This is a genomic window from Sulfuricella sp. T08 (assembly GCF_000971475.1).
Taxonomy (GTDB): Bacteria; Pseudomonadota; Gammaproteobacteria; order Burkholderiales; family Sulfuricellaceae; genus Sulfuricella.
In genome coordinates this window covers 142,831-200,501 of record NZ_DF967522.1, presented here as the reverse complement: position 1 = coordinate 200,501, position 57,671 = coordinate 142,831, and the positions used below count along the sequence as shown (strand labels likewise).

The 57,671-nt window shown below is 54.5% G+C and carries 49 protein-coding genes (1 of these 49 running past the window's edge); 12 read left to right on the top strand and 37 right to left on the bottom strand.

Annotated features, from left to right (window positions below; genetic code table 11):
* From SCT_RS01340 to SCT_RS01305, 8 genes are all read left to right on the top strand, one after another.
* Window positions 1–645 carry the 3' portion of a glycoside hydrolase family 99-like domain-containing protein gene (locus SCT_RS01340; RefSeq protein ID WP_059418039.1) on the top strand. 435 nt of this gene lie to the left of the window's left edge, so 645 of the gene's 1,080 nt are visible here — the last part of the coding sequence; its start codon lies off the left edge, out of view; its stop codon occupies window positions 643–645.
* A gap of 166 nt (window positions 646–811) precedes the next feature.
* Window positions 812–1,567, top strand: a complete 756-nt coding sequence (locus SCT_RS01335; protein WP_144408195.1) for a class I SAM-dependent methyltransferase — start codon at window positions 812–814, stop codon at window positions 1,565–1,567.
* 189 nt (window positions 1,568–1,756) lie between these two features.
* Window positions 1,757–3,568: an asparagine synthase-related protein gene (locus tag SCT_RS01330; protein ID WP_159107866.1), complete on the top strand. Its 1,812-nt coding sequence runs from the start codon at window positions 1,757–1,759 to the stop codon at window positions 3,566–3,568.
* Window positions 3,561–4,511 (top strand): glycosyltransferase, encoded by a 951-nt coding sequence (locus tag SCT_RS01325; RefSeq protein WP_082098126.1) that lies wholly within the window; start codon window positions 3,561–3,563, stop codon window positions 4,509–4,511. The genes SCT_RS01330 and SCT_RS01325 overlap by 8 nt, the downstream gene beginning before the upstream one ends.
* Entirely contained in the window at window positions 4,508–5,788 is a 1,281-nt protein-coding gene (locus SCT_RS01320) for a hypothetical protein (protein WP_144408194.1), read from the top strand. The genes SCT_RS01325 and SCT_RS01320 overlap by 4 nt, the downstream gene beginning before the upstream one ends.
* Complete coding sequence (locus SCT_RS01315) at window positions 5,785–6,561, top strand: polysaccharide deacetylase family protein (RefSeq protein ID WP_059418029.1); 777 nt, start codon at window positions 5,785–5,787, stop codon at window positions 6,559–6,561. The genes SCT_RS01320 and SCT_RS01315 overlap by 4 nt, the downstream gene beginning before the upstream one ends.
* A gap of 4 nt (window positions 6,562–6,565) precedes the next feature.
* On the top strand, window positions 6,566–7,510 hold the full coding sequence (locus tag SCT_RS01310) for a glycosyltransferase (protein ID WP_159107865.1): 945 nt from the start codon (window positions 6,566–6,568) through the stop codon (window positions 7,508–7,510).
* Between the two features lie 92 nt (window positions 7,511–7,602).
* Window positions 7,603–10,713 (top strand): sulfatase-like hydrolase/transferase, encoded by a 3,111-nt coding sequence (locus SCT_RS01305; RefSeq protein ID WP_059418025.1) that lies wholly within the window; start codon window positions 7,603–7,605, stop codon window positions 10,711–10,713.
* A gap of 49 nt (window positions 10,714–10,762) precedes the next feature.
* Here SCT_RS01305 and SCT_RS01300 read toward each other — a convergent pair whose 3' ends face one another.
* From SCT_RS01300 to SCT_RS01130, 35 genes are all read right to left on the bottom strand, one after another.
* Window positions 10,763–11,416, bottom strand: a complete 654-nt coding sequence (locus tag SCT_RS01300; RefSeq protein ID WP_059418022.1) for a bifunctional 2-polyprenyl-6-hydroxyphenol methylase/3-demethylubiquinol 3-O-methyltransferase UbiG — start codon at window positions 11,414–11,416, stop codon at window positions 10,763–10,765.
* A 60-nt stretch (window positions 11,417–11,476) separates the two neighbouring features.
* On the bottom strand, window positions 11,477–12,385 hold the full coding sequence (locus SCT_RS01295) for a hypothetical protein (protein ID WP_059418019.1): 909 nt from the start codon (window positions 12,383–12,385) through the stop codon (window positions 11,477–11,479).
* A gap of 128 nt (window positions 12,386–12,513) precedes the next feature.
* Window positions 12,514–13,377, bottom strand: coding sequence for a hypothetical protein (locus SCT_RS01290; RefSeq protein ID WP_144408193.1), 864 nt, complete (start codon window positions 13,375–13,377; stop codon window positions 12,514–12,516).
* A 16-nt stretch (window positions 13,378–13,393) separates the two neighbouring features.
* On the bottom strand, window positions 13,394–14,536 hold the full coding sequence (locus SCT_RS01285; protein WP_059418013.1) for a glycosyltransferase family 4 protein: 1,143 nt from the start codon (window positions 14,534–14,536) through the stop codon (window positions 13,394–13,396).
* Window positions 14,537–14,643: 107 nt separating this feature from the next.
* The gene (locus SCT_RS01280; protein ID WP_059418009.1) at window positions 14,644–15,573 is read right to left on the bottom strand and encodes a glycosyltransferase; all 930 of its coding nucleotides are present in this window, start codon (window positions 15,571–15,573) and stop codon (window positions 14,644–14,646) included.
* Window positions 15,574–16,791 (bottom strand): hypothetical protein, encoded by a 1,218-nt coding sequence (locus SCT_RS01275; protein ID WP_059418007.1) that lies wholly within the window; start codon window positions 16,789–16,791, stop codon window positions 15,574–15,576.
* A 1-nt stretch (window position 16,792) separates the two neighbouring features.
* Entirely contained in the window at window positions 16,793–18,232 is a 1,440-nt protein-coding gene (locus tag SCT_RS01270) for an MBOAT family protein (RefSeq protein WP_059418005.1), read from the bottom strand.
* Window positions 18,229–19,251: a hypothetical protein gene (locus SCT_RS01265; protein WP_059418004.1), complete on the bottom strand. Its 1,023-nt coding sequence runs from the start codon at window positions 19,249–19,251 to the stop codon at window positions 18,229–18,231. The genes SCT_RS01270 and SCT_RS01265 overlap by 4 nt, the downstream gene beginning before the upstream one ends.
* Entirely contained in the window at window positions 19,248–20,171 is a 924-nt protein-coding gene (locus SCT_RS01260) for a sulfotransferase (RefSeq protein WP_059418003.1), read from the bottom strand. Before SCT_RS01260 ends, SCT_RS01265 begins: the two co-directional genes overlap by 4 nt.
* A 77-nt stretch (window positions 20,172–20,248) precedes the next feature.
* Window positions 20,249–21,556, bottom strand: a complete 1,308-nt coding sequence (locus SCT_RS01255) for a putative O-glycosylation ligase, exosortase A system-associated (protein ID WP_059418000.1) — start codon at window positions 21,554–21,556, stop codon at window positions 20,249–20,251.
* Window positions 21,553–22,374: a formyl transferase gene (locus SCT_RS01250; RefSeq protein ID WP_059417995.1), complete on the bottom strand. Its 822-nt coding sequence runs from the start codon at window positions 22,372–22,374 to the stop codon at window positions 21,553–21,555. The genes SCT_RS01255 and SCT_RS01250 overlap by 4 nt, the downstream gene beginning before the upstream one ends.
* A complete protein-coding gene (locus tag SCT_RS01245; protein WP_237759542.1) occupies window positions 22,367–23,593 on the bottom strand; it encodes a prenyltransferase/squalene oxidase repeat-containing protein in 1,227 nt (408 codons plus the stop codon). The genes SCT_RS01250 and SCT_RS01245 overlap by 8 nt, the downstream gene beginning before the upstream one ends.
* 11 nt (window positions 23,594–23,604) lie before the next feature.
* Complete coding sequence (locus tag SCT_RS01240; RefSeq protein ID WP_059417988.1) at window positions 23,605–25,005, bottom strand: phenylacetate--CoA ligase family protein; 1,401 nt, start codon at window positions 25,003–25,005, stop codon at window positions 23,605–23,607.
* 88 nt (window positions 25,006–25,093) lie between these two features.
* The gene (locus SCT_RS01235; RefSeq protein WP_059417986.1) at window positions 25,094–26,215 is read right to left on the bottom strand and encodes a glycosyltransferase family 4 protein; all 1,122 of its coding nucleotides are present in this window, start codon (window positions 26,213–26,215) and stop codon (window positions 25,094–25,096) included.
* Window positions 26,212–27,441 carry a TIGR04063 family PEP-CTERM/XrtA system glycosyltransferase gene (locus tag SCT_RS01230; protein WP_059417984.1) on the bottom strand — a complete coding sequence of 410 codons (1,230 nt, stop codon included), beginning with the start codon at window positions 27,439–27,441 and terminating at the stop codon, window positions 26,212–26,214. Before SCT_RS01230 ends, SCT_RS01235 begins: the two co-directional genes overlap by 4 nt.
* A gap of 9 nt (window positions 27,442–27,450) precedes the next feature.
* Window positions 27,451–29,349, bottom strand: coding sequence for an XrtA/PEP-CTERM system amidotransferase (locus tag SCT_RS01225; protein ID WP_059417980.1), 1,899 nt, complete (start codon window positions 29,347–29,349; stop codon window positions 27,451–27,453).
* Window positions 29,350–29,406: 57 nt separating this feature from the next.
* Window positions 29,407–30,540: a TIGR03088 family PEP-CTERM/XrtA system glycosyltransferase gene (locus SCT_RS01220; protein ID WP_059417978.1), complete on the bottom strand. Its 1,134-nt coding sequence runs from the start codon at window positions 30,538–30,540 to the stop codon at window positions 29,407–29,409.
* Between the two features lie 2 nt (window positions 30,541–30,542).
* A complete protein-coding gene (gene xrtA, locus SCT_RS01215; RefSeq protein ID WP_059417975.1) occupies window positions 30,543–32,111 on the bottom strand; it encodes an exosortase A in 1,569 nt (522 codons plus the stop codon).
* On the bottom strand, window positions 32,104–33,372 hold the full coding sequence (locus SCT_RS01210) for a TIGR03087 family PEP-CTERM/XrtA system glycosyltransferase (protein WP_059417972.1): 1,269 nt from the start codon (window positions 33,370–33,372) through the stop codon (window positions 32,104–32,106). The genes xrtA and SCT_RS01210 overlap by 8 nt, the downstream gene beginning before the upstream one ends.
* A 4-nt stretch (window positions 33,373–33,376) precedes the next feature.
* Window positions 33,377–34,429: a FemAB family XrtA/PEP-CTERM system-associated protein gene (locus SCT_RS01205; protein ID WP_059417970.1), complete on the bottom strand. Its 1,053-nt coding sequence runs from the start codon at window positions 34,427–34,429 to the stop codon at window positions 33,377–33,379.
* Window positions 34,426–35,277 carry an XrtA system polysaccharide deacetylase gene (locus tag SCT_RS01200; protein ID WP_059417967.1) on the bottom strand — a complete coding sequence of 284 codons (852 nt, stop codon included), beginning with the start codon at window positions 35,275–35,277 and terminating at the stop codon, window positions 34,426–34,428. Before SCT_RS01200 ends, SCT_RS01205 begins: the two co-directional genes overlap by 4 nt.
* 31 nt (window positions 35,278–35,308) lie before the next feature.
* Window positions 35,309–36,469, bottom strand: a complete 1,161-nt coding sequence (gene wecB, locus SCT_RS01195; RefSeq protein WP_059417965.1) for a non-hydrolyzing UDP-N-acetylglucosamine 2-epimerase — start codon at window positions 36,467–36,469, stop codon at window positions 35,309–35,311.
* 3 nt (window positions 36,470–36,472) lie between these two features.
* Window positions 36,473–37,477: an XrtA/PEP-CTERM system-associated ATPase gene (locus SCT_RS01190; RefSeq protein WP_059417963.1), complete on the bottom strand. Its 1,005-nt coding sequence runs from the start codon at window positions 37,475–37,477 to the stop codon at window positions 36,473–36,475.
* 12 nt (window positions 37,478–37,489) lie between these two features.
* Window positions 37,490–39,091, bottom strand: a complete 1,602-nt coding sequence (locus SCT_RS01185; protein WP_082098122.1) for a TIGR03016 family PEP-CTERM system-associated outer membrane protein — start codon at window positions 39,089–39,091, stop codon at window positions 37,490–37,492.
* On the bottom strand, window positions 39,075–40,070 hold the full coding sequence (locus tag SCT_RS01180; RefSeq protein WP_059417959.1) for an XrtA-associated tyrosine autokinase: 996 nt from the start codon (window positions 40,068–40,070) through the stop codon (window positions 39,075–39,077). Before SCT_RS01180 ends, SCT_RS01185 begins: the two co-directional genes overlap by 17 nt.
* Before the next feature lie 126 nt (window positions 40,071–40,196).
* Entirely contained in the window at window positions 40,197–41,738 is a 1,542-nt protein-coding gene (locus SCT_RS01175; protein WP_059417957.1) for an XrtA system polysaccharide chain length determinant, read from the bottom strand.
* A 191-nt stretch (window positions 41,739–41,929) separates the two neighbouring features.
* Window positions 41,930–42,568, bottom strand: coding sequence for an XrtA/PEP-CTERM system exopolysaccharide export protein (locus tag SCT_RS01170; RefSeq protein WP_059418305.1), 639 nt, complete (start codon window positions 42,566–42,568; stop codon window positions 41,930–41,932).
* A 424-nt stretch (window positions 42,569–42,992) separates the two neighbouring features.
* Window positions 42,993–44,117: a deoxyguanosinetriphosphate triphosphohydrolase gene (locus SCT_RS01165; RefSeq protein ID WP_059417956.1), complete on the bottom strand. Its 1,125-nt coding sequence runs from the start codon at window positions 44,115–44,117 to the stop codon at window positions 42,993–42,995.
* Window positions 44,110–45,198 carry a 3-dehydroquinate synthase gene (gene aroB, locus SCT_RS01160; RefSeq protein ID WP_059417954.1) on the bottom strand — a complete coding sequence of 363 codons (1,089 nt, stop codon included), beginning with the start codon at window positions 45,196–45,198 and terminating at the stop codon, window positions 44,110–44,112. Before aroB ends, SCT_RS01165 begins: the two co-directional genes overlap by 8 nt.
* A gap of 21 nt (window positions 45,199–45,219) precedes the next feature.
* On the bottom strand, window positions 45,220–45,756 hold the full coding sequence (gene aroK, locus SCT_RS01155; protein WP_059417952.1) for a shikimate kinase AroK: 537 nt from the start codon (window positions 45,754–45,756) through the stop codon (window positions 45,220–45,222).
* Between the two features lie 91 nt (window positions 45,757–45,847).
* Complete coding sequence (gene pilQ, locus SCT_RS01150; protein WP_059417949.1) at window positions 45,848–48,001, bottom strand: type IV pilus secretin PilQ; 2,154 nt, start codon at window positions 47,999–48,001, stop codon at window positions 45,848–45,850.
* 14 nt (window positions 48,002–48,015) lie between these two features.
* A complete protein-coding gene (locus tag SCT_RS01145; protein ID WP_059418302.1) occupies window positions 48,016–48,507 on the bottom strand; it encodes a pilus assembly protein PilP in 492 nt (163 codons plus the stop codon).
* 26 nt (window positions 48,508–48,533) lie between these two features.
* Complete coding sequence (locus SCT_RS01140) at window positions 48,534–49,166, bottom strand: type 4a pilus biogenesis protein PilO (RefSeq protein ID WP_059417947.1); 633 nt, start codon at window positions 49,164–49,166, stop codon at window positions 48,534–48,536.
* Window positions 49,163–49,765, bottom strand: coding sequence for a PilN domain-containing protein (locus SCT_RS01135; RefSeq protein ID WP_059417946.1), 603 nt, complete (start codon window positions 49,763–49,765; stop codon window positions 49,163–49,165). Before SCT_RS01135 ends, SCT_RS01140 begins: the two co-directional genes overlap by 4 nt.
* Window positions 49,762–50,856: a pilus assembly protein PilM gene (locus SCT_RS01130; protein WP_059417943.1), complete on the bottom strand. Its 1,095-nt coding sequence runs from the start codon at window positions 50,854–50,856 to the stop codon at window positions 49,762–49,764. Before SCT_RS01130 ends, SCT_RS01135 begins: the two co-directional genes overlap by 4 nt.
* A 189-nt stretch (window positions 50,857–51,045) precedes the next feature.
* On the opposite strand from SCT_RS01130, the gene SCT_RS01125 reads away from it, so the two are divergent.
* The 3 genes from SCT_RS01125 to SCT_RS01115 all read left to right on the top strand — a co-directional run bounded on the left by SCT_RS01125 (window position 51,046) and on the right by SCT_RS01115 (window position 55,003).
* On the top strand, window positions 51,046–53,379 hold the full coding sequence (locus SCT_RS01125) for a penicillin-binding protein 1A (RefSeq protein WP_059417940.1): 2,334 nt from the start codon (window positions 51,046–51,048) through the stop codon (window positions 53,377–53,379).
* A gap of 22 nt (window positions 53,380–53,401) precedes the next feature.
* Window positions 53,402–54,028, top strand: a complete 627-nt coding sequence (locus tag SCT_RS01120; protein WP_144408191.1) for a hypothetical protein — start codon at window positions 53,402–53,404, stop codon at window positions 54,026–54,028.
* 201 nt (window positions 54,029–54,229) lie between these two features.
* The gene (locus tag SCT_RS01115) at window positions 54,230–55,003 is read left to right on the top strand and encodes a flagellar brake protein (protein WP_059417938.1); all 774 of its coding nucleotides are present in this window, start codon (window positions 54,230–54,232) and stop codon (window positions 55,001–55,003) included.
* Between the two features lie 9 nt (window positions 55,004–55,012).
* Here SCT_RS01115 and hemB read toward each other — a convergent pair whose 3' ends face one another.
* Together hemB and yihA are read right to left on the bottom strand one after the other, a co-directional pair.
* On the bottom strand, window positions 55,013–56,017 hold the full coding sequence (gene hemB, locus SCT_RS01110) for a porphobilinogen synthase (protein ID WP_059417935.1): 1,005 nt from the start codon (window positions 56,015–56,017) through the stop codon (window positions 55,013–55,015).
* A 276-nt stretch (window positions 56,018–56,293) separates the two neighbouring features.
* Window positions 56,294–56,920, bottom strand: a complete 627-nt coding sequence (gene yihA, locus SCT_RS01105; protein WP_059417932.1) for a ribosome biogenesis GTP-binding protein YihA/YsxC — start codon at window positions 56,918–56,920, stop codon at window positions 56,294–56,296.
* Window positions 56,921–57,019: 99 nt separating this feature from the next.
* On the opposite strand from yihA, the gene SCT_RS01100 reads away from it, so the two are divergent.
* Window positions 57,020–57,637, top strand: a complete 618-nt coding sequence (locus SCT_RS01100; protein ID WP_059417930.1) for a cytochrome c — start codon at window positions 57,020–57,022, stop codon at window positions 57,635–57,637.
* The last annotated feature ends 34 nt before the right edge of the window (window positions 57,638–57,671 follow it).

Genomic DNA, 57,671 nt, shown 5'->3' with positions numbered 1-57,671 from the left:
GCCCATTTCGATTGGCTGCTGCAAGCGTTCACCGACCCCCGCTATCTCAGGATTGATGGCAAACCTATTTTTGTTGTTTACAAACCAGATGAGATCCCAGAAGTTGAGAAAGTTATAGATTTCTGGCGCAAACGCGCGTCGGATGCCGGGCTTCCCGGTCTCCATCTGATAGGCGTAGCACACGCCAACGAAAAATGGGATCCGCGTATGCGCGGCTTCGATGCCGCGACCATGCAATCCTTGCCCAGCCGGGATGGCCGTATCCCTCGCCACTACCTGTGGACAAAGCTGAAGTTGGCCCTTGCCGGCAACAAACATGAACTGACCATCTGGGATTACGAAGAAATTCTACCCATGCTGCTACGTAGCAAGCCCGTGGAATGGACAGACTACCCCTTGGTTTTGCCGAATTGGGACAACACCCCGCGCCTCGGCATGCGCGGACTGGTATTTCACAACGCCACACCGGAACTGTTTCGCGGTCATCTGCGTGAGGCGCTATCCCGCGTCGCGCATCACCCCGCCGACGAGCGCATCGTTTTCCTCAAGGCTTGGAACGAATGGGCGGAAGGCAACCACATTGAGCCTGATCAAAAATGGGGCCGGACGTGGCTAGAGGTTATTGCCGAGGAATTAAGTGCATGAAAGAGGTAACTCCTGGTGAAACAATCCGGGTTTATAAAAATTACCAGACACGGATGTCTTGTTGAATATACGTTCCAGCATCCAACAGGGGCGGCCTTATACAGACCTAATAAACGATCTCGCCAGTTTGGAATGGATCAGGATCACTGTTGGGAGGGGAACAAACGTGAATGTATTACAAAAGCTGATTCGGGTCACGATAGACGAGGGGCTGATGGGGGCAGCCCGGAGAATCGCCGAATATATGGCATGGCGCGCCCGACTTCTCGCGCGGATAAATCTCAACGAAAAATTTCGTGTGTTCATCGATCGCAGGTTTGATCGCAAATATGGGGTCGATACGAGCGGCCTAATTGGCGTCAAAGGTCTTGACGTGACATCTGAGCAGAAAGATTCAGGCATCCATTATGAACCTACCCCGGTTCCGGCCCTGCGAGCGATATTAGATTCATTGCCTGTGGATCACTCGAAATTCACTTTCATTGACTATGGCTCGGGAAAAGGTCGGGTATTGTTGCTTGCCTCAGAATACCCCTATCAACGGATTATTGGCGTGGAATTTGCTAATAGCCTGCACACGATCGCGCGCGCAAACATCGCCAGATGGAATAGCCGCAAACAAAAGTGTGCGGACATAGCGTCAGTATGTATGGATGCACGCGATTTCCAACTGCCCGACGATCCGCTAGTAATATTTTTTTTCACGCCGTTCTTGTCCCCGGTCATCGACCGGGTGGTTGAAAATATCCAAGAGAGTTTCAGGATCAAGCCACGCCCTATCCGAATTGTGTACTATGGAACGAACGAGAAATTCATGGGGCTTTTGTCAAAACTTGGCTTTTCACGCCGGGAGATTTATTCTAAGCGGCCGTTTTCTGCACTGAAGCATTACAAAGGCCACCTATTTTCTTCGTCGCAGTAAGCCAACGCTTTCAAAACACCTGACCCCGCGCGCCACGATGTGGAAAAGAACCATGATGAGAATTTTTGTAGCACAGGTTGATCGTCACACTGGATCAAACATATTTGGAGTGCTTCTTTACGAAAAAGGGGTTCCCATCACAAGCGATACGGCGCCATACGCCGTGAGCCATTTTTATGGAGACTGTCAGTGAGTTCTGTAGCTTCGGGCATGTTCGTTCGTTCAGATTTCGCTGCGATGATCTGCCCCGCGCATATGGGTAATGACGAGCAAGTATTGGCAGCGGAGTTCGAGGCACAGCTTGGGATACGGCCGCAAGTAACGATTAGGACCCCCAGCCGTCGTGTCCTTCTGGCCCATACAGATGGCACACAGCTTATAAAAGACTCATCTGGCGACTTCACTATACTGCTTCATGGTGAGCTATACGGTGACCATCCGCTTTCCACACAAGAAGCTGAAGAGCTGGTCCTCACTGCCTACGCAGAGCATGGGCCTTCGTTCTTTTCGGGACTTGACGGCTCCTGCGCGTTCCTGATTGTCGATACCCGGCGTGATCTGGTAACAGTGGTAACAGACCGCGTGAATTCAAGGCGAGTTTTTCATACTCAACGCGACGGTTGTCACTGGATCGCCACGGATCTGCCGTGGATCCCCGCAACCGAATGCGACCCCGTCGCGCTAATCCCCTACCTCATCAGCGGATTCATTTGCCTGGGCCGCACGCCATTACTCGGAGTGCGTCAGTTAGAAAGCGCATCCATTCACCGCTTTGTCGAAGGCAGCGTGCTCTCTGAGCCATACTGGAAATACCGATTCAATCACGAATATACAGATAGAGACCCTGCAGACCTGCGCACCGAACTTGCCTCACTTCTCAGAAAGGCGGCTGTGCGGCGCGTGTCGCCCGACGAGCAGGTCATCCTCTCGTTGAGCGGAGGCTATGATTCGCGTGCAGTATTGGGCCTGCTCAGGGAAATCGTGCCAGCCGAGAAGATATACTGCTTCTCATATGGCCCCGAGACAGCTGACGACGTCACTGTCCCCAAGATGATTGCCAGCCGCTTTGGCTTGCAACACGGTGTATTTAACTTCCATGGCGACCTGGTAGAAGGACTAAGAGCGAATGCCAGGCTCGGCCACGGCTTGGTGGATTTCATGCCCTCGGCGGATGTTTTGAATGAGCTTGCATCGCGCTTCAGCGTACCTCACACCGTGATGTTTTCAGGGGACGAGTGCTTCGGCTGGGACGAAAGCCCACCCCTTCCGACGGAGCAGCTTGTGCTGGCGAATATAGTGGGCGTGCGTAATCCGCTACTCTGGCCGACATGGATATTCTCGGATGCCGTGGACGCTAATGCGATCATCAGCGACGTCGAGGCAGATTGGGCACAAATTCGTGGTCTCGGTCAGAACTTCGCGTCGTTGCAGGAATTCAAGGACTTCCTTTACGTCGATCAGAGACTGTCCAATCTCCAGCTTCCTTGGCGTGAATACTATTTCGGTCGGCGTTTGCCCATCCGAAATCTGTTGCTCGATCGGGATATCTTGGAGTTTATTAAGCGTCTGCCAGACTCGGCACGCTACTCTCGGCAGCTCTACTGCGACTGTGTCCGGGAGATGTTTCCTGACCTTTTCAGCTTGCCAATGGCGGATTTCAACGGTAATCCTCTTGACCACCACAAGTTGGTGACGAGCCAAGCTAAAGCTTTGGAGACACTGCTCGAAAATACGAGCGCACTGGACACGATAATCCCGGTTGATTCTATCCGTAAGCTCATCGACGACATTGTGAAACAAAGTGCTCCGGTGAAAAGGCCACCCGCAGTCAGTTGGGGGAGAGCGAAGCAGTTCATCAAGTCGCTGGCTAAACGTGTTCCTTTCGCATCTTCGTTATACAACACGATATCAGGGGCGCCGATCCAAGCCCCCATGAAACTTGGGGCTCGTCATCTCGAGCGTATCCTCCTTATGCGCCACGTATTGAGAAAACATGATTAAGTCATTCGAACCGGGATTGATCTCGGTCATCATGCCCTGTTTCAACGCCGAGCCATACCTGCGTGAGGCCGTTGATAGCGTGTTAAACCAGACCTACCCCAGTGTCGAACTAACCGTCGTGGATGACGGCTCAACTGACGGCAGTGTGGATATCCTGCAGCGGCTTGCCACGCAATATTCACCGCGCCTGAATCTACTGCATCAGGACCGCTTGGGGCCGTATCCGGCACGCAATCTTGGACTGCAACATGCCCAAGGCGAGTTCGTGGCCTTTCTCGACGCCGATGACTGGTGGAGCCTGGATTGCCTGGAAAAGCTGCGTTCGGCATTGGTGAATTCCAATGCAGTTCTGGCTTACTGTGGCTGGCAGAACGTCGGTGCCGTCGATCGTAGCAATGACCCCTACGTCCCCCCCGACTACGAAAAAGGTGATAAAGCCGAGCAGTTCTTGCGCGCTGCCGCGCCCTGGCCGATTCACGCTGTGCTCACACGCCGCGAGGCTATTACTGCGTTGCGTGGCTTTGACACCCGCTGGCCCACCTGCATGGATTACGATCTGTGGCTGCGCATCGCCGTGGCCAATCATATTGTGCTTGTGCCTGAGGTCATGGCCTTTTACCGGCACAAGGTGAGTGGTCAGATCACTTCCAAACAATGGGTGCAGGCAGAAAATTCCTGGCAGGTAAAGCAGAAATTTGTACACAATTACCCGGAACTTGTGGCGCATTTGGGTTCGGGCAAGCTCCGTCAATTGATTGACGGTGGCTTTCTAAAGCGGGGCTATCAGGCTTACTGGCGGCGCGATCTTGTCACTTCGCGGCATGTGTTCCGCAAAGTACTCCGCCACGGTGGTTGGAAACTGCCGGATCTAAAATATCTACTGCCCGCACTTTTACCCGAGCGTGCGTACGTGAAACTGGTGCAAACCCTGAGCGGCCGATGAATCCATACCGAACCATTATGTCCGTGCCCGGCCTACCATGGCGCGTGCAGCAGAAGTTGGAATCCTTGACGGAAGGCCAGGTGCGCAAGACGCAGCCCGCGCTATACCGCTGGTTACATTTCGGCAGTACCCGCGAGCGCGTGCGAGCCGTGACCTTTGGACCGAAACACCACTTCTTTGGGTATTACGAAAAATCGCCTTGGAACGCCTCTCAGACCATGCTGCTCGCGCACGAGTCGGGCTTCAACGACCGCCCGCCCGGCTCCGATGACCGGGTGGGCGTCGGTGTCGTACACCTCTCCGACAACCGCTTCGAGTTGCTCGCTGAAAGCCTGTCATGGAATTGGCAGCAGGGTGCCATGCTCGCTTGGCATCCTGCTGAGCCGGATCACCTTCTGGTTCACAATGATCGGCGTGATGGCAAACTGGTGGGCGTTGTACGCGATATTTCTGGAAAAGAGCAACGGGTCTACGATCGTGCAATCTATGCCATGTCCTCCGATGGAAAGACTGCCTGGAGCCTGAATTTTGCCCGACTCGCTACACATCGTCCAGGCTATGGCTACGCTGGTGTGACGGACCCATGGGCCGAGGCTCCTCATCCAAACGATGACGGCGTATATACCCTAGATCTGGACAGCGGCAAAAGCCATCTGATCGCCACGCTGGATGAGTTGGCAAGGCGCGACCCCACCCCCGCCATGGCAGGACAGTTCCATTGGGTGAATCACATACAAGCCAGCCCGCACGGTAAGCGCATCGCTTTCTTCCACTTGTGGCGCGAGGGTGAGAAGAACTGGGGCGTGCGGCTATATGTGGCGCGCTCAGATGGTAGCGAGCTCGCCTGTGCGCTCGACACCGGGCGCATCTCGCATTACGACTGGCTGGATGAGGATCGACTGTTGGTGTGGGCGCGCCGTCGCGATGGCAGTGAGCACTTCCTGCTGGTGGATGTACGCGATGGCTCTTACCAGGTCTATGGCGAGGGTATACTCACCGAGGATGGCCACGACAGCTTCTCACCCGATCGACACTGGGTACTCAACGATACCTACCCCGACCGCTATGACATGCGCACGCTGATGCTGGTCTCTTGGCCCGAGGGAAAACGTCTAGATATCGCGCGACTGTATTCTCCGAAAGCAAAATGGTGGGGTGAAATACGCTGCGATCTGCATCCACGCTGGCGGCGCGATGGCCGGCAGGTCTGTATCGATTCGGTACACAACGGCTCGCGTCAGATATATGTGGTTGATGTGGAAGACCTGATCGCATGAGCCGGATCCTTATCCTGATGTATCACATAATCGACCGGGCACGCGCGAAGCAGGAGGCGAAATTCTGCTTATCCCCCGATCGCTTTGAAGCACAGATGCGTTTTTTGCACGAATCCGGGAAAAATCTGTTGAGTCTCGATCAAATTGCCACAGCGATTGAAGGAAAGAGCGCATGGCCGACAACAGGGGTGGCCGTCACGTTTGACGATGGTTTTCGTGACACATTCCACCATGCCTTGCCAGTGCTCACCCGTTACAATATTCCGGCGACGATGTTTATGCTGGCTGACCGCATCGGTGCGAACAACAACTGGATGACCCCGCGCGGCTTTCCCGAGCGCGAATTGATGACTCAAAGTGAGATGCTGGAGATGCAAGCTGCGGGCGTTTGCATTGGCAGCCATACGTGCAGTCATCCGAATCTGCCGCAGCTTGATGCTGAAAACACCATGGCCGAAATCCGGATGAGCCGCGAAAAATTGCAGACGCTTACCGGATCGGACGTAAACCATTTTGCTTATCCATTTGGCTTGTACGACGACAAAACGCTGATGGCAGTTGCTGCCGCTGGCTACCGCACTGCTTGTTCGACCCGGTCGGGTTTCAATGGTGAAGGGATCGATCCATATTTATTACGTCGCATCGAGATTTACGGCAACGATACGCTCTGGCAGTTCAAACAAAAACTCAAATTCGGCTCGAACGATATGTCTTATACTTTTCCCCTTCGCTACTATACCGGGCGGGTGCTATCCCGCTTTGGCCGAAAGTAATCATATGGATTTCACCGTTATTATCTGCACTTACAACCGCGCGAATAATTTATCCACCTGCCTGGGCGAGTTAAGTCGACAACTGGGCGTAGGTGACATGAAATGGGAGGTGTTGGTCGTCGACAACAATTCCGCAGATAAAACACGCGAAACCGTGACACGACTGGCCGAAGAATTGCCAATTACCATCCGCTATACATTTGAGTCACAGCAGGGCTTGAATTACGCGCGCAACCGTGGCGCGCAGGAATCACACGGCGATTATTTTTGTTATGTCGATGACGATATCCGCGTTGCACCACAATGGCTCGCCGCGTTATTTCAAGCGTTAAAATCAAACGACGCGGACGCGGCTGGCGGCCGAATCCATCTGGACGACTCGATCATTCTGCCGCGCTGGATCAAACCCGAGATGTATGGGTTTCTCGGTTACCAGGATTTTGGCGAGTCGCCGTTCCAGATGGACGGAATCAGTAAATACCCGTTCGGCGGGAACATGGCGTTTCATCGTCGTGTAATCGACAAGATCGGTCTATTCAATCCACTATTGGGCCGAAAAGGCAGCGGCCAGAAACGCGCCGAACTCTTCAAAGGTGCAGAAACTGATTATTTTCATCGCCTAGCTGCGGCGGATGGCAGGATTTTTTATGCGCCGGCCGCTATCGTGTATCACCAAGTAATGCCATTTCAATTGCGTAAACGCTATTTCCGTACCATCCACTATAACGCGGGTGTACAAAAAGCTTATCATGATCCACAAACTTACCGACGCCGGTTGTTCGGTATCCCTTTGTTCCTGTTCGCGCATACTGCACGCAATATCGCCCGTTATCTCGGACAACTCTTCATGCGCGGACCAGATTGGGCTTTCCGCCAACAAATGACTGTTGGTCACTTTCTAGGCATGATGCGGGGCTACATGAAACGTGCGCACGAGAACTCTCGATGATTCGTACCGCCCTGTGTCTGGATGATCCATCTAAAGCCAGATTGTCTCGGTGCAAGTTTTAGCCAGGCATCAAAACAGCCTATCAATCAGCGATGAAACTCACGATTCTGATTTGCACCCATAACCGAGCCGATTTACTGGAACGGGTGCTGGCTTCGCTGAATGCAGCGCGTCGTCCCTCCATGCCGGTGCGGATTCTGGTGGCAGCGAATGCCTGCACCGACGACACGCTGGCACGCATGAGGGAGTATCAAACGCAACAGACCAGTAATGGCTGGCTGCCGCTGCGCCTGATTGAAGTTCCTGCACCTGGCAAGTCGCATGCGCTGAATCGTGCCATTCCCGAAATAGATACTGAACTAACTGCTTTTGTCGATGATGACCATCGGGTCTGTGAAAATTACCTGATTGCGATTGAGCAGGCTGCGCAGGCTTGGCCCGATGCCGGCCTGTATTGTGGCCGCATTCTGCCCGACTGGGACGGCACCGAACCCGCTTGGGTACATGAAGAGGGCCAGTACCGGATTTATCCGCTGCCGGTGCCGCGCTACGATCAGGGCGATCAACCCACAACCATCACGGCAAAAGAAGGCCCCATTCCCGGTGGTGGCAATCTCGTGGTGCGCCATCATGTATTTAAACTGACCGGGCAGTTTTCTACCGACCTTGGCCCACACGGTCACGATCTGGGCGGTGGCGAGGACAGTGAATACGTATTACGTGCACTATCTCGTGGTATACATTGCCAGTACACGCCGGACATGGTGCAGCGCCACTATGTGGACATGGCTCGTCTGAAACTAAGCTATTTGTTGAAAAAAAGTTTTCAGCGCCTTCGTGCCACTTCGCGCATTTACGGCAATGGCCGGGTACCGCTTTATATGTGGCGCAAGCTGGTGGAATATGGGTTTCACAGCGTGTTCAGCCTGTCGTGGGCCAAGCGGCGCTTCTACTGGATGAGAACCGCTGCTGCCTTGGGGGAGATGCAGGGCCGTCGTGAATCGGGTTATCGTGGCAAAGGCCTGCCGCTCCCCTCTGATCGTGGCATTATTCTCATCGAAGCGCTGGCGGTTATGACGGTCGCCAGTGGGTTGATCGCCTGGTTTATCAGCGGCAGCGCGCACTGGGCCGGTGTGTTGCCCTCAATAACCGTGGCTGGTGTGGGCACTGTGGCACTGCTGGCGAAATCGCTGCTAGATTTTTCACGGACCGGGCCGCTCGTCCGAAAAGAAGTACTTACCCATTACCGGCGCTACACCCTGTTTGCACTCGTACGTCTGTCTGTTTGGGCATTTGCCATCATGCTGTTCACTGGCGGTGCAGGGGTGCTGCTGTATTACATGCTGAATGCGAGTCTGGGCAGCGAATGGTCAAGGGGTATTGCAGCGCTCGCGGCGGCGCTGGGGATTTTGGCTGCGGCCACGCTACAATTCATTCGCAAGCTGCGCTTCAATCCGGGACTACTGGTCGCCTCCATGCACTACCGCATGAGCCGTTTCTACTGGTTGTGGCACTGGATGACGCCGGGACGCATTTATCTGATGCAGTTTGCGTGTGCCGCTGCCGCTGCCCTGTTGCTGATCGCCGCTTCTTGGCAACTGGTCAAGCAGAACCAAACTAGCGAAATTATTGCGCTGTGGGCTGCCATGCTGTTCTATGCGGGCACGGCCATCTGGGCGGCGTGGTTGCCCGATGCGCGTCCGCCACGCCGTACATTCGAACCCCCTGCCGATACGCCGCCGAATATTCTGATGATCGGGTCGGACACACTGCGTGCTGATCGGTTGAGCGTGCTGGGCTACCGACGCGCCCTCACACCCAACATTGATCAACTTACCGAGCAGGGCGTGCTGTTTGCCAACTGTTATGTACCCTGCGCCCGCACTGCGCCTAGTCTGGTTTCGCTGATGACGGGCACCTGGCCGCATACCCACGGTATTCGCGACAATTTTGTGGCGGACACGGAAGCTCGCCTCAAAGTCGATACGTTGCCACATCTGCTCAAGGCACAGGGCTACCGCACCGCTGCAATCTCGGACTGGTGCGGCGGTGACATGGGCAAGTTCTCGTTTGGTTTCGATTCCACTGATCTACCGGAAGACCAGTGGAATCTGACATACCTGATCCGCCAGGGGCCAAAGGATTTGCGCCTGTTTCTGTCGCTATTCACCCATAATCGGCTAGGGCGACTGTTACTGCCGGAAATTTATTACCTCGGCGGCGTGCCCCTGACCCAGCCGATGGGTCGACGCGCCCGGCAACTGGTTTCGCGGTTGGCAGAAAGCGCTCAGCCCTTTTTCCTCAACGTGTTTTATTCCACTACCCATCCACCATTTGCCTCGGAATGGCCGTGGTACACGCGCTTTTCCAACCCAGCCTATGACGGCGAGTCCAAGTTCGCCATGAACAAGCTGACTGACCCCTTCGAGATTATCCGTCGCCAGGGCGCACCCAAAGAGGAGTTCGATCTCGATCAAATCATGGATTTGTACGATGGCTGCGTGGCCGAATTTGACGATGAAGTAGGCAAAATGCTGCGCCACCTCGACGTTTGTGGGCTGGCGGGAAATACTATTGTCGTTGTCTATTCCGATCACGGCATGGACTTCTTCGAGCACGACACCTGGGGCCAAGGCAATTCCGCAGTCGGTGATTTCAGTTCGCGCATTCCACTCTTGATTCGTGACCCACGCAAATCCGCCAGCGGAATAGTCGATCAGGTGGTGCGCAGCATTGATCTTGCGCCAACCCTGCTGGAATTGGTAGGCGCCAGCCCCGTCGCTAGCATGGATGGGGTATCTTTGGCAGCCTGTTTTGAGCCGCATAAGCAATGCCCGCAGCTCGATGCTTTCAATGAAACCGGCATGTGGATTGCCGATATTCCCGGCCTGCCGGAGAAACATCTGCGTTATCCTGACTTGCTGGAACTGATGGAAGTGCCGGATCGTGCCAGCGGCACCTTGGCAATCAAGCCCCAGTATCAAGACACAATTTTGCTCGCCAAGGACAGAATGATTCGTCATGGCCGCTGGAAACTGGTGTATCAGCCGCTGGAGAAGGGCTGCCAGATTAGTCTGTATGACATCGAGGCAGATCCTGCCTGCCGCCATGACATATCGGCAGAGCATCCCGTAATCCGGGCTGATCTTTTGGCACGTATGCAAGAGATTATGGTGGAGTTCCTGCCATGTGTCCGACAGTAAGCAGTCAACAAATTACCAACAGAAGCAGAAATTGGCACTCCCAACATGGTTACAATGCGAAAGAAACGAATAACGCGTTGTGGCCCAATATTCGTTGACTGTCTGGCAGCACCTTATTGACTGCTCGAGTGAATAACGACGTTAACGGAAATGACCGCATATCGTTCGCAATGTGGTAGAGATTGGGGAAACGCACTGGATAAACGTTGGCGCCGGCAGAATCGCCCTTGAACAACTGAACTTTCCCGTACGGTTCAAATAAAGCTTGTAGTTCGCGGGGGGTGTACTCACGAAGGTGGTACGGCCACACGCATCGTGTAATCGTCCAATTAGGCGTCGTAACAAATACGCCCTCGCGAGCAATTCGACACAAATTCGCCACAAAATTACGGTCGTCCTCAACGTGCTCTATTACGTCCATCGAAGTAACAAAGTCGAAACTATTGGATTCGATGGTGTCCAGCGATCCAATAACCACATTATCTCTAGCCAATCTAGGATCAAGATCCTGCCCTACCACGATCGGATTTGTCTGACTAAGGATTGTCAAGCCCTTCCCAAGCCCGCATCCTGCGTCCAAAATACTCTTCCCCTGAAATAACCTAGATGCAAATTCGTACCACTGGAGCTGTCCCGGCCCCCTCCCGGCGCCAACTGAAATATCTCCAACCGTTCTCGCGATTCTGCCGGATTTTTTCGTCACTCTGATACTCCCAATATAGAACTAATCTTAAGTTAGTCTAAGCCCCACAGAAAATCAAAGTCACCCCAATTCCAAGGTCACTTTTCTTGCAAGTTTTGCATAAATGCCCACTGAAAAACGGCAGCTACCAATGAAGTGTATAAAAACCGTTTCTCCTTTTTTAATCTTTGTGCAGTCGCAATATTTTGGATGTGGCAACACGTAACCATCTTTTGTATTAGCCACAATGATATTAGACATGACTTGTTCACTACCCCACTCACGCCATTTGTCGCCTAAAGTATCTAACATTTGGCCTGAGATTTCATCAATAAAGCTGCGATCAAAACTTTGTTTGCCAAACCCTGTGAAACCGGCACAGCCACGTACGTACCGAAGTTCATTGAAGTGTTTTAATTTATCGAAGTTAGACTCAGCAGTAATTTGTATATGAAGTTTGCCAACAGAACTCGATGCAACTTTATACGCCTGCTTCTGCCGTTGCGACATAGATTCAAAATCCTGGTTATCCCATGTTCCGATAACAAACGATTTATTCGAGTTGATGCAATCGATAATCTCAGGCAGCTTCGCCAAGGTCAGGGTATCGCTGTCAAGTTGGATAACATAATTTTCCTTGACAAGTTCAGCAATTGTCAGTAATCGCTCCCAGCAACCCCCCGTGGGGCAGTAACTGCTTCTGGCAGCATCCATGCTATGGAATATTACATTTTGGAAATGATTGCCAAGTAAGGCGATATCTTCGGAAGTTAGCGATCCATCGTTCAGGATATGAAACGATCCAACAGGTACATGAGCAGAAAAGGTTTTGAGTGCAATCAAGGCAAGTACCACATCCTTGTGTTGCAGCTGAGTTAATAATACGACATTACTACCTGAGACTGCCACCGCAGGTTTGGATTTCAGGATGAATTTACATGCGAATAGAAATCGCAGCCTTCGGTACTTGTCTTTTAATTGATAAAACATGTGATTACTCGCAAGAAAATGATACAAACTGGCAAGTCGATATCACTAAGCCGGTTCGCACAATAAGGCGGCTTTCATGGTGATCTTGAATCAGGTAACCCAAGTTGGATTTCATATTTAACCCCATGTTATTTATTTTCAACGGGCAGCTTATCCTCAATGTCTGTGCAAAAACGACACCATGGATTGGACGGGCTACCGATTTTTGGCTGAGTTGTTTGTTTTTGTGAGGTTTCTGGCGTTGAAGAAGCGGGTGCCTCAGATGGCGAAGAGTTTGTAGCGCGTCCCAATTGCGGCGGCTCTTGCTTTACAGGTGAATTAATTGCTTCGACTGGCGCGGTTGGCTGGGTAACAACTAGCGGAGCGGGGGGCGTTTTGCCGCCGAGTTCCTTGAAGCGCCGAAGGAGCATTTTAGAGTCAGGAGAGTGTTTGAGCCCTTCTTCGATGACGTCGAACGCTTTTTGCTTGAGCCCCTTGTCAGCGAAAAAGTCACTCAACGCACTATATGCAGGTTCATAATTCGGTTGAATCAAGATGGCCTGTTCGAAGTTTTGAATTGCTTTCCCCTCGGATCCCTTGCCCAAATGGATCATCCGGAGATAGAGCTTTCCCAAATGGACGTGGGCTTCTGGCCGCAGTATCCAATCCGGGGTCTGCTCAGAAGCAAGCATATGCTCAATTCCCTTCTGCGCCTGCTCAAGGTTGTAACGCAGCTCAGCTTTGTTGCCTAAATTTCTATTAGCCCTGATGATAAATTTGAGCGCATCACAGTAATGATGCTGATTCAACCAGTTCTGGTCCCCGTAAATTCCCCGAAATTGATCATTGATGGCTCGATTGCCGCGGTCTTTCCCCTGCTTTGCTTGGCAATATGCGGGCATCAGCGCCAATTCACTTTCAGTAACGGCAAACCGTTCTAAAGCATTTGCTGTAAACGACTGGAGTTGTAGCGCGAATGCCAAAATGAACAAATTAACAGAACGCTTATGCATCACGATATCCCCTTTGTTACCCATTTACGAGGTCAAAAGTCTTCTCAGCGACGCGTTCCCAAGAGAACTCGTTGCCTACCCGAAGGTTGCCTTCAGCGCCCATTCTACAGGCCAGCGGTTCGTCACCCAATAAACGGGCAAGCGCGAGAGACACCGCTTTCGCAGATGCACCGTCAACCCTCAGACCGGTTGCCTCGCTTATCACAGCAGAACCAGTCCCGCCGTCCTGACCTGCAATAGCAGGTTTCCCACAAGCCGCCGCCTCGAGGAACACCATGCCAAAACCCTCGGTATCGCCGTTGATCTCCCGGTTTGGCATTACAAATACATTACATGCGTTGTACCAGCGGGGCAGGTCTTCAGCATCGACATGACCCAGAAGATCCACCCTGTCTACCACCTCAAGTTCCTGTGCCAGATTGTACAGATATGCCCGGTCTTCACCTATGCCGATCAAGGCATAGCGCACTATAAGCCCTCGCTTGCAAAGTTCCGGGATGCTGCGAATAACCATATCAAAACCTTTACGCCTTTGTAGTCGGCCTACCGAGAGAATGAGTTTCTCGTCAGGGAGCAAACCGATCTTGGCCTTGAGGTCGTCGCAGGGTAGTCCTGGGCGAAAGCGCTCTATATCCACGCCTGGGTAAATCAGGTTTATGCGTGAAGGTCGCACTCCCATACCAATTAAGATGTCGCGCGTATAGTCGCTGTTGGCGATGATTAGGTCAGCATGTTGCAATGTAAATTGCATAGCGCGGTACTTATGGCCGCGTCCCCAAGTGGTGAGTTCCTCGCCGTGGGCATAAATGACCACTGGCCGAAAAGTTAGGCGGGCCACCAGCCAAGCCACCAGACCTTCTGGCAAGGAACGAAATGCATGGATGGCGTCGAATCGATGGGTCAGCGCCAGCCACAGAGATTTGAAGAAGAACCGTGCATACATTATCAACGATTCGGGTCTGAGCCAGGGCACGCGCTTGAGATCAAGCCTGTGAATGGTGTTAGGGTGAACGGCATCGACTTCGGCAGCGCCTGGTACATCAGCGGTGACAATATGAATATCCTTTCCGCCAAGGCGTTTGTACACCTCCGCCGCCCATACGGCGGTGCCGCCTTTTGTGGGCAGAAAAAGTTCGGTAAGAACGAGAAGTCGTTTCATTGCGTTTTTGTTTCCTTACACAGAGGCAGCGGAGGGTACAGAGGAAATACCCTGGTTTCCGTTTTGCCCCCTGCTTAATTCATTCAACATCAAGCCTGCAAGCATTCTTATCCTTTCAACATAGACAACACATCCCGCAGGCTGCGCCAACCGGGATTGCTGACTAGCGAAGGCAGAACAGCACGCACCGCTGCACTGCGCTGTGCATTTTTTGTCAGGGCGCATGCCAGATTGTAACGCGCGCTTTGCATCCGTTGTTGGATGCCCAAGCGTACCGGCGCAGGGAAATGTTGTGACAATTGTTTGAGATCGGTCAGCGTGCGAACATTTTCTTGCTGCGCAGCAAGGGGGTTACGCCGCGTCGCGCTGCTACCGTGGATAAGATACACGCCAAGCGGTACGCATACTATGCCGATGCGACGGCTGCTGGATACCAGACGGGTGAGAAAATGGACATCCTCACATACCTTGTAGCCGAGCGGGTAGCCACCGAGATCAAGAAATATACTGCGTGGCACGGAAAGCGTGTGGGTATCGCCAAAATGATCAGCAACATAGGCCTGAATTTCATGTGCTTGATCCATGACTACACGTGCACTGCCTGCGGCCTTGGCAAGTATCATGCGCCCTGAGTCATGTTGCGACATGGAAGTCCCCAGTAATTTGCCAGCATCGTCTCGATACTCGTAATCCCCAGTCAAAAAATCGAGGGTGGCATCTTTCTGTATCCATTCCGCATGCAGCTGCAGTCGATCGGGGTAGTACCAATCGTCGGCATCCAGAAACGCGAGCCAATCACCTGACGCGGCCTGAGCGCCACGATTGCGTGCACTCGATACACCCGCGTTATCCTGATGGATATAGCGCAGTTTTTTGCCATAACGGGCAGCGACGTCGCTCGTCTCATCGGTCGAGCCGTCGTCGACCACGATAATTTCTTGCGCCGGATAGCTTTGCGCGAGCACGGAATCGACAGCGCGTGCCAGGGTGGCTTCGCTGTTGTAGGCTGGGATGATGACCGAGAAGCGCGGCGTCATTTATGCCCCTACCGCCTTACCAATTATCCACAAAGGCACGGCGAGGCCACTTATCTTGGACAGCTTGGCAAAGCCGCGTATTTGTTTGATGCGCCGTAGCCAGATTCGAATTTGCGGAATTGGTTTTGATTCCAGCAATGCCGGCATTTTTGTTCGTATTGCTTCTGCCAGCTCCAGGCTGGTCATGAAGTGTATTTCCGGAAACGTATGTTGCAACTGCTCCAAGGCAGCCTCCAAGACGCGCAAACTTGTATCGCACTTCTCTGTCGCGCCAATAAAATTGGAACGATGCATTTCCACCAAACACGGTCGCCCAAGACGCACACGCTCCTTGGCATCGTTCACCAGCCGTTCGGGCTTATGCCCCAGCATGGGCTCGAAGTATACGTCGCGTACCAGATAAATTTGCCCGCGCTTATTTAACTCGCCGTTCATCATTCGTTTGTCCTCGCCCCCGGGCTTTCCTGTTGCATCTCGGCAAGTGTAGCGTGCGCCGGGAGTAATGATGACGTCGATGCCTTCCTTGCCCCATGCCGATTCCACTTCTTCAGTCCAGACGAAGGTCGTAGCCACAGCCACGCGTGGCCGCATTTTGAAACACGTGCCGAATAGGCTGGCTTCCTCGGTCATGACCGCGCGTACTGCCTCATTAGTCAGTGCGCGCGAGGGTAGCGCGCTCGCATCCGTCCAGCGTGCCTGGAGGTGCGAGGGCAGCGATTCCGTGCCGGGAATGCCATCACTTTGCAGCCAGTCGCGAACGTTCATGTCTTTCGCCGCCACTTGCATTAGTGTTTGTGGCCAATAGTGCTCCATGCCATGGAGATGCAGCGCAAAAACGCCTTGTCGTACTCCCTCCTCCATCACGTCACGCAACGGGGTATAAACAGGCTCGGACAAGCTTTTAGAAAAATACTCAACGCCGTCGGTATTTTTGATGCGCTGGGTATCGGCAGTGGCCAGAATAACGCCGAGTGTAGCGACGGGTGTGCGTCCCTTCTTATCTTTAAACTTCGCCAATATTTCGCGCAAGTTTTCTAAAGCCTTTGCTTGCTCAAGCGGGCCGGCACCCCAGTCATCGCTTTCAAAAATCACTACCGGAAAACGCAATGCTGGCTCACGCCAACGGACGGTCAGCGCGTGGCGGTAGGCAAATAACAGTACAGTTTGCGCTAGCAGCCAAGCTATGCTTATCCCACCAAGCCAGGTTTGCATCGTCATCTTAAAAATCGAAATAGATAAATTTCTGTGTATCTCCGCCGAACGCTATCAGCGTCAGCACCAGCGTCGCATATGCAAGCCCGCGTACGGGAGCCGACACCCGCCACCAGTTGAGCGGACCCTGTCGCTGCAGCCATGCCATGATGTGGGGCTCAATCAATGCCAACAACAGCGCCGCAGCGATCATGGCCTGTTCCGAGAGGCGGATGGCATGAGTTGCGCTGCTGGGCTGAGCCCAGCCCAGCATAGTGGAGCTGATGTGCCAGGCATCGGGAAAAGTGTTGGCGCGGAAAAATACCCAAGTAAAGCACACCAGGATGAAGGTGAATGGCCAGCCAAGCCAGGACAAGGTGCGATCGGCAGCGGAACCCGCTGTAACACCTGCCCAAGTGTAAGCATGCAGTAACAAACGATGTCCGACCAAATAACTGCCATGCAGAAAACCCCAGAATACAAAGTTCCAGCCTGCGCCGTGCCACAGGCCGCCCAGCAGCATGGTAATCATGAGATTGGCCATGTTGCGCCAGAAGGAACAACGCGAACCACCCAGCGAGATATAGAGGTAATCTCTGAGCCAGCGCGACAGAGTGATGTGCCAGCGCTGCCAGAATTCTTGCACGCTGTGGCTGATGTAAGGGTAGAGAAAGTTGCGCGGCAGGGTTACACCAAACATACGGGCGAGGCCGACGGCCATCTCGCTGTAACCGGAAAAATCGAAATAAATCTGCAAGGCGAAGGCCAGCGTGGCGAGCCAGGCGGTGTAAAAGCTTAATTGCTCCGGGTGGGCATATAGCGGCTCCACCATGCCTGCCAGATTGTCGGCAAGCAGCGTCTTCTTGATGAGTCCGCCAATAAAAATCAGCGCCCCCAACCGTACCGCATCCAGCTTCAGCGGTTCAATTTTTTCCAGTTGCTCCACCAGTTCGCTGGCACGCAGGATGGGGCCGGCAATCATGTGTGGGAAAAAGGTGACGTACAGGCTCCAGGCGCGGAAGCTGATGGGTTGTATCCAATCGCCGCGGTACACGTCTATCATCACCGAGAGCATGTGGAAGGTATAGAAGCTCACTCCCAGTGGTAGTGCCCATTGCGCCCAACCGGGTGTTTCGACGGGTACGGGGAATTGGAAATAACCCCCCAGGGTGATGAGGGTCTGGAAAAACAGCCCCAAGTATTTGAAGAAAACAAGTACGCCGAGATTGATCACCAAAGCCAAGCTGAGCCAGGCGCGGGAGCGGGTATGCTGGAGGATACGGTAGAAGCCATAGTTGAGGGTGAGCGAGGCTGTCAGCAAAAGCAGGTAGGAGGGCTTCCATGACCCATAAAATACCAGGCTCGCTAACAGAATGATGGCGGCACGCTGGCGGTAGCTATCGGTGGCGGAATAGAGGAATAACACCGCTATCAGGAACACCATGAAGCTCATGCTGCTGAAAATCATGCGCCCCCCTCGTTGATGTACAGGCTCGGCCAGATTGCCCGCAACTGCTTCGCCAGCAAGCGGCTGTAATGTTGTGCGCCGCGATCATTCAAGTGGCCGGAATTGATGAACATCACCGGGTCGCGTTGCGTACCCGGCTCAAGCGCCAGCAGCGGAATACCCAGGGCCGTCAGGCACCTGGCCACGGTGGTGTAGGGTTGTGCCACCGGAAGCTGTGGAGTGAGGTACAAGAGTTCACGATTCAACAATGGAGGATACACCACGGCCACTTGCACTCCATGCTTCTGCAACAGCGCTATCGTGGTGAACAGCGCCTTGACCTGAACGGAATCCGGGGGCGTGTCGAAGCTCTCCTGCTGACGGCGCACCTGTCTTGCATCCTGTAAGCCACCAAATCCGGCACGATAACCCAAGTGTTCTGCCGCGCCGCCGCCGATGGGCTCCACGCTGGCAAAGCTGGCTTGGATGAATCCCAGCGCCTTGCCCGGTTCTCGCAATTGCTTCAGGTTGGCGGAAAACCCCCACAGACGTATGCCGTGCGCCAGCATTCCGCGCCAGTCGCGATTCTGCCAGAGCCATGCAGGATCGCCGTAAAATACGCCATAGCCCAAGCTGTCTTCGGCTTGCAGCAGGCTTTCATCCAGGCCGATGATTACTGCGCGCACACCCTTGGCACCCAGACCGCCTTGATCTACCAGACGTTTCACCAAACCATAAAGAATGCCTGCGTTGGCACCCGGCATACCCATATTGAAGCCGATGATGTCTGCCGCACCGCCTTCCAGCAAGGTGCGCGGGTCAAAACCGTTATCAACCCGGCTGTTGCCCAACACCAGCAGCGCGGGAGGATGAGACTCCACATAACGCAGCTTGTCCATGGCTCGACCTGTGGCGAATACCGAGCGGTAGCGGTACAGAAAATCGTCGGTGTGCAGCCACGTTTCCGCCAATGCCAGCAGCAACAGACCCACCACACTGCCCCAGCCGAACAAACGAAATGCCCTGGTGAAACGACTCAAGGCGCATACCCCATGGCACGGGCGATAGGTTCCACTTGGGTCATCATGCGCTCGATTTTCTCTCGATTGCGGCTGCCCTTCCACTTGTTGAGCCGTATTTCGCCAAACGCATCGTAGGGCGTTTCCAGTACATTGCGGCACAGGTCTTCCATCTGCACATCGAATTGTAGTTGGCAGGCATGGAAAACGGCTCGGAATCCCGCAACAGGGTCACGCACCAGGTCTTCATAAAAAACTTCCACCCAATTGTCTGAGGGAACTGCCGCCTTTGCCACCATGATGGCCTCATTCATGGCGCGATACTGGAACGCGGCCACTTCTTCTACCGGTGCTTTGAGATATTGCCGCCAACCGTCGCTTAGAAAAAAACACCACTTTGTATAATGCCCGCCGTCTATTTCAACTTGTTCAGGAAGATCGTCCGACCAGGTGGAAAATTTGCCTTCCTTGCCCCAGCCTTCGATAAGCGAATTGATGTTATCTTCCGGGCTGCGCTTGATATAGACGAAAATAGCTTCAGGGAAAAGCGCCTGTAAATAAGGCACACACAAGCCATTTTGATTGTTCTTGTCGATCCAGCGCGGGTTGCCGCTCCAGGTGTAAAAATAGCGTGCTACCGCTTCTCGCTCCTTGGGTGTCGCGTCTTGGGCCGAAAGCGCGTGTGTATCCCAATTTTTTTCCGCCAACGGATGCAAGGAGACCCAAAAATCATGGGTCTCTCGATTCAGAGAACCCAATTCAGGGGATGCAGCCAATGTCTTGTATAGCACAGTGGTGCCGGCACGACTGCAGCCAATCACGAAGATCGGTCGGTCCGTTCCGGGGCGCGCAATATCCCACCATAGGCCGCGCAGGCCGCGCAGCGCTTGTTGGCCGTGATGGCGTAGGGTTTTATCAACTTTAAGCCAGAAATTTCTCAAATCCGGTATCCTTTTCACAGTTTCAGTTAGCTGACACCGCTAGCCTCCGTATTCATTATGGCAGGCGGATGCGCCGCTTATGAGTGAGATACCTCTGGGGGGATAGTCTGGACTGCGTCGAAGCCGGCAGGCTTACCCTGTTCCAGGGTACCCCAAGTGTTCTTGACAGCAATCTGGTATGTCAAGACCAGAATAATTACCAAATGATAGTAGTAATCGAAATACGCGAGACCAAGAAATGCTCCGCCCGTAGCAAAACCAACCATACTCACCTGAATCATGGACGCCAAATCGACCGCCCATTTTCGGTCCGGATCGTTTCGACATTCCCTGATGACCTTGCTCCCCGTCCGCCATGCTAGCAGGCCAATGAGTATGAACAAGGCCAAGCCAATGAAGCCATGATCGCCCATTACCTGAAAATAGATACTATGTGCGGAGTGCACATTTTCTGGATCCGGGGCGTACATCCTGAAAGTTGGCTCTTGGAAGGTTTCGAATCCCCCTCCGGTGATGCGATCCTTTGCCAGGTTAAAGGCGGTATGCCAGGCATTGATGCGGCCCATTGCCGAGGCGTCCTGCTCGTAGGTTTTGATGGTGTTGATGCGGTCCCAATATTCCTGTGGCATGATCGCCGCGATCAATCCAACTGCCGCGATGATATAGAATGCTGTGGTCGCTTTGTTGCGGCTTTTTAGCCAGAGCAGACCGCCCATGGCAACTGCAGCAAGCAAGGCGCCGCGTGATTGTGTCCCGATTGCAGCCAGCCCGGTCAATATCATGCTGGCCGCTAGCCCCAAACGAATCAGCTTGTTCTGTGCCTGCAGGTGCAGGTAGCGAAGCAATGGAACTGTCATGATTATTGCCAATCCTAACTCGTTGTTGCCGCCAATGAAAGAAGTTGCCGGGCCCTGTACGTGGTGCACACCGCCTTTCAAAATAGTAAAAATTCCGCCCTTGACGCCGTAAAAAGCAAGGGAGAGCGCGATAACCCACACTAAGCCATCCAGGCGTTTACGGTCCGTTATAAGCATCGCGGTCAGCAGCGTCATGATCTGTATCTTCAAGACTTTGTCCCACTGCTCCCACGCAAGTTGCGGGTAAAATGCGAAGTAAGTGGTGAACGTCATCCAGCCCAGAAAGATGACCAACATGGCGGTTTCCGGAGTCCACGGCAAGTGCTTGGGTTCTTTTGAGAGTAGGTATGCCACCAAGGTGACCACTGCGGTAATGAGCGCGAATGGAATACTGGTTGCAAACCCCCATGCCAGCTTGTGGGGATTCATGTAGCTAAGCCAGGACCACAGATAGATTCCATAGTGAGGGTGCTTGAATACCAGCAGCAAGGCGCCAAACACTACCGTGGTGACAAAGATGTCCCTCATGCTGTTTCCGTTCCTGCCTTGAACCACGTTACGCGTTTCGGCAAGTGGATGTCCCGCAGGAGTCCTTTGCGTAACTGCTCGGTGACGTTCCGCTCATGATGCCAGCCGCGATCCTTGACCTGATAGAGCGTGCCCTTGCTTGGCTGTGGCGCACCCAGCGGCTCGCCCTGGGCTAAACGGGCCAGCGCTTCGGCGTAGATATCCGCGCTGTCGCGAACGCTGCGCCAGAAGAGCTTCAACTCACCATCGCCTGCATGTACTTCCGGACAGACATGGGCGATGAGCCTGCCGGTGTCGATGCCCGGGTCGATGAAGTGCAACGTGCAGCCAACTTTCTCCGGCTCGCCGTTGTATAGGGCCCAGAACGTGCAATCTGCACCGCGATATTCAGGGGAAAGACCACCGTGCAAATTTATGATGCCGATTCGTCCCATGTCAAGCAGCGGGCCGCGGATCAGCGATGTACCAAATACCGCAATCACATCTGGCTGCAAGCGACGCGCCAGCTCGACGATGTCGGGATGGTTGATGTGTGGTACCTCGGTGACCAATTCCGCTCGCTCCAGACGAGGCGCTGTTTCACCGAAGAAGAATTTTCCCTCACCTCCACCGGTATAGCGCCTGCGATCACGCAACCAGCGCCACACCTTTCGCCACAGATTATCCGGTCGCAGCAACTTCAGGACTTTTTTCGCCGTCCAGTGGCTGCCTGCCTCCTGAACGATGGCAACCACATTCGCCGCGCCGCATAACCGATTCGCCACATAAAGATGCCGCGGTGAGCGGCCGCACAGCACCATGACGGATAAATCAGCCATGGCTCTGCTCTCCCTGCTTGGCCAGTTGAGTGGCAACAGGCGGAATCGCCTCATCCTTTATGTCCATCATCAGCGCATCGGCGAAAAACTTCGCCGCCCAGTTGGGATATTCGAAGCGGGAATAATCTCCCCAAATGGGTGAGGATCCGGCAATGCCACCTTTCACGGCATCGTCCGCATCATCGAGCCGCTGGGTGCGCTTTACGTATTCGATTGCGCGCTGTGCATGCTCACGCAGTTCGGGCGCGTCGCCATCTTGCGCCAGACGTATCCAGTTGAGGCTCATCTGGGCCACGCCGGTAAGGCAACAATAGGTCGCGCGCGGCTCCCAGTTGTCAGCATAGGTGCCCGAGAGCCAGCCGTCGCTGCGCTGGGTGCGGGCAATGCCCCGTGCGGCGGCAAGCGCAGCCGACAGGTAACGTTCATCCCCTAGCAGCACACCGCTTTCCAAAAAGCCCCGAATTGCATAGGCGATGGTATGGGTGAAGGGTGCCTTGTCGGGGGTAAAGGCATTGGTGGCAAACCAGCCGGATTGGGTCTGCTGGGTAAGCGCCCAGTCGAGGTTACGCCGTGCGGCATGCGTCAGTTCCGGTTCGTTAGCGATGAGGCCGGTGGCGACCAGCGCCCAGGTGCCCCGGGTGTTGTATACGTGAGGTACGCCATTGTGCTCGAATTTTCGCCAGCTACCGTCTACATCCTGCTGCCGAAGTAACCACCGTCCCGCTTTGACGGCCGCTTCCAAACATTCCTTGCGGCCTAGCTGCAGGTAACCGGCGAGCATGCCGTGCATGATTTGCCCGGTATTGAAAATGACGGGTTGGCTGCCGGCCTCACCGAAATGACCAGGGAAAGCACCATCTTGCTGCTGAATTGAAAGCTCCCAATCGATCATGCGCTGGGCTCGCGACACCAATTCCGGCCGGCCAAGAGTTTTTGCCGCAGCCAAAAAAGTCTCGATGATGTATCCGGTTGTCTCAGGGTAACTCGGCAGCCAGCCATCCTCAAAACTCCAACCGGCAGCAACGCCTCCTGCATCCGGCAGACCCTCGCGCACGTCTTGTGCGCGGCATAGCCAATCGATTGCCCCGGCAAGATGCGCCTGGTGCGATTGTTGTTCTTCCGCAGCCGGTCTCGCCAGATCATTCATGATGAGACGAAGATGGCGTGGCCGCCATGGTTTATAGCGGAACGGCAGGCTTAACAGCGTTGTAAGATTCATACCGGTTCCCATCAGCTTGCGGCGCCGGCCGATGTGGCGATACCCAACCCACCGGCAAGTTGAACATGGCTGACGACATAGCGATGTTTGCCGGACGCCTCCGGTGCGATGTCGTCCACGAGTTGAATTCGGATATTCACGTCATCTCCCATTCGTTCTTTCAGCCCCATTTCTATTTTGCGTAACGACTCTTCATGCCAGTTCATGTTCCGGACTACTAACACTTCCAAATCGCGCAGCCTGTGCTGAATCAGCTTGAATTCGGCCACGCCTTCCACGGCACGCAGCACATAAATGCCGGCCAGCGCGTGCATAATGGTGCCGTCACTTTTCACCAGAAAATCGGTGCTGCGGCCCGCCACTTCGGCGATGACATGCAGACCACGCCCATCGCGGCATGACTCTTCGCTCATCCGCACCATGTCGCCGGTGCGATAGCGAATAAAGGGCTGAGCTTCGGAACACAGCCCGCTCATGACTGCCTCGCCCACCTCTCCCGGCTTGACCGGATGGTTTTGGGCGTCGAGAACCTCTAATAGAATGCTTTCGCTGATCATCAGCATTTGTCCGTGCGGCGTTTCGTGGGCGGTGAAGCCGATGTCGCGGCTGCCAAATTCATTGGCCACCGGCACGCCAAACACTTCCTGAATAAGTGACCGTTGGTGGGGGAAAAGCGGCTCGCCCGTGGTGCACACCACACTCAGCCTGGGCAACTTGAAGCGCACATTACGTTCCTTTGAATGTGCAGCAAGCAAGGCCACCGAGCTGGCGTAGCCGTAAATACACCGAGGCTGCCAGGATTGAATTGCCTGGGCGTAAGCATCCATCTGCATCGGTGACATATTGAATGCATTCAGCACCAACTGATTTACCAGTCGGTCGCGAAACGTTTTAATGCGATCCGTTTTGTTGAGCTCGACTGGCGCGCCCCATAAATACACTTCGCGCTCGCCAGGCTCTACGCCCCACCAGCGGCGGGCGCGCATCCTCCCCGCCGCATCGGAAGCCTGACGCTGCCGGCCATAATAAAAAATTAATGGCTTTCCACTCGAGCCGCCAGTGTTGTAGCGAAACGTACCACCCGGTGCCCCACGCCAAACCAACTGATCCCGGTTAGCAGCCGCATCTGCTTTGTTCATGGTGGGGAGCTTTTGGTAATCCGCAAACGTTAATGGACACGAAAGGTCGAGTTCAGCTGCTTGAATGCGCTCCGCATGCCAAGGACAATGCTGTTCCGCTACGCTCAGCAGATGTTGGAGTTTTTGCAACTGAAGCTGCTCAATTTCTTGACGCGATAGCCATTGTGAGCGCTCCAGTTCACGCAAATAAGTAAACGTCGGGCGTCGCAGCAGTCGCTCCTGCAAACGGTAGATAGAGCCACCAATCAGCGAATTTATTGCCGTTTTTCTCATTTTATTTCTGCAGCGGTGGAGTGCTTCATGAGCCGCTGCTGTAGCGGAAACAACGTCTGTACGAAAAGCAAAATATAAAATCCCATTTTCAGCCCCTTACTTCCGCGCTGTCTGTTCTTTCCTGTGACGAAAACAATGCCGGTCTCAATTCGCGGTAGAGATCAAGATACTTGCGAGCTGTACGTTCGATGCCATACCGCTCAAGTACGTGTTTACGTGCCGCAGAACCTAGCTTGGCGCGAAGCGCCGGTGCCTCGGCTAAGCGGTTAATGGCGTTTGCCAGCGCATCACGATCGCCTGGCTGTACAAATATCGCATGCTCGCCGTCGGACAACACCGATGGAATGCCGCCAACAGGAGTAACGATTAGTGGTAGCCCTACTGTCGCCGCTTCGAGCATTGAGATCGGCACGCCCTCGGCGTAGGAGGGCAGTACAAAAATATCGGCACTGCGCAGCCAGCGGAACTTGGCCTCGCCCACTGCCGGACCAACGAGTTCGACGCGATTTTCCAAGCCCTCGTGCGCAAGGTGTTTACGCAACGCCCCGGCAATACCCGGATCTTCTTCACCACCCACCAGCACCAGGCGCACACCGGGCGGCAAAGTCTTGGAGCAAGTTACCAGATCCCAAACCCCTTTGCGCTGGCACAAATTACCCAGGAACAGCACGATGATCTCGCCGGTGATTTTGCTCGCTTCGATGAGTGGCGGTTCGGTTACGCCGTTTTCGATCACTGCCAGATGTGCGCCGGGTAAGCGCACCTCGAGCTTCTGCTCCCATTCGCCCGACAGCACCACCACCCGTGCCGCGCGCCGCGCAATGAAGCGCGCAATGCCTAGAGCGAGCGGCGAGAGTCCATCGAGAAATGCATCGAAGCGTGCGCCATGCACGTGCAGTACCACCGGTACACCACGCAGCCGCGCAAGCAACACGTATGAACCATCCAGAAAATAGGTGAGCCCGCTACAGGTATGAATATGAGCCAAGGTGTGGTGCGCAGAGTTCAGTGCCTGCCACCATGCACGCCAGAGTACGAAACGTGCTCCCACTGCCTGCATCAGCGAGCGGCCCTCGGGCGTGCGCTTGCCAGTATCGAACAACTCCAATTCCACTTCACGCGCCAGGCTGGATCGCGCGATGTCGTCGATTACCGTGGACATACCGCCGATCATGGGAGGCATGGGGCCCGCCATCACGACGCGCATCATGCGCGAGCACCTTCGCGGAATCGCATCAAGCCGCCGTAGACAGCCTGATAGCGCGCTACGCTGGCTTTCCAGTTCCGCTCCGTCTCTACGAATCGGCGGCCCGCTTGTTTCAGTGCGGGCCACTGCCCGGTTGATTGAAGCAAACCCAGCACTTTATCCGCCAGTGATTGCGGATCGCCCGCTTTAAACAAGACACCCGTTTCGCCATCTCGAATCAGTTCGTTGTGCCCACCCACATCGGATGCGACAAACAAACGGCCCTGCGCCATTGCTTCCAGCGGTTTCAACGGTGTGACCAATTCGGTGAGGCGCATCGAGTGGCGCGGATACACCAGCACATCTACCAAATCGTAATAGCGGTTCACTTCGCTGTGCGGCACACGACCGGTGAACACAACCTTGTCCGCAATGCCGAGTTGGCGGGCTTGCTGTTTCAGCGCCTCATCTTGTGGCCCGCCACCCACCAACAAAACACGCACATCAGGTGCTTGGTCGAGAATGCGCGTCAATGCGGTTAGCAGCAAATCCAGCCCTTCATAAGCATAGAACGAGCCAATAAAGCCCAATACTCGCGCCCCAGCCAGGCCAAGCTGCGCTTTCAGCGCTTCATCCGACGCGCCGCCGATGGAAAATTTTTCGATATCGACCGCATTCGGAATCACCGTCACTTTATCCGAGGGAATGCCGCGCGCGACGATATCGCTACGCAGACCTTCGCAAATCGTGGTGACGGCATCGACACGCTTGAAGGCGTAGGTTTCCATGGCGCGGGTTAAGCGATAACGCATGCTGCCCTCTTTGGCCGTGCCGTGATCTGCCGCTGCGTCTTCCCAGAACGCGCGCACTTCGTACACCACCGGGAGGCCCAATGCATGCCCCACGCGCAACGCGGGCAATGCGGTCAACACCGGAGAATGCGCATGCAGAATATCGGGCTTTACGATAGCAATCATTTCGCGCAGCCGATGTGCCAGACTTTGCATCACCGCAGCTGGATTCAGCCCAGGCATCCGACTTAGGATACCGGCATGCTTGGGTGTGCGGTAGAAGTGGAGCCCATCCACGTCTTCTTCCAGCACGTCACAATTGATCTGCTTTTCGCTGGTGAGATGGAATGTTTCCCACCCTAACGCGCGCTGCTCGCGCAGAATCGCGGCGCTACGAAAGGTGTAGCCGCTGTGCAGTGGAATGGAATGGTCGAGGATGTGAAGGATACGGTAACTCATTACTTTGCTTTAACTTACCTGTTGATTGCGCAAAAATGATTCAAACATCAGCAGCGTCCACAACGCCGTGCTGTAATCACGTAAACCGGATTGATGCTGATCTACCAACTCATGCAGATAGTCGACATTAAAGTAGCCGGTTTGGGCCAGCACCGGACCCAGGACGGCGCTTCGCACTTTCTCTTTCAGCGGACCACCGCGAAACCAACTGGCCAGCGGCACGGCAAACCCCATTTTCTTGCGGTATAGAATATCGTTGGGCAGGTAAGGCTCCATCGCCTTCTTGAAAATAAATTTCCCTTCGCCAGCATTCTGCTTGTAGGTTGATGGAAGCCCGGAGGCCCATTCTACCAGCTTGTGATCGAGTAATGGTTCACGCACTTCGAGTCCATGCGCCATGCTGGCCCGATCAACCTTGGTGAGAATATCGCCTACCAAATAGGTCTTGATATCGAGATATTGTACCCGCGAGAGCGGGTCTCTTCGGCCTGATTTGGTATCATGACGGTGAAAAACTTCTACAGCACGATAGCCTTGCAATGCACACTTAAACTTGTCGCTGAACAGGCGCTCGCGCATTTCATTGTTCATGAGGGCGATAATGTGGAAGTAACCTTCCACCGTATCACGTGCCATGCCTTCGAGCGTGGCTTTGGCACGGAAGATTTTTGGTGCCCAATCCGCTTTGGGGTAAAAATGGCCCAGCATGCCGAATAAGGGTCGGCGCAAGGGAGTTGGCAACAGGCCACGCATGCGCTCTTCATTCATGTGCCAGCGATAGCGCCGGTATCCGGCGAAATTCTCGTCGCCGCCATCGCCGGACAAGGCAACGATGACAGTCTTGCGCGCCAGTTCGCACACGCGGTAGGTCGGGATCGCCGAGCTATCCGCATAGGGTTCATCGTAAATCGCCGCCAGCTTGTCGATAAGATCGAAATCATCCGGATCGACTTGCGCCACGTGGTGATTGGTTTTATATCTTGTGGCGACTTGCGCGGCGTATTCTGATTCATTGAATGCAGGATCGCCGAAGGAAATGGAGCAGGTGTTCACCGGATCGTTCGACAAGCCCGCCATCATCGCCACCACCGCGCTCGAATCCACACCGCCGGACAGAAAGGCGCCCAGCGGCACTTCGGATACCAGACGGATCTTGATCGATTCACGCAGCAGGCGCAGCAGCTCTTCTTGCGCTTCCTGTTCCGAGATCGCGGTAATAGGCTGAAACGGCACATCCCAGTATTCGCGAGGCTGTTGCATGGGTTTGCCGCGCTTTATAACGAGGGTGTGGCCTGGAGGTAGCTTGTATGAATTCTTGTATATGGTGCGCGGCTCGGCGACATAGCCGTAGGCAAAATATTCTTCGATAGCACACGGGTCAATCTCGCGCCCGCAGGCCGGATAGGCGGTCAAGGCTTTGAGTTCGGAGCCGAAAATCAGCATGCCGTCCTGTGCGAATCCGTAATACAGCGGCTTCACGCCCATGCGGTCGCGCGCCAGAAACAGCGTCTCCCGGTTGCGATCCCACAAGGCAAACGCGAACATGCCGCGAAAACGATCGACACAGGCCTCGCCCCATTGCTCCCAAGCGTGGACGATGACCTCAGTGTCGCAGCGCGTGCGGAAGATGTGGCCAAGCACCTGCAACTCGGGAATCAGGTCGACGAAGTTGTAGATTTCGCCATTGAATACTACGACGACGCTGCCGTCCTCGTTGAACAAGGGTTGATGGCCGGAGGAGAGGTCGATGATGGACAAGCGCCGATGGCCCAAGCCCACTCCGGGCTCGGTGTGCAGCCCGCCTTCGTCCGGGCCGCGATGAAACTGGGTCTGATTCATGCGCGCCAGGCTTTCCTGATCGATCTCGCATTTCCTTTGAATATCGAAGATGCCGGCAATTCCGCACATAATTTTATTTCCGTATGCCCCGCCGAATCCGGCCGGCACTTAGCAGGAATCCCTTTTTCATCGTAATACCGTATCGTAAGTCTGCATATACGCGCTCACCATTGTGGGCAAGCTGTATTGATGCTCAATTATGGCACGCCCCGCGCGGCCATGGCTGACTCTCAATTGGGCATCATTCACGTAATCAAACAAGGCTTGTGCCATTGCTTGCGGCGCATCGGCAGGTATTAAACGCCCTGTCACAGATGCTTGAACCAGCTCTGGATTACCGCCTACCTGAGTTGCTACGACCGGCAAGCCGGTTGCCATGGCTTCAAGAATGGTATTGGAAACTCCTTCGCCAAGAGAGGGCAGAACGAAAATATCCATGGCTCGCATCAATTCCGCCACATCATTCTGCTCGCCCATCAGATAAGCACAATCGGAGAGCCCCGCCTCTGCCAATAATTGCGCGCAGTTTTCGCGGCAGGGTCCATCACCCACGATCACTAAACGAGTAGTTTCCCGTAATTGTGGATGTTGTTGGATTAACATGATGAAAGCTCGCACCAGTGTCAGGTGGTCTTTAATCACCGCCATGCGCCCTACCGAGCCGATAATTACGTGCTGGTCATTGGCTAATTGTGCCTGCCAAGGCGGCGCGGGATCTTCCACGCGCCAGGGCCGAAATTTTTGGCTGTCCACACCGTTATATATCTGCTTGATACGAGATGGCTCGACACCAATCTGATCGATAAGCCATTGCTCAAGGTCGCGGCTCACGGCAATGTAGCGATGAACAAAGGGGCGAATCATACGGCGCAACAGGTTATATTTTATGTTGAGCCCTGCAACATCGACTTCCCTGCCGTGCTCGCCATGCACGCGGCGGGCAGATACGGCTATCGCAGCAACTACCTGCCCCTCAAGTGCGGCCAAATTGCGTGTATGAACGATATCCGGCTTGAGTTGGCGTAACAACCGGCCTAGCCGCACATACAGTCCAAGGTCTTTCCCCGGCTTTTTATCCAGAGAATAAATAGGTACATCACTACCTTGTATGCGCTTCGCAAAATCAGTGAAACTGTGCAGGCAAACAATTGCATGCCGATACCGGTCTCGCGGCATATTATTAATGAGATTAACGAGACCGTTCTCCAAGCCGCCAACGTCAAGGCTATATATGACATGAACGATCAGCGGTGGTCGCATGCTCACGACCCGCCCGCAGCCTGTTTCAGGTTTGTTTCGATGGAAGGCAGCATGTCGCCGATGAACTCCTGCAGCACTGCTGCAGCGGACTCCATGTCGCCATCGTAGGGTGAAGAGAGGATGATCGCCGCCGCATCATCAGGCTGGCCCAGTAATCTCGCCTTGGCTTCCAGCAGCTTGGCGAAATAAGCGTTAACGGTGTAAGTGTCGCCGATGTGGTTCCAATTCCATACCAGCAACCGCAGCGTCGGCGAGCGCAGCTTGGTCTGTACGATCAGCAGCGGCTGGCTGCCCACGGTGACGGCGCGTTTGGACTCGCCGACATTGTTCCAGACGGGGTGTTTCTGGCGCACGATGACATTGGTCGATGTGACGAGTTCGGCGCCCTCGTGCTGATGGAGGTAGTAGCCAATGTAGAGGCTGACTGCCTTGGGCCCTTTGCGGTAAGTCTGGGTCAGGCTGGCGTCGCTGCCTTTATAATCCGGCTGCCAGTCGGACAGAGGCGCCGGGTCTGCGCGCCAGCCATTGGTGGCAGGAACTTCGAGCTTGATCGGCACGGGTAGCGGAACATGGCTTTTCAGGTAGGCGGTATATCCCGGCCACACAGCAGCTATGCCTACGGCAGCAAGGGTGGCCAAGGCGATACGCCGGACTGGTAACGGTGCCGAGTTAGTTGGCGTTGCGGCAGGCTTGTCATCTTTGGCCTGAGGCAAGTCTTCGCGCCAGAAGGCGCCAACCCAGAACAGCAGCAGCATCACCAGACCAAAGAATACCCAGCCGTAGATGTAGTGGTCGACCCCTAACGCCAGTTTCATGTCGGAGAGGTGCGCAATCATTACGATCATGTAGGCGCGCAGGCCGTTGGCGATGACCGGAACGATCAGTGACAGGATAGCGAAAATGATGCGCCGCCTGGTGCTGCGGTAAGTGAGGTAGGCGTACAGGCAGCCCAGGGTGAGTGAGGCGATCAGGTAGCGCAAGCCGCTGCATCCCTCCACTACCGACCATTGACCGCTGGGGATGGTAAAAAAAGTACCCTCGCGGTAGACCGGGATGCCAGTGAGTTGCAGTGCGGCAACGGTAAAATCGGCGGTGAAATCCATCATGTATGGGATGAGAAACTCGCCCATTGGTACCGCAAAGAACAGAAAGCCCAGTGGAAACGTGAGGGCGCGTGTGATGCGCAGGCCGAGGATGATCCACACCAGCACCGGAATCATCGCCACTAGCGCGTATTGCTGCACCACCAGCACCCGCGCCAGATAGGCCAGCAGCCAGCCGAACCCAAACAGGAGTAATACCGGCAAGCCGCGCAGGTCTGGCTGGGGGACGAGCAATGCAATTTCCTTGCGCCGGCTCCAGATCAATAAAGCGCTGATGGGGAAGATCAGGAAGCCATGTGCAAAGGTTTCTGAACGGTGCCAAATTGCAACCGTGGACAAAGTAGTCTGGTAGAACAGCAGCAGCAGCGCTGTCACAGCAGTGATGGCTAGCAGAGTGGCGATGGCCCAATTGTTGGCCTGGTGCGCAGAAGCCGTGCTGTCGGAGTGGGTGGCAGCAGGTTTACTCATGCATTACTCCTGCAGTTGTAAGCGTGATGGGTTTTGATGCGGAAGCCGTGCTGTGCAATGTCACTCCCGGTGCCGGTGAAAGTAATTCATCCACACGCTCCAGGTTGTGTTCCCATGTGTAGTCCGCCAGGATTCGCGCTCTTGCGGCCTGGCCAATGTTGTTTTGGGGGTGTTGCAGCAAGGTCGAAATAGTGGCGATAAATTCTTCGCAGTCACGTGCCAGCAGAACTTCTTCTCCGATATTCGCGGCAATACCTTCCAGCGCCTGAATTGATGCGACCACCGGCTTGGCCATGGCCATCGCCTCCAGCACCTTGTTCTGGATGCCGCGAGCGATGCGCAACGGGGCCACGGCAAGGCGGGCATGCGCGAGGTAGGGACGAATGTCAGGCACCGCGCCGGTCACACGTACGCCAGCCAGTGTTGCGAGCACCTGTACATGGGGTGCGGGTCGGGAGCCGACGATGTAAAAGCGCGCATCAGGATTGCTGGCCAGCACCGCCGGCAGGATTTCCCGCGCAAACCATTGCACGGCATCGATATTGGGCCAGTAATCCATCGCGCCGGTGAAGACCATGACTGCTTCATTCGAAGGGTAAGGGTTGGGATACTCATGGGAGGGTGAAAAATATCCGGCATCCACCCCATTGTTGAAGAAGCTGGTCTTGGCCGCACTTTCCGGCGCCAGTTGCTTGAACAGATCGGCCTCCGCTTGCGACACGAACAGCGATGCGTCGAATTCGCGCGCGACTTGTCGCTCGTAGCCAAGCAGCGAGCGGCTTTCGCGTCGATACAGCCAGCTCATGGGCCAGGGTTTTTTCTCGGCATATTGCCGCCATTTGTCCGAGTCTATGTCTACGAAGTCGATGATGCGCCGTGCTTGCCGGGCACCCGTCACGTACTGAGCCATGGCGGAAGAGAATACCAGGACTCGCTCTATGGCCTGTTCCTTCATTACCGTGCCTACCCACTGTTGCAAACCGCTATTGTGATAATAGTCCAGCGTCAGCGGCCGCCTGCCAGCCAAAGCGCCCAGGCTGCGCAGTCGCGCGGTGCGCGGATTCAAGAATGCAAAGCAGGTCTCTCCGCACAATTTCTTTACTGTATCCACGTGTTGCCAGTCATCTGGGTCATCGACAAAGGTGCCTAGATGCACGCGATAACGCTGCGCCAGGTACTTCAGTATATGCCAGGAGCGGATTTTGTCGCCCTTGTTGGGTGGGTAGGGGATGCGATGGGTGAGATACAGAATGTCTTGCATCGCTCTACCCCAGATTCCTGACGATATGCGGGCCGATTGCGTTGGCCACAGACAGAGGCAAATGCTTCCAAAGCTTGATGAACAGCCGGTACTTGGGATTCAATGGATTGGTGTCGGGCACGGCCTTTGCTCGGTGCAACTGGTATTCGTAATGCAGCGACTGCGGTTCGAAGCCCCAGTTTTTCTTGAAATCGAACGGCCCGGTGCCGCGCTTGCTGCGGCCATAGTCGAACACCTTGATGCCGCGCTCGCAGGCGCGTCGCATCAGCTCCCAGTACTTGAAATCGTTGGCGGCAACACCGCGTGCTGCCACCGTGTCACCCGCGTAGTAGGGCAGTACCTCGTCGCGGAAATAAAAGCTCAGCACGCTGCTCAAGACCTGCCCGTCCTTGACCACCGACAGCACTTCGCAATCGCTGCCGAATATTTCTTGCAGCAGAGCGAAATAGCGCTTGGGCAGCGCGGGAGTGCCATGGCGGTGGACATTGTCAGCGAACACGAAAAAAAATCGCTCCACATTGTTGTCGATCTCGCTGGCAAGCTCAGCTTTGATACCCTTGCGCACCATCGCGCGCTGTTTGCGCGGAATGGCGAGCATGTTGGCTTCCACGTCCGGATCGATGGTCTTGCGGAAGGTGACATACAGATCCTTGCCCGGCCAGTCAGTGTGGAAAGGCACGGTGTTGCGGTATTCCAGGAAGTCCACGTTGAGACTTGCAGCCAGTATTTGCGCCTCCTCATCCAGCGCCTGTCGTGCCGGCTCAGTGCTGGCGACGATGCCGCCGTATACACAAAACGGCAGTGAAGATAATGAATGCCCGAACAGCCTGCTGTCGATTTCTGCCAGCGGCAGCACGCCCTGGATGACGCCGTTCTCCTCGGCCAGCAGGAAGTGGGTGCGGTGGCCGAAGGCGCGTTCTATCACTTCTTTCCAGCCGGCGCGGTGGAAAAATGTGGCTGCGGGGCAGCCGAAAACGAACTGATCCCAGCGTGCGGTGTCGCCCGGCGTCATCGCACGCACCTGCAGTGAGGTTGGGGTCGCCGCGCGTCCGCTCATGTTTCTACCTTCATGAACACGCGATCCATCCGGTCCCAGTGAAAATCCCGTAGCAGCGCCTGAATGCGGGATTCCATGCGTGTCAGATTGACGTAATGGCGGAACTGCGTTTTTGACGAGATGCCCTGCTGGCGAGGCTGGTCTGGATCAAGCTCCCACGGGTGGAAGTAGAAAATGCAGGGTTTGCCGTCCTGGCGGTTGACACGGCGTATGAGCCAGCGCGACGCCTGATAGGGTAACAGTCTGAAATAACCGCCGCCTGCCGCCGGCAGGTTGTGGCCCAGCAGAGCCACAGTGGTGGGAGGAAGTTCCAGCACGCCGCTCTGGCCGCGCGGGTAGTGGGCAAAGCGCGGCGCCTCGGGCATGCCATAATGGTCGTGCCGGATTGGATAAATGCTGGAGCTGTATTGGTAACCCGCCTCCAGCAGCACGTCGTGCGCCCACAGATTGTCAGCACCAATGGAAAAGCTCGGGGCGCGATAGCCGATTACCGAGCGGCCTGAGATGTCCTCTAGCAGTTTCTTGGCGTGTGTAATGTCCTTGCCGAAGTCGTTGCGGTTTTGATCACTGACGCGGTGATGACCATAGCCATGGCTGGCGATTTCATGGCCGTTGTCCACGATGCGCCTCACCACGGCGGGGTAGCGCTCGGCGATCCAGCCCAGGGTGAAAAAGGTGGCGTGCGCGTTACCTTCATTCAGCAAGGCCAGTGCGATGTCGATGTTGCGCTCCACCCGGCACGGCAAGCTGTCCCAATGCTCGCGCAGGATGTGGGGGGCAAAGGCCGAGACCTGGAAGTAATCTTCCACATCGATGGTCATCGCATTCCGTATCTGCGCTGTTGTCATAAAATGTTTTCTGCTGGAGGCTGCATGAATGTTAGCTCCGCAACCCATTTCCCAGCCATTCGTGAATTGCCAATGCAATGCGTATCGAGGCTTGTCCATCCCAGAATTCAGGGATCCTGCCCGCTTTGCCGCCGCTGCGCATAATCTCGTCGAAGGCCGCCAGAATTTTTGCCGGATCCTGGCCGGCGATGGTATTGGTTCCTTGTTCCACCGTGATCGGCCTTTCAGTATTGTTCCTCAGCGTGATGCATGGGACGCCAAGGGCGGTGGTTTCTTCCTGGATGCCGCCTGAGTCGGTCAGCATGACCCGGGCGTCCTTCATCAATCCCAGCATTTCCAGATAACCCATGGGTGGCAGCAGCAGCAACTCGGGAACTTCCAGCATCTCTTCCAGGCCAAATTTTTTGATCATGGCGCGGGTGCGCGGGTGCATCGGGAAGATGACTGGCAACTTGCGGCTGATTTTCAGGACGGTATCAAGCAGGGTGCACAGGATGGCGGGATCGTCCACGTTGGAGGGTCGGTGCAGAGTGAGGACGGCATAGCCGGCGTTGCCACCCAGGAAATTCTCACGCCCAGCATCTTTCAGGATTTGGGACACAGGGACGGCCCTTACCAGGTTGCGGCGCAGGGTGTCGATCATGACGTTGCCGACAAAATGGATGCGCGATTCGGCTATCCCTTCTCGCAGCAGGTTTGCGCGGCCGCTGCTTTCGGTGATAAAGAGCAGGTCGGATATCTGGTCGGTCAATATCCGGTTGATCTCCTCCGGCATGGCGCGGTCGAAGCTGCGCAGGCCAGCCTCGACGTGAATCACCGGAATCCCCTTTTTTGCCGCCACCAAGGCGCAGGCCAGGGTGGAGTTCACGTCGCCGACCACCAGTACCGCGGAAGGCTGCTTGGCATCCAGCACTGGCTCGAAGCGGCGCATGACCTCTGAGGTTTGAATTGCGTGACTTGCGGAACCCACCTCCAGATTGATATCCGGCTGCGGGATGCCGAGCGCCTCGAAATACTGGTGGTTCATGACTGCATCATAATGCTGGCCGGTGTGAACCAGACTCAAGGCCAGAGGTGGCCTGAGATCCCCAAGTGCCGCCATGATCGGGGCCATTTTCATGAAGTTCGGGCGCGCACCCACGACGCAAAGGATGCTGCCCAAAGCCTGGACTCCTGACGGGGATATAGGCATAGACTATCTTCTTTTCGAAAGCTCTTTATTTACTCTGGGCAAGGAGAGAATCTGCTTGAGCAGATCCAGCACCGAGATGACGGAGCTCTCCATCTTGGCAAGCCTTTCGTCCATGTTTTCCAGGCTGACGCGGGTTTCCTCTTTGCCCGGTACGGTGGTGGAAGTGGTTTGGGCGTCGGCTCCCGAGGCGGGAAGATCAAACTCGTGCTGAATATCGCGAATGACTTCGTTGACCTCTGAACTGCCAAAATCGTGCAGTTCTTCCAGACAGCCCATCAGTAGCAGGCGGTCACACAGGCTATTGATTTTTCTGGGAATGCCGGTCGTGTAGTCGTAAATGGCAGCAAAGGCGTCCTCACCGAAGGAAGGGTCGCCGCGCCAGCCAACAGTGTTCAGCCGGTGCTCGATATATGACCTGGTTTCCGAGGCATCCATCGGCCCCAAATGATAGGTGGCTATCACCCTTTGCCGCAATTGTTCCATCTCACTGCCATTCAGGGTTTTCCTGAACTCCGGTTGACCGAGCAGAAAGGTTTGCAGCAAGGACTTGTCGGCGGTCTGGAAGTTGGAAAGCATCCTTAATTCCTCCACCGCGCGGGGAGCAAGGTTCTGCGCTTCGTCCACCACCAGGAGGGCACGTTTCCCCTGGCGGTCGCACAGCCGAAGGAACTCCTCGAGTCCGGTCAGAAGGTCGGCTTTGCTCGCGTCCTTGAAGGGAAGACCGAAGGCGGCTGCCGCCATGCGCAGAGTGTCTTCCGAGCCGAGGTGGGTGCTTACCAGTTGTGCCGCCAGGATGTTTTTCGCCTCCAGCTTGCGGAAAAGGTTGCGCACTAGGGTGGTCTTGCCCGCCCCGACTTCGCCGGTGATGACGATGAAGCCCTCCCCTTGGGACAACCCGTATTCCAGGTAGGCCATGGCGCGCTTATGGCCTTTGCTGCCGAAGAAGAAATTCGGATCGGGCTTCAGTTGGAATGGCTTGGCGCTGAAGCCGTAGAAGGATTCGTACATGCTTAAAGCCCGCTAGAATCTCATGAACAGGGAGGCAGTCAGGGCGTTCTCGCTATAATCGCCGCCGTCCTGGCTGGAGTCCCGCTGTAGTCGCCGCAACTCAAGCGAGCCATCGAGCTTGGGCTGGAACTGCCTGGTCAGGCTAAGCCGGATGGTTTTATCTTTGTCTGTTCTGCCCAGGGAGGGGAAGCTGTTTCTGGTAAACCCGGCATTAATGTTGGCGCTGGTGCGCGGACCCATCCGCCAACTCCAGAATGCGTTGCCGCCCACCTGTTTTGTATTGTCGGTCAGCGCCAGGGTGGAACTGCCAAACAGTAAGCTGTCCTGGGCTTGTGAGGTCTGCGCGTCGCGAGTCACGTGGAACAGGCTGAGAACGAGGGTGTTTTTTGCACCCGTCACCGCAACAGACGCCTGCAGGCGTTTTTGCAGAAAGAGGCGGTTGGTCAGGTAGTTTACGGGCCCAGCTAGGGCCGCTAGCTCCGGGGGAAGCCCAAAGGTATTTATGTAGTCTTCAGTCAATTTCTGTCGGAGGACAGGATCGGCGGCAGCCCAATTTGGATAGAGGGCGGCCAAATACAGGTCCATTACACGGGTGGGGTCTATTGGAATCAGGAACTGGGATCGTGTAGAGGTTATATCCTCGCTGTAACCCAGGCTCCAGGCGGTCAGGCGTGTGCGATGGCTGGCTGCAAGAGAATAGGTGTCACCAAAGAACCTTCTGCCGGCGCTACCATCGATGCTGGTCATTGCGCTGGGCGCCCAGGAAAAGCCGGCAGACCAGAAAGAACCATCGGGCTTAGGCCCGATCGAAATATAGTTGTTTTTTTCGTAGCCTCCGGTAGCTGTCAGTCTAAATTTCGAGGTGACCAGGTAGCTAAGATTGCCGGAAAGGACTTCAGTGTCTAAGGCCGGGGGGAAGAGGTTGGCAGTATTTGCATAGCTGGTTTTCCCCTTGCTGTAGTTCAAGCCCCAGCCCAGTGTTTTAAATGCCGATCCGCTGTTCAGGCCGAGTTGGATGCGGTCCGCCTGGCTATTCAACAACTCGCTACCGCCAGTGCTGACTTCATCATGAGTATATCGAATTTCGGTTGAGGCATAGTTACTGAATTTATGGCGCAGATAGGGGCTGACGCTATAGGTCTGTACCTCGGTGCGGTTCCCGGTGATATTGGCACTGTCAGCCGCCTGTGGGCCCAACAAGGAAATGTTTTGCTGGCTGATCGCGGCCCGCCCGTCCAGGAAAAACAAATTGTCAACCAGCTCGGCGTTGGCGTTGGCGTTCAACATGTGATTCATCGTGTTTTGGCTGCTCTCCTCCGCATAGACAAGATTCTGCATTCCGTAACTGGCGTTGAGCTTCAAGTGGGGACCGGTGCCCGTCAAGGATATGCCGGGATTGATCTGGGTAATGAATTCGCTTTTCTCATGCCCCGGCGGCGCCAATCTCACATTGTCGGTATAGGTCTCTTTCAGGTTGAGACTGGGGGTGGCTTTCCATTCTGCAGCGCCTGTATGAGAGTACACAAGCAGCATTGCCGTGGCGATGGAGCAGGTTGCAGGAAACGAAAGTCTATGGCAGGTGCCGCATTCAGGCGCTTTAGCCGTAGTAACCATAATACCCCCCGCCGGGGAATGCCCTGGCCTTGTTGTAAATCAGATTAACGATATCGCATGCTTCAATTTGCCGGAGCGCTTCCTTGACCGCTTGCTGGGTCGTGCTTTCAGCCCCCACCACCAGGACAATCTGCCCCATTTGGCTTGCCAGCACATGCGCCTCGCTGGTAAGCAATAAAGGAGGGGAGTCAAATATGACAACGCGGTCTGGGTAACGACGCGCAATTTCCTTGAGCAAGTCGCTCATGGCCTGGCTCGCCAGCAGTTCGGTTGCACGCTTGTGCCTGCTTCCGGCTTGAAGGATGGAGAGCTTTTCGACATTGGTTCTGATCAGGACGTCAGCCAGATCTAGCTTGTCGTCGAGAAGCACGTCCAGCAAGCCGCGCCCGGTCTCCAAGCCGAGGTATTTGGGTAGCGAAGGCCGGGCCACATCGGCATCCACCAGAAGAACCGTGTGATCCAATTCCATCGCGATGCTCATCGCCAGGTTGGCGGCGCAGAAGGTTTTTCCTTCTCCGGCAAGGGCGCTGGTGACCATGATCAGATTGCCGCTGTGGACCGCTTCGGCGCCTTGGTTGAAGGCATTCTTGATCAATGGGCGCTTGATCAATCGGAATTCCTCGGCGATCTGTGTTCTTTCCCCGTCAGGAATGATCATGCCCAACTGGCGTAATTTCGCCAGATTGATCATGCCCTGTTTTGACACATGGCCTCCCGCCGAAAGCGTCGGGTTGATCCCTGCCCCGCCCCCCTCGTTCCCGCTGGGAGCCTTTTGGTCTGGATGTTCTGGTATCTCCGGCGCCATTTCCGCTGAGGAGGATGCTTCCCCCTTTTCGATTCGGTCGAGCTTGCCTGCTGCCTTTTCAATAATGCTCGAGCTGTCTCCCGATGGGGGTTTCGCCGTAACCTCATGCGGGGGTGTCTTTTCCCCTTTTTCGATCTGATCGAGCTTGCCTGCTGCCTTTTCAATAATGCTCACGCTGCCTCCCGATGGTGTTCATTCCTTAGGCGCCAATCCTGCTGAGCGGGACACCTTGTGCTGAATCTACGGCTAGTCCTGTGGCTAGGAGCGTGTCCGACTGACAGACTCCTAGGATGGTTGAACTCAAAACGGCGGCATGTTTTTGAGTGCCTTTGCCAAGAACGCGCCATATAAGCCCAACAAAAATAGCAAAGAGAGACCGAAGGCATAAACTCCCTTTTTTCGCTTGATAATTTCCTGGTGCGTCCAAATCATGCTCACCGTGCCCAATACCGGGAAGCCGGTTATCTCCCGCAGGGTGCCTTGGCTCTGGAATGTGGGCCGGATCAGGCTCATCAGGAGCGCAGTCCCGATTCCGGCCAGCAGGGCGCCCAAAAACACCAGGGAGACCAGTCTGAAACGGTTCGGAGCGGTGGGAATTTGCGGAACCATCGGCGGATCAATGATCTTGAATGTCAACAGCTCTGTAGTGGTGGCCATTTCACCGGACATTTTTGCGCTTTCCCTGCGTTCGAGCAGTTTTTCGTAATTGCCCTTGTTTACCTCATAGTCGCGGTTGAGCTGGGTGAACTCCGCTTCCACCTGGGGTATTGCATTGATCTGGGCCTTCAGCTGATTATAACGGGCGGAATATTCTGCCACGCGCGCCTTCATGGAAGCCACCCTGGCTTCGGCTTCCATCAGCGCAACATTGATCTGTTGCAGCATGGGGCTATAGTTTTTCCCGGGGTCGGCGCTGCGCTTGCTCAGTTTGGCCTCTTCCTTCTTGCGTTCTTCAAGCTGAGCAATCAGGCGCTTGGCGGCAACGATGTCCGGGTGCCGTTCGGTAAAGTTCAAGCGAAGCGCGTCCAGATTCTTGTTCAGGTCATTGATGCGGCCGTCTATTTCCGGGTTTGAGACCTCGGCGGCCAGGGGTTGACCTGCCTTCTGGTCGGGTTCTTCGTCAGTCATCTGTTTCTTGATGGAATTGCGCGCATTCTCGGCTTCCCTCAATTCCAGTTGTGCCTGATGGAGACTCTCCGATGTTGTGGTCAGCTTTGCAAAATAATCCCCGCCTTCACGGGGCAATAGCCCAATGTTTTTCCGCTTGAACTCCTTCAGGGCATTTTCGGCGAGGACCAGCTTCTCCTCATAAGCCTTGATCTGCTGTTCAATGAAGTGAACTGCCGACGCCGAGCCCTGCTTCTTGTCTCCGAGGCTGCCCTCGACAAAGATGGTCAGAAATGACTGGACCACGTCTTTTGCGAGTTTGGGGTTTTCGTGGCTGTACAAAATGGTATAGAGATTATCCCGGCCGGTCGTTCCAATCTTGATTTCGTCCATCAGCTCCTTGATCTGCTGCTCCCGGTCCTTTGCCGTGCTGGTTTTGATGTCCAGATCCACCATGCGCAGGACCCTTTCCACGTTCGGACGGCTGAACAGGGTGCGGCTCATTATTGAGACTTGCTGTTCCATGTTGGGCGAGGTTGTCATTCCCGACAACAACGGCTTCAATATGCTCTCGGTATCCACGTAAACCCTTGCCGTGGCCTCGTAACGGTCAGGCAGCTTGTACACCGTAATCCACCCTGCCAAGGCAACGACCCAAGCGGCTATAACCGCATACCAGCGATATTTCCAGATCCCCTTCACATGGGAAAGCAACTGGGCCATCAGTTCTTGCATCTTGAAGCTCTCCTTAGTTTTAGCCCTGGCTATTCAGCAAAAAAGTCTGTCAGTGACATTTGCGCCGTCATGGAGCTCTGGAAGCCCGATGACGGCTTTGCATACATGTCAGCCAAATCCGTGCGTTTCTTAATCGCCTTTGGCGAGCGAGACAGGCCATAAAGAATGGCCAAGAAAAGGGGACTGGGGAATTAAAAAAAACTTTCAGGTATAACCAGAACATCCCCCGGGCGCATGGGAACGTTGGCTGACATGTCACCGTCCTTGATCAGGTCGTTCAGCCGGACGGCGAACTGTTGCTGTGTTCCGCTGATGCTGCGTATGACGCTGGCCCGGTTGCCAGCAGCAAAATCAGTGATTCCCCCCACTGCAATCAGAACATCCATCAGACTCATGTCCTTGCGGTAAGGCAGGGCCTGCGGTTTTGCTGCTTGGCCGATGACCCGGATTTGCTCGTCGTATGGTCCGACAAAGCCGGTTACAATGACCGTTACAACCGGCTCCTGGATATATTTGGCCAGAGCCTTCTCGATGTCTCGAGCCAGTTGACTTGAGGTCTTGCCGCTGGCCGGCAGATCCTCCACCAGAGGGGTTGTGATTTTGCCATCCGGCCGGACCGGCACTGTCATTGAAACCTCAGGGTTGCGCCAGACTGTGATATTTACGTTGTCACCGGGGCCAACCAGGTAGTCATGCGCGGGGGGAGGGGTATCTGCTGCGGAGATGGGTTGATATGCCGTGCCCGCGCAACCGCCAAGGGCAAGAATGGAAAATGCGAAGGCAAAGCTAGCCAGCCATCTCGTAGTATTGGTGTGTTGTGGAGCATTCATTTGGATTACCTTTTTTATGTTGTGAAAGGTGCGTCGGCAGCGCCAGGACAAAGTTTAATTTTCCGTAAATTATGTTGGATTAAGCCCCTCGGTCCAACGGAAGGTTTTTTCCCCTTGCGATGAAGGTATTTTACACATAGCAATCAATTTTTCTCTAACGCTTATGCAAAAATCATTTATGGGGTCACTTCCATTAAGGGGGAGTGACAAAAATATACGGTGTCTCAGGTCTCGCATGGGTTCAGAATTTCACCAGTAGCCAATGCAATGATATGTGCAGGGAGGTCAGAGACCTGAGTAGAACCCCCATTCGAGATATCAGACTAGGTAACGCCACGAGGATTGTCAAGTTTACGGTACAGTTTGCAGAGCCGCTTTATCCCCATGCAATGATGGGTTTCGTGGTGCTTTCCGGAATTGCTCCTCAGGTTTCTTCTATGGTGAACAGGCGCCGGTACTCCCGAATGGCGTAACGGTCGGTCATGCCGGCAATATAGTCGGCAATGGCGCGAGGTTTGTCCTGTTGAGCTTTTTCCTGGTATTGCGGTGGCAGGAGGCGAGCGTCGTCGAGAAAAGCCTGGAACAGTTCGCGGATGATACGCCGTGCCTTGCTGCTCATACGCATGACGCGGTAGTGGCGGTAAAGCTGGGTGCGCAGGAAACGCTTCAGTTCCTGCTGTTCCTCGCGGATGGCGGGGCTGAAGGCAATCAGGGGTGGGGCTTCGCGCACACTCTCGATGGAGCTTGGGGCGGTAGCGTTGATGTTTTCCATGCTTTGGCTGATCAGGTCCAGTGCCAGGGTATTGATCATGCGGCGCACGGTTTCATGGATCAAGCGCCGGTCGGCCAAGTCGGGATAAAGGTCACGCACTATTTTGAGGTGGCGTGCGAAAAGGCTGACTTCGGCCAACTGATCCAAAGTAATCAGGCCGGAGCGCAGGCCGTCATCGACGTCGTGATTGTTGTAGGCGATTTCGTCGGCTAGATTGGTTACCTGGGCTTCCAGTGATGGGCGTTTGTCGTGCAGGAAGCGTTCGCCCACTTCACTTAGCGTGGCGGCGTTTTGTGGGGAGCAGTGCTTGAGGATGCCCTCGCGGGTTTCGAAGGTCAGGTTAAGGCCGTCGAATTCGGCATAGCGCTCCTCCAGCATATCCACTACGCGCAGGGACTGGAGGTTGTGCTCGAAGCCGCCGTAGTCTTTCATGCAGCCGTTGAGTTCATCCTGTCCGGCGTGGCCGAAAGGGGTATGGCCGAGATCGTGGGCCAACGCGATGGCTTCCACCAGATCCTCGTCGAGTCGCAGATTGCGGGCAATAGTTCGTCCAATTTGTGCCACTTCAAGACTGTGTGTCAGTCGCGTGCGGAATAGGTCGCCCTCGTGGTTGACGAACACCTGGGTCTTGTATTCGAGACGGCGAAAGGCGGTGGAGTGAATGATGCGGTCGCGGTCGCGCTGAAATTCGCTGCGCCCGCCGGGCACTGATTCAGGGAAGCGGCGGCCACGCGAGGTGGCCGACAAGGCCGCGTAGGGGGCGAGGTTTTCAGGCATTGCGGGCGTTTTCCTGCAAGGTTTCCCTTAGCGCCTGCTCCGTGACTTCGGCGGTGACAACCGCTGCCCCTATCGATTTAAGCAGCACGAAACGCATTCTGCCGTTTTCCACTTTCTTGTCTACCGCCATGTGCTCCAGATAAGTCTCCACCCCGAGATCGGGCGCGCTGACTGGCAGCCTGGCTCGTTCGAACAGCACACGGGTGCGGCTCACCTCTGCTTCACTGATCCAGCCCAGTCGCTGCGACAGGGATGCGGCCAGCATTGTGCCGGCTGCAACGGCTTCGCCGTGGAGCCAGTTACCGTAACCCATCCCGGCTTCTATGGCGTGGCCGAACGTGTGTCCCAGATTGAGTAGGGCGCGGACGCCGCCTTCGTGTTCATCGGCAATGACGACTTCCGCCTTGTTCTCACAGGAACGTTTGATGGCATAAGCCAGCGCCTCGGGGTTACGCGCCAGCAGCTTGCCCATGTTTTGCTCCAGCCACTCAAAAAAAGGCAGATCGCGGATCAGGCCGTATTTGATAACTTCAGCCAGGCCGGCGGAGAGTTGGCGGTCATCCAGGGTATTCAGAGTGGAAGTATCGGCCAGCACCAGCTTGGGCTGGTAGAAGGCGCCGATCATGTTTTTTCCAAGCGGGTGGTTGATGCCGGTTTTCCCGCCCACCGAGGAATCCACTTGTGCCAGCAAGGTGGTCGGAATCTGGATGAAAGGTACACCACGAAGATAGGTGGCGGCTGCAAAGCCAGTGATATCGCCGATAACGCCTCCACCCAGGGCGATCAGGGTGGTCTTGCGCTCGCAATGGTGTGTCAGGAGGGCATCGTAGATCAGGTTCAGCGTATCCGAGTTTTTATATTCCTCCCCATCGGGCAGGATGATAGTTTCGACATTCACGCCTTCCGCCGCCAGCGGTTCACTCAGAGCATCCAGATACAGCGGCGCTACCGTAGTGTTGGTGACAATGGCAACCTGCTTGCGGGCCAGATGAGGAAGGATCAGTTCGGGTCGCGCAAGCAGGGCGGTGCCGATATGAATCGGGTAAGTGCGCTCGTTCAAATCTACAGTAAGGGTTTGCATGGGCTGTGGATATTCTTTATTTCAGTCAGTTTTTGAGGCGCCAGTGTTGAGCTGTTTCAGCTGCTCTTCGATCTGGTGAACCAGTGCGTGGACGCTTTGTGCTCCCGAGTCCACAATGATGTCGGCGATTTCACAGTACAAGGGGTCGCGTTGCGCAAAAAGCTCTTTCAGTTTTGCCTGAGGTTCGGCAGTCTGCAGCAGGGGACGGTTTTTGTCGTGACGGGTGCGTTGCCACAGATCTTCCACTTTTGCGCGCAGGTAAATTACCGTGCCGTTGCGGCGGAGGTTATCCCGGTTTTGTTGGCTTAATACCGCTCCACCCCCGGTCGCCAGGACAATATTACTATGTCCGGTCAGATCCTCGATAACCGTAGCTTCACGGGTTCGGAAGCCTGCTTCTCCTTCCAGTTCGAAAATCAGGGGAATATTGACCCCAGTGCGTCTTTCGATTTCATGATCGGAGTCGATGAATGGCCTGTTGAGGTGCCTGGCGATCAGCTTGCCAACCGTGGTTTTGCCTGCGCCCATCAGCCCGACTAAAAAAATATTGCCTGTCACTCGTGCCCTTTAAGGGTTGTCATCGTGACAGGCATTTTAGCGGAAAAAATGGAGCCTGGCCCAGCTACGTACCAACAAAGCTTTCGAGGCGCTATCTCAGGTTGAGACTTTCCTTGAGAATCTTGGGGGTGACAAAGACAAGCAGTTCTCTCTTGTCATCGCGTTTGTCGGTATTTCTGAACATAAAACCGAGAACCGGAATATCGCCGAGCAGTGGCACCTTGGTCACCGTCGTGGATTCTTCTTGGTTGAAGATGCCGCCGATAACCACTGTCCCGCCATTTTCCACCAGCACCTGAGTGGTAATCTGCTTGGTATTGATAGCCGGACCGGCAATAGTGTCCTGGCCCCGGCTATCCTTGTTGACCTTCAGGTCCATGATTATATTGTCATCAGGCGTGATTTGCGGTTTCACTTTCAGGCTCAGCACGGCCTTCTTGAAGGATACGCTGGTGGCGCCGCTGCTGGAGGCTTGCAGGTAGGGGATGTCGGTGCCATCTTCGATGATGGCCTCTGCCTGGTCGGAGGTGAGTACGCGCGGGTTGGAAATGATTTTTCCCTTGCCATCCGCTTGCAGTGCTGACAGCTCAAGATTCAGGAAGCGGGTCGCATTCGATTTAAAGAGGATCATGGACAAGACCCCAGCTGTCCCGGCGGAGCTTTTTGCGGGCAAGCTCACATTCATGGAATCATTGGGCCAGGCGGGGGTTGTCGCGCTTTGACCGGTGTGAGACCCTGTGTCATTCAGATTGCCGCCTATGACTGCGTGTGCATCCGTTCCATTGATCGGAAAGCCTTGTCCCCCCATGTCGTGAAAGCCTAACCTAGCCCCCAAGGTTCTGCTGAAAGTGTCGGTTGCCTCAACAATGCGCGCTTCAATCATCACTTGCCTGACTGGTATATCGATCTGGTTAATCAGTTTGCGTACTTCCTCCAGCTTGGCCGGGGTGTCCTGGATAAAGAGCATGTTGGTACGAGGGTCCCAGACGGCGCTGCCGCGTTTGGAAAGGATTTTTTGTTTGTCGTCTGCCAGGATCTTCTGGAAGGACTCAGCCTTAGTGTATTTAAGCTGGAAGGTTTCCGTCCGCACCTGCTCCAGTTCAGAGATTTGTTGCTTTGCTTCCAGTTCCAGTTTTTCCTTGGTAGCAAGCTCCTCACTGGGGGCAATCATGATGACATTGCCGGATTTTCGCATGCTTAATCCAGATTGCTTAAGGGTGATATCCAGGGCCTGATCCCAGGGAACGTCCTTCAGACGCAGGGTGGTGGAGCTTCTGACAGAATCGCTGATAACGACATTCATTTCGGCGAAATCTGCAAGTACCGCAAGCAAGGTGCGGGTTTCAATATTTTGGAAGTCGAGGGAAAGCTTCTCACCGCTGTAGCCGGTTTTTGTTCCTTGTACTAGTTTGCTAGAATCTTCAACAATCGGTTTGACGTCCAGAATAAACTGCTGGTCGGTTTGATATGCAGAGTGTTCCCATAGTCCCTTGGGTTCGATCACTAAGCGTGCATTGTTGCCATGACCAAGCGTACTGACTGTTTGTACTGGCGTGCCGAAATCCACAACATCGAGCTTACGCTCCAAGTTGCGTGGGAGAGTAGTGTTGATGAATTCTACTACGATAGATTTGCCTTCACTGTGGATGTCAATGCCGGTATTTGCATCGGAAAGGTCGACAACGACCCGGCCTTCACCCCCTTTGCCGCGGCGGAAGTCGACGTCTCGCAGAGAATGTTTTTGTGCGCCGGGGAGCGCTTCGGCAAATTTCGCACTCACATTAGATGTTACTCCGGTGGCTTCGGTACCCTGCAGGGTAATCAAAAGGGTGTTTCCGGCAATCTTTGTTTCATAGCCGGCGGGCTTGGTCAGATTGATGACCAGCCGGGTGCGGCTACCCGCCTGAACAATATTCAGGTTGCGCAATACGCCTTCACTGACATTAATAGTGTTTTTCCCCAATGCGTTGGCTGTATCCAGAAGGTCCAGCGCAATTCGTGGTGGATTGTTGACGGCAAACCCTGCAGGCGGATTTTTCAGGGCATGCTTCAGCTTCAGGGTGATCAAAAATTTGCCACCCTGAAGGGCGGAATAGTCCACGCTTTCGATGCTGTTCTGCGGCATCTGGGCCGCTTCAGGACTGGCGCCACTTGGCTCGACAGCTGCGTGGCTGTTGGCAAGAAACAGGGTAATCAGGCAGACGGCCTGGAGAAAATAGCGAATTGTCGATTTAATAATGTTCATGGCGGCCTCTATCTTTACTTTTGGCCTGGCGCGCTGGCCAGATTAATGCTGGTGTTTTGCTCGATCCAATTTCCGGTGCTGTCCTGAACAATTTCTGTCATTACGATTTCGTTATCCGTGATTTTAGTGATCATGCCGAAATTTTGCCCCATGTGCTCACCAATTTTGACTCTGTGCAGAGAGCCATCTGAGGTTCTTATCAGGCCATATCTGACCTTGCTTTGTTCCAGAAAGCCGACCATCTTCAGGTTTTCAAGTGGATATTTCTCTAGTTCTTCCTTGTTGCGCTTGAGGTCAGGCTGGAGTCCGCCGCCCTGGCCTGGTTGTAATTTTCGTGGCTTGAAAGGGTCTGGCAAGTCGAAAGCATTGTAGGCAAAGGATTCGTAAGGCTTGATTTCCGGCAAGGGCTCAATCTTGCCCCGCAGCCCTTCCCCGGACTCGTTGACGAATCGCTTCAAATCATCCAATCCATCACCGCTGCAGCCCGAAAGGGCGAGAATGGACATAATGAATAAAAAAAGATGGGCGGGCCTCACTTCTTGGCCTCCTTGGCAGATTTTCTCTGCGCCGCTTTCTGCGCCGCGAGTTCGTTCTCATCAAGGTAACGGTAAGTTTTTGCAACGGCGCTCATGGTCAATGTCTGGCCGCTGGGGGTGATATTGATTTCGTTTAAGGTGACGATGCGCGGTAGCCGCGAGATATCGCTGGCAAAGGCTCCGAGGTCATGGTAATTGCCAGTTACGCGAATGGAAATGGGCCTCTCAGCATAAAACTCACTTAAGATTTCACTGTTTGCGGGTCGAAACAGTTCAAATTCCAGTCCGCGCCCTAGGCCGGCTTGGTTGATGTCTGTCAGGAGTGCATCCATTTCAGCCTTGTTGGGCAGTTGTTTGATTAGTGCGCCGAAAGCCTGTTCCAGGTCTTTGAGCTGTCGGCGGTAGGTATCGAGGTTGACGACCTGTTTTTTCTTCGAGATAAAGGTTTCGCGAAGTTGGGATTCTTTTTCTTTGGCGATATCCAGATCGGCAAGCTGGTTTTGCCAGTCGAACCAGTATCCGGCGAAAAGGATTAGTATGAAAAGCCCGCATAGCACAAGAGCTTTCGGTATTATTGGCCAATTGCCAATATCCTTAGGGTTGAGTTTTGTAAAATCGTCCAGATTCATGCTTTTTTATCCTTGGGCTTGGCGCTGCCCCCCACCTTGTCCTTGTCGGCGGCTGCCTCTGGCGGTGAAAGTTTGACGTTCAAGGAAAATTCGCTGGCACGCAGGTTGTTTATTGTGGCAGCTTTGACCTCGATCAAATTTGGGGACTGCAGCCAAGGGGATGCTTCCAGGCTGCGCATCAATGTGGCTACCCTTGCATTGGATTGCGCATACCCTTGCAGGCTTATGCTATTGCCACTTTGTTTAACTGCTTTGAGGTACACCCCGTCAGGTAATTGGCGTACTAGTTGGTCAAGCAGATAGACGACTGCTGAGCGGTTGCTCTGCAAGGTTTCCACCACTTGCTTTCGAGCCAGCATGGCTTGAGTTTGTTCTTTGAGTACTTTGATTTCTGCAATTTGGTCGTCGAGTTTTTTGATTTCTGTTTCCAGAAATTTATTACGCGCCCCCTGATTTTCTATTTGGGTGCCCAGAATGGTATGAACCATAATTACAATCAACAGGCCCAGTGCCAATGCAGCACCAGCCATAATAGCAAGTTCACGCTGGCGTGCGGCGCGTTTTTGCTCGCGATGGGGTAACAGGTTGATGCGGATCATGATGGATCGAACCTTCGCATGGCAAGGCCGCAGGCAATCAGCAATATGGGCGCCTCTTGCGCCAATTGGCGAGGTTTGACGCGTGAAGAGATCGCCATGTTGGCAAAAGGGTTGGCAACGGAGGTGCGGACCTGGGTGCGTTGTGATACGGCTTCATCCGCTCCCGGGATCATGGCGCATCCACCGGCCAGCAAAATGTGGTCAACCCGGTTGAACTGGGTGGAAGAGAAAAAAAACTGCAATGCTCGCGCAACTTCCATCGCAAGCGAGTCTAAAAAGGGTTGAAGTACTTCAGGCTCATAATTTTCCGGCAGGCCGCCGTTGCGTTTCGCAATTTCGGCTTCTTCCGCCGACAGGCTATAACGGCGCTGGATTTCCTGGGTCAGCTGATTTCCGCCGAATGTTTGCTCGCGCATATAAACTGACTGGTTGTTGAGCAGCACGTTGACATGCATCATGGCTGAGCCAATGTCGACTATGGCAATAGTCTGATCATGCCCGGCATTAGGCAATTGCGGGGCAATCAGCTCGTAGGCGGTTTGGGTGGCGTAAGACTCCACGTCCATGACCAGCGCTTTAAGTCCTGCCGATTCGATAGCGGCGACCCGATCCTCAACTTTTTCCTTGCGCGATGCGGCGATTAAAACCTCGGCTTCCTCCGGATTGTTTGGGACAGGGCCCAACACTTGAAAATCCAGGTTTACCTCGTCCAGTGCGAAAGGAATATACTGGTTAGCCTCGCTTTCCACCTGCATCTCGAGTTCGTTTTCACTCAGTCCGGCAGCTACAATTATTTTTTTCGTGATGACGGCTGCCGCAGGTAGAGCTAGAGAAACGTTTTTGGTCCGCGTTCCCATTTGGCGCCAAGCATGTTTAATAGCTTCCGAAACAGCTTCGAGATTTGCGATGTTGCCGTCTGCAACCGCATCTTTTGCCAAGGGTTCGATAGCGTAGCGCTCGATACGGTACAGGCCCTTACCGGCGTCGCTGAGTTCAACCATCTTGACGGACGAAGTGCTGATGTCAACGCCGATGAGGGGTGGAGACTTAGTCTGCAGAAAATCGAGATTCAAATTGAAGTCGAGCTGCAACGAATTTCCTTTTTAATATTGCCCGGTTAGGTGGGTTACGCATAATTTACATTAAATGCTAGCAACAAGTGCTGAGCGTGTAAAGTATTTTTTTGGAATTTCTTTTGTCGGCCCAGACGCCTATAATCCTCCCCTTAAGTAATTTATGTCAATTGGTTCTGATATTAAATTAAGGTAAGAAAGAGTTTAATGAGTTCACGTTGGTGGCGATATCCGCTGTTGGCCTTTTTGGCCTTAGGTTTTGTTTTTTCTGCTGCAATCATGCTGGCGGGAATTTTGGCCTACCCTGATCTTCCTTCACTGGAGGTTCTGACCGATTACCGGCCCAAAATCCCTCTGCGCGTTTATACGGCGGAGGGCGCGTTGATTGCTGAGTTTGGCGAGGAGCGGCGTGCGCTGATCAAGATTGGGGATGTACCCAAGCCTATGCGGCTAGCGATTCTTGCTGCAGAGGATGACAGGTTCTATAGCCATGGTGGGGTGGACTACATGGGGGTGGCGCGCGCTGCCTTGGCAAATCTGACTGCTGGCGGCGCTCGGGAAGGCGCGAGCACGATTACTATGCAAGTTGCGCGGAATTTTTTCCTGTCTGGAGAGAAAACGCTGACACGCAAATTCAGCGAAGTGCTGCTGGCACTGAAAATTGAACACTATTTGTCCAAGGACCAAATTTTCGAACTGTACGTCAACCAGATTTACCTGGGACAGCGTGCTTACGGTTTCGCCGCCGCAGCCCAGACCTACTTCGGGCGCCCGCTTGAACGATTGACCGTGGCAGAGGTTGCGATGCTGGCGGGACTCCCCAAGGCGCCCTCGCGCTACAACCCTGTGGTTAATCCGAAGCGGGCAAAGCTTCGACAGCACTATGTCCTGCGCCGCATGCATGATCTCAAATACATTACCGACGCAGAGTATCAAACTGCTCTGGCGCAACCCTTGGTGGTGAAGCGTGAGGTGCATAATGCAGAGGTCAATGCGGATTATGCAGCGGAAATGGTCAGGCAGGCGATGTTCGAACGCTATAAGGAGGCGATTTACAATAGCGGCATGAAAGTATATACGACGCTGCGCAAGGCGGACCAGGAAGCCGCCAACCTGGCGTTGCGCCAAGGCGTGCTGGATTATGACCGTCGTCATGGCTACCGTGGGCCGGAGGGTTTTGTTGAGTTACCCATTGGAGCGGCAAATCTGGAAGAATTGCTGGAAGACGCTTTGGCGGATGCGGATGAAAGTAATGGCTTGGTGCCGGCGATTGTTCTGGAGGCGAGTTCGAAGCAGGTAAAGTGCTACATCAAGGGGGGTGAAACTGCCCAGATTAGCAACGAAGGCCTGAAATTCGTGCTTAAAAACCTGAGTGACAATACCAGCCCGAAAACACGGTTGCGCCGAGGCGCGCTGATTCACGTCCAGAAGGGTGACAAGGCAGGGTGGCAGATTTTACAATTGCCGCAAGTCGAATCGGCGCTGATCTCGGTGGTGCCTCAGGACGGTGCGATTCACGCTCTGGTCGGAGGGTTCGATTTCAACCGCAGCAAATTCAACCACGTCACGCAGGCGTGGCGCCAGCCGGGGTCAAGCTTCAAGCCATTCATTTACTCGGCGGCGCTGGAAAAAGGCCTGACCGCCGCAACTGTGATCAATGATGCCCCCATCGTTGTGGATGCGGCCCAAACCGGTGGTCAGGTCTGGGAGCCAAAAAATTACGAGAATGATTATGATGGCCCGATGCGTTTGCGCACCGCCCTGACCAAGTCGAAGAACCTGGTTTCTATCCGTGTGCTGCAGTCTATCGGCCCATCGTACGCACAGGACTACATCACCCGTTTCGGCTTTTCGCCTGAGAAGCACCCACCCTACCTGACTATGGCACTGGGTGCGGGGTCGGTAACCCCGATGCAAATGGCCGCGGCTTACTCGGTGTTTGCCAACGGGGGCTACCGTACGCAGCCTTATTTGATCGACCGGATTGTCGATGCGCGCGGCACCCTGCTGGTGCAGGCCAAACCCAAGCGTGCTGGTGTTGATACCGAGCGCGCGATTGATGCGCGTAATGCTTTTATCATGACTTCCATCATGCGCGATGTGGTACGTTTTGGTACCGGTGCGCGTGCCATGCAACTGAAACGTCAGGATCTTGCCGGAAAGACCGGAACTACCAATGATCAGGTGGACGCCTGGTTTACGGGCTTCAACCCGGGATTGGTGGCGATTGCCTGGATCGGTTTTGATCAGCCTCGATCCATGGGTGGAGCAGAAACGGGTGCTCAGGCAGCGTTGCCGATCTGGATGAGTTATATGGGCAAGGTGCTGAAAGGTGTGCCGGAAGCGGATTTGGTTGTCCCGGAAGGTGTGGCGACAGTCAAGATCGACCCGAAAAGTGGACGTCGTGTTTCCGAGGGAAGTGAAGGAATTTTGGAATATTTTTATCAGGAAAATATTCCGGCCGAGCAGACCGGTTTCTTCGAAGGCCTCTTTGGCGGCGGCGGAAAGTCCGCAGAAGAGGTTAAGGATCAATTGTTCTGAAATGTCGGGGCGGGATAAAGACTTGGGTGAAAAGCCCGCTCTGCAGTATCGGGAGAGAGAAAAAGCGGCGAATCTCCGCATGCGTGAGCGAATCGCACATCAGGCGGCCCGCATCATTGCAGAGGACGGTCTTCAGAATTATGCTTCGGCCAAGCACAAGGCTGCTCGCCAGATAGGTGCGCCGGACACCCATAATTTGCCTGATAACGATGAAGTAGAGCGGGCCTTAAGGGATTATCAGGCGATTTTCCAGCGGGATGAGCAAAGAGAGCGTTTGGGTCAGTTGCGGCAGCAGGCATTGGATGCGATGCGCTTGCTGGAGCCGTTCAATCCGTATCTTATAGGTTCGGTTTTGAATGGCACGGCAACCCGCCATTCGGATATTAACCTGCAGTTGTTCACGGATAGCGCCAAGGAGGTGGAATTGTTTCTACTGGCCAGGCAGGTGCCCTATAAAAGTGGCGAAAAACATTTCCATTTGGGGGGTGCGGAGCGCGCCTTCCCCGTCTTCACCTTGCTGGATGGCCCCGCAGAAATTAATGTTACGGTATTTGCTGCGGAGGATATACGCCAAATCCCACGTGGTCCTTCTGAAAAAAATGCACGCGCGCACGCCAGGCTGGTCGAGGCATTGCTTGAAGAAGGATAATGCCCTTATACTTTCAAGCGCACTTTTGCCTGTTGCACATGGTATAAAGGATTTTGCGGTTTTGTTTTTCGAATAGTTTAGAGTCAAAATGCTAATGACCCTTTCGATGCCTTCCTGCCCGTGCTCTTGCCATAAAAATTTGTGGGCACTCCTTGTCGGTCGTCAGAATGACATTCCTTCCGCGGCTCCTGGTGGGACAACATGGTAAATCCCACCCCGAACTCATCCCAGGGCTTATCGGTTGCCGACGAAGGCGATGCCGGCAGTTTTACGGTTAGCTGGAAGAAAGAAATTGTCTATATTCTTCGCGCAGTGATGGAAAAAACTGAACTGGTAAGCGCTTATTTTAATCGCGGCGAAAGTTTCATACTGACATCAATCATTGATATAGACCCGGACGAGGAACTGGTTTTTCTGGATTTAGGTGCAAACGAAGCGCTCAACGAAAAAATTCTCGATAGTGGAAAAATCATTTTTGTTACGGCCCAAGAGAAGGTCAAAGTTCAGTTTGTCACCAACTGGATAGAAAAGACCCGGCTCGAAGGCCGCGATGTGTTCAGAACCGAGATTCCCAAGTCGTTGATCAAGCTGCAGCGGCGGGAATATTATCGGGTGACGACGCCTGTCGTCAACCCATTGAAATGTATCGTGTTAATGGACGACAAGTGCAAGATTGAAATGGTGGTTGCAGATATCAGCATCGGCGGAGTAGGCGTGGTTCTCCCGCCGGCAGATGCTGCCGTTGAGCCAGGAATGATATTTAATGGATGCAACCTGGTTTTGCCCGAGATCGGCAATATTGTGGCGACCATGGAAATACGGAACGTATTTGAAGTGACTTTAAGAAACGGGTTGAAAACCAAGCGGGCTGGTTGTCAGTTCATCAACTTGTCGGCAAATATGCAGTCCATGATTCAACGCTACATTATCAAAGTGGAGCGGGATAGACGGGCCATGGACCTGGACCGGGAATAGCCCGGAATTTCAGCTCTCCTTGAGCCAGTTCGCCGCATCCAGCGCAAAGTAGGTCAGTATCCCGTCCGCGCCGGCGCGCTTGAATCCCAGCAAGGCCTCCAGCACGCAGGCCCTCTCGTTTAACCAGCCATTCTGGGCGGCCGCTTTGAGCATGGCGTATTCGCCGCTAACCTGGTAAACAAACGTTGGCGCCTGGTAGGTGTCCTTGATGCGTCGAACGATGTCGAGATAAGGCATGCCGGGTTTGATCATCACCATGTCGGCCCCTTCTTCTAGGTCCAGCCCCACTTCCCACAAGGCTTCATCGCTGTTGGCCGGGTCCATCTGGTAGGTATATTTGTTGCCAGCCCCCAGATTGGCGGCGGAGCCGACTGCATCGCGGAAAGGGCCGTAAAAGCTTGACGCGTACTTCGCGGAATAAGCCAGAATCCGGGTATGAATATGATTCTGACCGTCGAGCGCGTTGCGTATCGCGCCGATGCGTCCATCCATCATGTCCGAAGGGGCGACCACATCGGCGCCGGCTTCGGCGTGAGTGAGCGCCTGCTTAGCCAATACAGCCACCGTCTCGTCATTCAAAACGTAGCCGTTGCCGTCGATCAACCCATCCTGGCCATGGATGGTATAGGGGTCGAGCGCAATGTCGGTGATGATGCCTAATTCTGGAAAACGCTGTTTCAGGGCGCGCACCACGCGGGGCACTAGGCCTTCCGGGTTATAAGCTTCGGCCGCGTCCAGACTTTTGAAGGGCAGATCGATCACCGGGAAAATCGCCAAAGCCGGGATGCCGAGCCTGACGCATTCTTCTGCCTGATGAAGAAGTTTGTCCAGGGTTTGCCGGATCACCCCAGGCATGGAGGTAACCTGCTCGCTGCGGCTATTGCCGTCCAGCACAAACACAGGGTAAATAAGGTCGGCCGGTGTCAGCAGGGTTTCGCGCATCATACGACGCGAAAATTCGTCGTGCCGCATGCGGCGCATGCGTTTATGTGGATATTTGCCCAGAGCGTGCATACGAGTCCTGTTTAGATAGAGTCCGCGGGTCGCACGGCCTCACTATAATGGTGTATCTGTAATGGGTTATCGGAAATGCTGAAATCGATATTAAGCGCGGAACTTTATCCAGGCCATTCCACTCTGAGCAGGTGGACGATAACCCTTTCGTCCCCCGCTTTCCCTCCCTGAGCGGGTGCCTTAACCCTCTGTTAAGGCGTTTTATCCCCCCCGGGTTTACTCCCCTTTACCCGGGGGTTTTTTATTTTCAGAGATTACCTATGTCACCACATCGCGTCAATGCGCAACAATGCCTCCCCCATCCTCCTGGAGGGCGGACAGCCATTTCCCTATCATCGCTTCCGCCTCGTCGAGGCCAATTCGTTTCAGACTGGAAAAAAGTTGAACCGTGCAGTTTGGGTAGGTGCGCTCGAGTTCCGTCCGAACTGCACGCAGAGTAGTCGTGGCTTGCTGCTTGCTGAGCTTGTCCGCCTTGGTGAGCAGGACATGTACCGGCTTGCAGGTGGGGATAAACCAGTTGAGCATTTGATGATCCAGCGGGGTGAGTGGGTGGCGGGCATCCATGATCAGCACCAGCCCGTAAAGAGATTCCCTCTCCATCAGGTAGCGGCTCAGCACGCTTTGCCAATGTACGCGCATGGCCTCAGGCACCTTGGCGTAGCCGTAGCCGGGAAGGTCAACCAGAAAGCGATCATTGCCAAGGCTGAAAAAATTGATCAACTGGGTGCGGCCCGGTGTTTTGCTGACGAATGCAAGGCGGTTTCTGTTGGCCAGCGTATTGATTGCGCTGGATTTTCCAGAGTTTGAGCGGCCCGCGAAGGCGATCTCTATGCCGCTGGGTGGCGGCAGGTCGGTGAGCTTGTCCGCTGAGATAAAAAACTGTGCTTCTTGAAATAATGCCATATTGTTCCTTTTTCAGTCTGGCATGATAAGGCAAATTTGATATAGAATGCCAAGTTATTTTTAGCAAATTCATGCAACGGTTTAATTAAGGAGTAAGCGATGAAACAAGCCATGGTGGTGGCAGCGGTTGTCGGGTTGATGGCCGCATCAGGGGTAAACGCGGAAGCAGCCAAGGCCGACCCTGCGAAGGCTCAGCAGATCGTCAATACAGTTTGCGTTGCGTGCCATGGTGCTGATGGCAATAGCCCGGCCCCGGCGAATCCGAAACTGGCATCCCAGCATCCTGATTACCTTAATAAGCAGCTGACTAACTTCAAATCGGGTGAACGCAAGAATCCAATCATGACGGGCATGGCCGCGGCCCTTTCCCCGGAAGACATGAAGAACCTGGCGGCCTATTTTGGTGGACAAAAGCTGGCGCCGGCCGCTGCCAAGGACCAGGTTTTGGCAGCGAAAGGTGAAAAAATTTACCGCGGTGGTGTTGCTGCGATGGGCGTGCCGGCCTGTAGCGGTTGTCACGGCCCTACCGGTTCCGGCATCCCGGCGATGTTCCCTCGCTTGGCCGGCCAGCATGGTGAATATATCGAAACCCAGCTGAAGAATTTCCGTATCGGCGAACGTGCCAACGACCCTGGCAAGATGATGCAGATGGTCGCTATGAAAATGTCCGACCAGGACATGAAAGCCGTGGCGGAATATATTTCCGGGTTGCACTAATCTGACCTGATCTGATTGAAATCAGACGGCAATA

Bases quoted from the DNA above. Each gene is read 5' to 3' on its own strand.
- SCT_RS01325 (WP_082098126.1), top strand. From the start codon at position 3,561: ATGATTAAGTCATTCGAACCGGGATTGATCTCGGTCATCATGCCCTGT.
- SCT_RS01320 (WP_144408194.1), top strand. From the start codon at position 4,508: ATGAATCCATACCGAACCATTATGTCCGTGCCCGGCCTACCATGGCGC.
- SCT_RS01315 (WP_059418029.1), top strand. From the start codon at position 5,785: ATGAGCCGGATCCTTATCCTGATGTATCACATAATCGACCGGGCACGC.
- SCT_RS01310 (WP_159107865.1), top strand. From the start codon at position 6,566: ATGGATTTCACCGTTATTATCTGCACTTACAACCGCGCGAATAATTTA.
- SCT_RS01305 (WP_059418025.1), top strand. From the start codon at position 7,603: ATGAAACTCACGATTCTGATTTGCACCCATAACCGAGCCGATTTACTG.
- SCT_RS01295 (WP_059418019.1), bottom strand. From the start codon at position 12,385: ATGTTTTATCAATTAAAAGACAAGTACCGAAGGCTGCGATTTCTATTC.
- SCT_RS01290 (WP_144408193.1), bottom strand. From the start codon at position 13,377: ATGCATAAGCGTTCTGTTAATTTGTTCATTTTGGCATTCGCGCTACAA.
- SCT_RS01285 (WP_059418013.1), bottom strand. From the start codon at position 14,536: ATGAAACGACTTCTCGTTCTTACCGAACTTTTTCTGCCCACAAAAGGC.
- SCT_RS01280 (WP_059418009.1), bottom strand. From the start codon at position 15,573: ATGACGCCGCGCTTCTCGGTCATCATCCCAGCCTACAACAGCGAAGCC.
- SCT_RS01275 (WP_059418007.1), bottom strand. From the start codon at position 16,791: ATGACGATGCAAACCTGGCTTGGTGGGATAAGCATAGCTTGGCTGCTA.
- SCT_RS01270 (WP_059418005.1), bottom strand. From the start codon at position 18,232: ATGATTTTCAGCAGCATGAGCTTCATGGTGTTCCTGATAGCGGTGTTA.
- SCT_RS01255 (WP_059418000.1), bottom strand. From the start codon at position 21,556: ATGAGGGACATCTTTGTCACCACGGTAGTGTTTGGCGCCTTGCTGCTG.
- SCT_RS01250 (WP_059417995.1), bottom strand. From the start codon at position 22,374: ATGGCTGATTTATCCGTCATGGTGCTGTGCGGCCGCTCACCGCGGCAT.
- SCT_RS01245 (WP_237759542.1), bottom strand. From the start codon at position 23,593: ATGAATCTTACAACGCTGTTAAGCCTGCCGTTCCGCTATAAACCATGG.
- SCT_RS01240 (WP_059417988.1), bottom strand. From the start codon at position 25,005: ATGAGAAAAACGGCAATAAATTCGCTGATTGGTGGCTCTATCTACCGT.
- SCT_RS01235 (WP_059417986.1), bottom strand. From the start codon at position 26,215: ATGATGCGCGTCGTGATGGCGGGCCCCATGCCTCCCATGATCGGCGGT.
- SCT_RS01230 (WP_059417984.1), bottom strand. From the start codon at position 27,441: ATGAGTTACCGTATCCTTCACATCCTCGACCATTCCATTCCACTGCAC.
- SCT_RS01225 (WP_059417980.1), bottom strand. From the start codon at position 29,349: ATGTGCGGAATTGCCGGCATCTTCGATATTCAAAGGAAATGCGAGATC.
- SCT_RS01220 (WP_059417978.1), bottom strand. From the start codon at position 30,540: ATGCGACCACCGCTGATCGTTCATGTCATATATAGCCTTGACGTTGGC.
- xrtA (WP_059417975.1), bottom strand. From the start codon at position 32,111: ATGAGTAAACCTGCTGCCACCCACTCCGACAGCACGGCTTCTGCGCAC.
- SCT_RS01210 (WP_059417972.1), bottom strand. From the start codon at position 33,372: ATGCAAGACATTCTGTATCTCACCCATCGCATCCCCTACCCACCCAAC.
- SCT_RS01205 (WP_059417970.1), bottom strand. From the start codon at position 34,429: ATGAGCGGACGCGCGGCGACCCCAACCTCACTGCAGGTGCGTGCGATG.
- SCT_RS01200 (WP_059417967.1), bottom strand. From the start codon at position 35,277: ATGACAACAGCGCAGATACGGAATGCGATGACCATCGATGTGGAAGAT.
- wecB (WP_059417965.1), bottom strand. From the start codon at position 36,469: ATGCCTATATCCCCGTCAGGAGTCCAGGCTTTGGGCAGCATCCTTTGC.
- SCT_RS01190 (WP_059417963.1), bottom strand. From the start codon at position 37,477: ATGTACGAATCCTTCTACGGCTTCAGCGCCAAGCCATTCCAACTGAAG.
- SCT_RS01185 (WP_082098122.1), bottom strand. From the start codon at position 39,091: ATGGTTACTACGGCTAAAGCGCCTGAATGCGGCACCTGCCATAGACTT.
- SCT_RS01175 (WP_059417957.1), bottom strand. From the start codon at position 41,738: ATGCAAGAACTGATGGCCCAGTTGCTTTCCCATGTGAAGGGGATCTGG.
- SCT_RS01170 (WP_059418305.1), bottom strand. From the start codon at position 42,568: ATGAATGCTCCACAACACACCAATACTACGAGATGGCTGGCTAGCTTT.
- SCT_RS01165 (WP_059417956.1), bottom strand. From the start codon at position 44,117: ATGCCTGAAAACCTCGCCCCCTACGCGGCCTTGTCGGCCACCTCGCGT.
- aroB (WP_059417954.1), bottom strand. From the start codon at position 45,198: ATGCAAACCCTTACTGTAGATTTGAACGAGCGCACTTACCCGATTCAT.
- pilQ (WP_059417949.1), bottom strand. From the start codon at position 48,001: ATGAACATTATTAAATCGACAATTCGCTATTTTCTCCAGGCCGTCTGC.
- SCT_RS01145 (WP_059418302.1), bottom strand. From the start codon at position 48,507: ATGTCCATTCTCGCCCTTTCGGGCTGCAGCGGTGATGGATTGGATGAT.
- SCT_RS01140 (WP_059417947.1), bottom strand. From the start codon at position 49,166: ATGAATCTGGACGATTTTACAAAACTCAACCCTAAGGATATTGGCAAT.
- SCT_RS01135 (WP_059417946.1), bottom strand. From the start codon at position 49,765: ATGATCCGCATCAACCTGTTACCCCATCGCGAGCAAAAACGCGCCGCA.
- SCT_RS01125 (WP_059417940.1), top strand. From the start codon at position 51,046: ATGAGTTCACGTTGGTGGCGATATCCGCTGTTGGCCTTTTTGGCCTTA.
- SCT_RS01115 (WP_059417938.1), top strand. From the start codon at position 54,230: ATGGTAAATCCCACCCCGAACTCATCCCAGGGCTTATCGGTTGCCGAC.
- hemB (WP_059417935.1), bottom strand. From the start codon at position 56,017: ATGCACGCTCTGGGCAAATATCCACATAAACGCATGCGCCGCATGCGG.
- yihA (WP_059417932.1), bottom strand. From the start codon at position 56,920: ATGGCATTATTTCAAGAAGCACAGTTTTTTATCTCAGCGGACAAGCTC.
- SCT_RS01100 (WP_059417930.1), top strand. From the start codon at position 57,020: ATGAAACAAGCCATGGTGGTGGCAGCGGTTGTCGGGTTGATGGCCGCA.